The sequence below is a fragment of the Citrobacter sp. Cpo147 genome, from assembly GCF_030332405.1.
GTDB classification, from domain to species: Bacteria; Pseudomonadota; Gammaproteobacteria; order Enterobacterales; family Enterobacteriaceae; genus Citrobacter; species Citrobacter portucalensis.
In genome coordinates this window covers 172,275-229,945 of sequence record NZ_JAOWHX010000029.1, presented here as the reverse complement: position 1 = coordinate 229,945, position 57,671 = coordinate 172,275, and the positions used below count along the sequence as shown (strand labels likewise).

Sequence of the window (57,671 nt, the reverse complement as noted above, 5' to 3'; positions counted from 1 at the left end):
GCTGACCGATGGTTTTCTGGCTGATAATCAGCTCACCGGCGAGCTGTTCGCTGTTTGCCTGGAATTTGTTAATCATCGGGAAGTATTTGTCGGTCAGGATACGGCGCCCACAGATGACCACCATTTCCGGGTTTTCGCGGTGAATTTCCGCGACCAGTGACTCGAAAGCATCCATGACCAGCGCGTCGAGGTTGGCGTAATGCCCCCCTTTACCCACTTTGATGGTGTTCGAAATCACGGTACCCTCAGCGTCGGTGATGCTGGACATCACACGTTCAGGCGCGTCGTTGCGGTATTTCTGCAACCAGCCGACAGCCACATCCTGAAGTAACGGGTTTTTGCTACGGTCAGACGTCGCCGCCCGGCTCACGCCGTTAAAGCCGATGGTGATGTAATCCAGCGCCTGACGCTTGATGATGGCATTACGGATCCGAATCTGGAAATCCTGAAAGCGCGCCCACAGGTCGAGTTTGTTGTACTTCAGGTGATAGTCGAAGTTCACCGGATGGCAAAAATAGCGGTATGCATCCATTTTCGCGAAATCAGCGGTTTTACGCTCGACCCCGCCGTCGGTGTCAGCGGTGCTGGCAATGGAGCCGGTCACATCGATACCGACCTTCTCTTCGGTCAGCTCGCCAACCGTCACCATGTTGATGAGCTTCAGGAAGCTGGACGACTGCTGGATTTTGTCAAACAGGGTCTGCGTCACCGAGGGCTCGACGGTGAATTTTTTGTCGAGGTCGCTGGTCGCGATGCCGTTCAGTTCGGCGATACGGCTCAGGTACTGATTGAATTTAAAACGGGTCTCTTTACGCATGAGTTTTGTATTCCTTCGGGGTTATCAGGGGTTAGCAGTCGGTCAGCGTGGAGCCCGCCGAATCACCGTCACCACCGGTGCTTAACTTGCGGCGCGCCTGTGATTTGCTTTCGGTGTTTTCCAGCGTGGTGGTCAGGGTGCTGAATTGCTGCGAGGTGGCGTCGGCCTGTTCGGCCAGCGCTTTTTTGACGTCAGCAAGCTCGGTTTCAATGGCACTGAAACGCACCTCGGCGCTTTCGCCGCCGGTCTGCACCCGCTCGGCGATGGCGGTCACGGCTTCATGTACATCACCGAAACGCGCATCATCGTCAGTCTGTTTACGGCTGAAGATGCCTTTCACGGTGTCGCTGAGTCTGGTCAGCAGGGTGTCGGGCAGGTCTTCGAATTCCAGCTCGGCAAGGGTTGCCACTGAGAAGAAATTCTCAGGGCTGGCTTTAAATCGGTTGAGGGGGTTGTGTTTCGCGGTACGGCAAAACTCAAGATATTCAGTACCGAGGCTTGCCGGGTCGTCAGTGACGGCCAGACCAACCAGATAACATTTGCCGCTGTTGGCAAAGTTCGGTTGAATTTCCATTGAGGTATAGACTTTTTGTCCTGCCTTATTCATCGCGACGAGGTCATCGGTCGGCGTGATTTTGGCAAACAATGCCAGCTTGCCATTGAGCGCTGAATCATCGTCAATAACTTCGGCTTTCAGCTCAGCCACATCGCCATAGCGTTTAAATACGCTGTCAGGCAACAGGCCGCGCAGGTGCTCGAGGTTAATACGGCAACCGTAGACGCGCGGGTCATACGAATCAGCCATCTCCTGAATATCAGTCGCACTGATGACGCGACCGTCGCAGGTGTCCCCCTCGACGCCGATGCGAAACCATTTCGAAACTTTTTTAGCCATGAGTCAGGTGTCCTGAGTTGGGTTATCGGGTCGGATGTAGTTTCCCGACTCCCTCCCTCGCCAGCCACCGGTTACAGAAGTGCAACCCCTGACACAACAGGGGGTTAGCGATTCATCCCCCCTGAATCTTTAGCCTTGCCGTGTACTCATCACAGTGAGGTTTTATGACCACCACCAACGACACATCACTACTCAGCGACCCGCGACGACAGGCCGCGCTTTTGTTCTGGCAGGGCTATTCCGTGCCACAAATCGCGGAGCAGTTACAGGTCAAGCGCCCCACGGTGCAGAGCTGGAAACAGCGCGATAAATGGGAAGAAACCGCCCCGTTAAACCGGGTCGAGTTCACGCTCGAGGCGCGGCTGATTCAGCTCTATGCAAAGCCTGACCTGACGGCTCACGACTTTAAGGTCGCGGATTTTCTTGCGCGCCAGATGGAACGCCTCGCGCGGGTTAACCGCTACGGCCAGACCGGCAACGAAGCGGATTTAAACCCGAACGTGGCCAACCGCAACAAAGGGGAAAAGAAGAAGCCGAAAAAGAACTTTTTCAGCGAAGAGGCTATCGAGAAACTCGAAGAGATTTTCCTCGAGCAGTCTTTCGACTATCAGCTCGAGTGGTGGCGCGCGGGGCTGGCGCACCGCATCAGGCACATTCTGAAATCGCGACAGATTGGCGCGACGTTCTATTTTGCACGTGAGGCACTGTTACAGGCGCTGAAGACCGGCCACAACCAGATATTTTTGTCGGCCAGTAAGACGCAAGCCTATGTATTCCGTAAATACATTATCGCCTTTGCCCGACAGGCTGGCGTCGAGCTTACCGGCGACCCGATTGTGCTCGGCAACAATGGCGCGGAATTGATGTTTCTCGGTACCAATGCCAACACCGCACAGAGTCACAACGGTGACCTGTATGTCGACGAAATTTTCTGGATCCCCAACTTCCAGAAACTGAAGCGCGTCGCCGGGGGCATGGCGTCACAGGAGCATTTACGCACGACCTATTTTTCGACCCCCTCATCGCTGGCGCACGGCGCTTACCCGTTCTGGTCGGGTGAGCAGTTCAACAAGGGGCGCTCAGCCAAGAGCGAGCGCGTCGATATCGATATCAGTCACGCCGCACTCGCGAAGGGCGTCGCCTGTCCTGACGGCCAGTGGCGACAGATTGTCACCATCGAGGACGCACTCGCCAAAGGGTGCACCCTGTTCAACATCGATACGCTGAAGCGCGAGAACAGTGTCGATGAGTTCCGCAACCTGTTTATGTGCGAGTTCGTCGACGATAAAGCGTCGGTATTCCCGTTCGAAGAGCTGCAACGCTGCATGGTCGACAGCCTCGAGAAATGGGAGGACTACGCGCCATTTGCCGACCGGCCATTCGGTCACCGCCCGGTGTGGATTGGCTACGACCCGTCATTACGTGGCGACAGCGCCGGATGCGTCGTTATTGCGCCGCCGGTCGTTGCCGGTGGCAAATTTCGCATCCTCGAGCGCCACCAGTGGAAAGGGATGGACTTCGCCCAACAGGCCGAATCCATTCGCGAGCTCACGCAGAAATACACCGTGGAATATATCGGCATCGATGCGACCGGGCTCGGTCAGGGCGTCTTCCAGCTCGTGCGGTCTTTCTACCCGGCAGCACGTGAAATCCGCTACACGCCGGAAATGAAAACCGCAATGGTGCTCAAAGCAAAAGACACCATTCGCCGTGGGTGCCTCGAGTACGACGTCAGCGCGACCGATATCACGCAGTCGTTTATGTCTATCCGCAAAACCATGACCAGCAGTGGTCGCAGCTCGACCTATGAGGCCTGCCGCACTGAGGAAGCCAGTCATGCCGATCTCGCCTGGGCAACCATGCACGTATTAATCAATGAGCCGCTGACCGCCGCGACCGGTGAGCAGTCATCCAGCATCATGGAGTGGAATTAATGAGCAAGAAACGCAACAAGCGCCAGCAGCAGCCGCGCACCCAAAACCACACCGCCGCACCGGCTCAGAGCATGGAGGCATTCACTTTTGGTGAGCCGACGCCGGTACTCGACCGCCGCGATATTCTCGATTATGTCGAGTGTATCGACAACGGCCAGTGGTACGAGCCGCCAGTGAGCTTTTCCGGGCTGGCGAAGAGCATGCGCGCCGCCGTGCACCACAGCTCACCGATTTACGTGAAGCGTAATATTCTGGTGTCGACCTACATCCCGCACCCGCTGTTATCCCGTCAGGACTTCACCCGGTTTGCGCTCGACTATCTGGTGTTTGGCAATGCGTTTATCGAAGAGCGTCGCGGCCTGACTGGCAAGCCGTTAAAACTGGAAACCTCACCGGCGAAATACACCCGCCGTGGCATCGAGGATGACGTTTACTGGTACATTCAGAGCTACACACAGCCGCACCAGTTCGCGCCCGGCTCCGTCTTCCACCTGCTCGAGCCAGATATTAATCAGGAGCTTTACGGGATGCCGGAATACCTGAGCGCACTCAATTCAGCCTGGCTGAATGAATCGGCGACCCTGTTCCGCCGCAAGTATTACCAGAACGGCGCGCATGCGGGTTACATCATGTATGTGACCGACGCCGCGCAAAGCAGCACCGACGTCGAGGCACTGCGAAAGGCGATGCGCGACTCGAAAGGACTCGGCAATTTTAAGAATCTGTTTTTTTACGCGCCGAATGGTAAAGCAGACGGAATTAAAATCGTGCCACTGAGCGAAGTCGCCACGAAGGATGATTTTTTTAATATCAAAAAAGTCAGCGCCGCTGACCTGCTCGACGCACACCGCATCCCGTTCCAGTTAATGGGCGGCAAACCTGAGAACGTCGGCTCAGTGGGTGACGTTGAGAAGGTGGCAAAGGTCTTTGTGCGTAACGAGCTGACCCCTCTACAGGCGCGGTTTATGGAGTTGAACGAATGGGCGGGTGAAGAAATTATCCGCTTCGAAAAATATAGCCTCGGCGACGACGAGTAACCCCACCCACAGCCGCCCGTCGTGGCGGCTTTACCCCCACCGCACACAACGCCTCAGCGCCACGACACGCCGTCGCCGCTTCACCTCGTTACTCACCCACAACCATAACAACGCCACAGGGACACGCTCAGGCGCTGAAAAAATAAAATAAATACCACGCTCAGCGCGCAATGCTTTCCCCGCCACGCCTGCCCGCTTTATGGGTCGGTTTTAATGCAGTTGCATGACCACTCTGGATCCGCGCCAGCTCTGGCGGAGCTCGGCCAGAACGGGTGAACCCGGTGCATGCAAAACCATGCAACTGATACGTGCATAGCTAAATGTTTATAAAAGCGACTATTTTTTATCTAAAACTAGGGTTGCAATGCCACAATTTTCCCCACATCAAAACAAAATTCGATATTCCCATTTATGATATCTTCATTTGTTACATGCTCATCAAAAAGATCTGCAACAGCATACCCTGAATCAAAAACTGGGCTTGAAATAGTTACTTCATTAAAAGGTTCTTTTTCGTGGATAATATTATACTGACCGTAAACACATGCAGAATCATCGGTATTAAGACGAATAGTTGTTTTTGCCTTCACATCACCCATCAATGAAAAGTTAACATTATTCAGCAGGCACATTAAAACACCTGCTATTTTCATTCTATTATCATTGAGAGGGGCTAAATCCGCATTGGGAATTTCTTTTTCCAGTAACTCCGTGAGTTCACCAAACAAAACATCAAACTCAATTGAGGCAGAGCAGTTCAATAGCGACAAAGCCTCTTGAATCATTCTCCCCTCGTTTGCACCAATATCTGGCATCAACTTACAAACATCACCTTTTATTTCGTAAGATTTTTTGCTGTTAAGTTTTTTTCGTGCGGTGTTTACCTGCCCACCTTTCAAACCTAATTCATTTTTAAAATGTTCATCATTAAACATCTTCAACTGTAGCTTAATCAACAACGGCAAGTATTTTGGATATTCATTTAACTCTGGTTTTACATTATGTTTGTCACGCCCGAACCCGAGGCTCAATAACAAATGATTTCGTAGCATTAGGTCATTGATTATACCTTGATCACGTTGATGATTGTGAGCAACAAAACTACCAATTTCAAAAATGCTTTTTGTCGCAGAAGGTAGCTCTCGCGCAGTAACAAACAGCACATCTATGTCACTATCTGAAAAAACACCATCTTTTAACCTTCTCAATACTTTTTCTATCCTTGAGATTGCCTTGCTTTTATTCATGATATTCCTTGAGCTCCGGTTAAGTTTAAGTCAAGAAAATGCTACATCCTGACTCCTCGCCTTGCGAGTTGTCCAACCCCGCCAGCACTGAAAGCGAGTTTCAGCACCGGCGGCGTTTGTCACTATATTGTTTAATTGTCGAGTATCGAATCAACCTCACCCGTTCGAACGTTGACGCGTGCCGCTACGGTCTGTTTGACCACACCGCCATAGGCGTTAGTGCCGCGAAACGTTGTTTTTACAACGGCATGCGGGTCTTTATTCAAAATCAGATGGTAAACCGTTGAAACGTGTTTATAAGAGGAATCATCATTCATGCTGGCTTTTATCAGCTTCTCTAAAGGGCGATAAGAGCCATCCCAACCGCTAAAATTACCCTGAAATGCGTCAAGGTTGATTTTATTATTCAGAGATTGTGGATCCTTCTCGAAGTCGTTGAAACACCAACCCAACACATCACCGAGCTTTAACGCATCATCTTTAGTAAAAGTGTACTCACTCATACAGGCATAAAAGGCATCAGCAGAGCTGGCCGGTACACCTTTGAAACCCACATAGCCTTTAACGATATCGTGCCGGGTTTCTTTTGGCTCGTTGCGATATTCTTTGAGGGTTTTATCTGCGTACTCAAACGTTGGCGTAGCCGGTTCCGCTTTAACCGCCGGTACGTCAGTTTTTGCCACAAGCTGACTTTTTTCAGTCGGCCATAAGATTGAGCCAATAACGCCCAGCGCCAGACAGCTACCAAGGTAAATCGCACTAGAGCGCTTACGGTTCGGCATTCGAACCAGCGACGGCTTGATTAACCCCACGATAAAAGCAATAAAGAGAGCCAGAGATAAAAATGCTATTAAGGTATCCATGATTTTCCTTTGTGTGTAATCCCCATACAAAACAACCCCATGCTATCAAACATGGGGGCGATGGTTGCACATTTTTCAGGGATTAACGCCAGCTCTCATCTTCCCACACTTCCTGAAGGATACTATCCAGCGCTTCGCGGTCTGAATCTTTATCGAACCCCATCAGCTCGACACCGGTCATGGTTCCCTTTTTAACCGTAACGCGCGTTGACGGGAATACAGACTGTATTCGCCTGGTCAATTCGCATTGAAAGGCATCAATTACCGGCTGGCCTATTTTTTGGTCTTTATCCAACGTGATATTTACTTTCACTTTGCCCTCCTTTGCAAATATTTCATCAACAGGCGGCGCGGAAAAAACAACAGAAAAATTATTGTTTTTCATTAGGTTGCCTCTTGCTATTTCCGCGATTAGATTCAATGCGATTTCACGGTCTCTTTCCTGACAAGTACCTTCAGCCGTTAGACGCGCAATCATTTCGACCCGCTCAATCATAACGTGCTCGTTTAGCTCTCTATCCACACAACCTCCACTACGAGATACTGTATAAACATACAGTAGCACGTATTGGCAAAAGGTGTGAAGAAAAAAATCACAGTTAAATACACTGTATGTACATGATATGGATGAATATTAGCGGTTACATTTTCGTTGCCAGTTCAGCTAAAGCCGCAACACAATTAAGGATTTTCCTGGCTCTAGCCTGATGCGATGGCGCTGCGGAAAATATTTCTCCTTTGGACGTTCCGCGTAGCCATTTGCCATCAAAACAACTTTTACCACCGGCCATCAGGTGCAGCGCTTCGCCCCGGCTGATTGTGATACCGGTTGTCAGATGTATCTCGTCGATAGTTTTCGCTATAGCTGCGTTTTGCTCATCCGTTCCGTGGATAAATTTTCGCCGTGTTGCTGGCTTTTGCTTCCTTAGTCGGTTGGTCAACTCTCGTCTTTCACGCCGACTCAGAGGTTTTGTTAAATCCAGTATCGGTGGATCGCTTTCGCTTCCCGTACAGTTATTGACAGAACTCCGAGAGGGCGCAGGAGCGCCCTTAACGTCAACGGCCAAATCAACGGCACGCTTCGGCACAATTTTCCACTGCGTTAACCGGGTTAAAATCGGGGTGCCAGCGCCGACAGCAGAGTCGTAGACGCCACGAATGCAGACTGTTTCCTCACCATACTGGTTAAACTCGGGGCGCGGCTCATACAGCGTGCGCACCTGTAAATCATCGCGACGGACAAACGGACCACCCTGCGCATTAACGTAACCAGCCCAATCACCGGCGTCGGCGGCATCATGGACGGCAGCAAACTCAACACTCAGACAGTGCGCAGTCTCTGTATCAGCGAGACGACGCAACTCACGGTAGACCGTTACCGGCGCACCGCCGATAAACTGAAACTGTCGGATGTGCCAGCGCGCCGCCCATGCTGAAACGGCGGGTGCTGTCTCTTTCAGTAGTTCGCCGCTTTCGTCATCGGTCTCACCATCGAGAGCATAGCCGTCGATATTTTTTGAAATGTATTTAGCGACATAGCCGGTGGCGCTGCCTTTTTCCGGGTCAATGGCCTCGGCGTGAAAGCGTGCCTTTTTGGCTTTATCGCTTCTCAGTTCGTGATGGTCTTCCTCCCACGCATAATCGCGAATGATGAGGCGCACTCGCTCGACATCTTCCGGCAGCATGAACATAAGCATGTGCCAGTGCGGCGTGCCGTCGTGATGAGGCTCGGCAACACGTATGCCGAAAATGCGGATTTCTTCCCGGTGCAACTTGGCACGTATACGCGCCCAAAGGCCTGTTAGATAGCTCTGAGTGTCCGACGGGCTGGCTCCGTTCCATTTGCTGTTACGGTAGCCTGCTTTAGTGGTGGCGTGATATTTAGACGGCGCGGTCAGGGTGTAAAACTCCCCGACATAACCGAGCTCATTGCAGATATTTTCAAACCCACGGATGCGGGTCATCAGCTCGCAGCGGCGTATCGCAGGGTTAGCGACAGAACCGTCGTATTTTTCAATCAAGCTGATGCGGTTGCCGTCTTCGTCTTCGAGATCCAGCCCCTTGAGAAATTCACGCGTGCGGCGCTTTTGCTCGCGCCAGTCTGTCACGCAGTTTTTACTCGCGTAGGCGTGCCGTTTCTTGCTTACGTTGCCGACTGCAATTTTTAGATGTTCGCGCCATGACGCCGCAATGCGTCGCAGACGGCCACGCCACCAAACCTCATTAAACATGCGCATTACTGCCGGTGCGATCTCATCCTGACCGACATACTTTTTTGTCACGCGATCCCAATGCGGCGGGGTAACGTTGAATTGCAGGGAAATAAAACCGGCGCGTATATACCAGGTGTACAGCGTTTTTAGCTCACTAAATCCGGCGTCATCAATGTCAGCCAGTTCAGCGCGAATGAAATTAGCGATATCAGCGGCCAGCAGGTCAATATCGGCGCGCGACATATCAGGGAGGCGGTTGAATCTGGCAACCATATTGACCATGCGTGACGCCAAATACTGCCTAAGCTCAGTATCGAAATGACCACCGAAAACAGCGACTGAAACTTTGCTGTCGATACCCACGCACTCGTATTTTTTTGCGACCAGCTCAAGACGCGGCAATGCCTTTTTGCAAAAACTAATTAAAAACGCATTGGCTCGTTGACTGCCCTGATTTTGCTCCAGCACCGCAGCGGTGCGGTATACATCAAAACGCACACACTCTGGCTGCAGAGAAAGCACCTTTCTCGCATGCAGCAAAGCCGCGAACATACGGTCACGGCGATGCTGTTGATCGTAGGTAAGATATGGGCTGGCTATTGCCGACCGTGGTTTATTCCACGGATAAGCGAATTGAACCGCCAATTCATACCCCCCGATAATGTTTATATTTCAGTTCTGAGATTTCTTGGCAGGTCACACAAAAGACCACGCCCGGAATTGCAGCACGACGAGCCTCTGGGATTGGAGCTTCACATGCTTCACAAAGGAAACTAGATGGCGCGGTGATACGGCTGCGCACGTTGCTGATGTGGCGCTCGCGGTCTTCCTGCTCGCGCTGTTGTGCTAAATCCATTGCATCGGCCATCAGTGCAACTCCTGTGATTCATTCTCATAGCGGGTAGCCTCACGGCGCAGCAGCTCCGCGGCTTCGGTGCCGCTCATCCCCTCTTTGGTGATATGGATAGCCAGTGCCTCAAGGCGGATGGAAACAGCAAGAGCGCGGTCTTTGCGCTCTTCTTTTTTGGCATCGGTCAGCAATACGGCCAGCGCATCACTATCAGTGTTAAAACAATGAGTTTCGGTTATACGCATAATTGACTCTCCTGATTTCGGGCAATAAGAAGCCCGGCGGGTTTACGCCATTAATTTCTGTTTGGATTAATTCGGCATGGTTAGCCGTTTTGGAAATAAGCTCACCACTGCACGAAAATGATTCATCGCTGTAATCAATGCTTTTTTCTCGTCAGTAGTCAGCTCACTTAATTCGAGCTCATGACGAGCCGCCGGTATTTTTGCCAGAAAGAAAATAGCGGCCAGCGCCCGAGTATTTTCTTCAAATTGTGGATCGCGTTTATCGCGCATATCATCGACAAAACGTTCAACCTCTTTCCAGCTATCACCCCAATATCTCGCGCGCAATTCAGCCACATGATTGAGACCGGCCAGACGTTGACCCGCTTTTAGCGGAACAGTCGCGGATACAGCTTCGATAGCCATGATTCCCCCTGCTTTTGAGTAGAGAGCCCAGCCAGTAAATCAGCCTGTGAGCGGCTCGGGTGCCAGCGCTTACCGTCCTTACCTGCGATCCAGCCGTGGCCGAAGTGCATGCCGGGGCTTTGCTTAACGAGCAGAGACGCAAATGACGGTTCATTTTTCAGCATGAGCACCTCAAATCAGACCGAATGATGCGCCAATGCCGCTCATGGTATCGACCACGCTCGTCATCGCCGGATTAGTCTGTAGACGCGCATGCAGCGCCAGCGCCGATAATGACAACATGCGAATGCCAGCATTAACGCTTTCAATCATATTGTGCTTACGGGCAGAGGTCAGACGTTCATCAGATACCGCGCCGCTCGCCAGTTCGCCGAGTTCACGCATTGCGCGCATGACGTAAGACTGCAATTTGTCTTTAGCCAGCTCATTAACCGGTACGCATGGCAGGCAATGAATCTGCGCCAGAAAACCATCAACGAGGGTTGAATCTTCGGTCAGGTCAGTCAGTAGCCACAATTCAGGCGGCGTAAACTGGTGAGGCTGTTCCGGGTTGAGCTTGTTACGTAACGTTTGAACGTTCATACCCGCCCGCTCGGCCAGCTTCGCCATGTTGTGACGCTGCGCAAAAGCCCGGCACGCTTCGTCATAGTGGGGATGTTTGGAAACCTGAAAATCAAACATGTTGCATCCTTCCAATTCACATAAAGTGAATTAAGCGCCGATGACGAGTTGAAAACGGGAATGACCCAAAGCCTTACGCAACTGCTCTTCTTTCCAGCGTGCATAATAAATGCGAATCGGGCCACCTGCTTTCTTGCAGCCTTTACGGATAGTACGGGGTTCGATTGGTACACAAGGGTTGTCGCCGGTTGTCCAGCGGTAAGCGGTGCGTTCAGAAACACCCTCAAGCTCTGCAAATTGTTGCAGAGTAACGATAGGAGCAGGCACTTTGATGATTGCGATTTCAGAAGCCATGTTGCATGATTCCCATTTTGACAATGTTTGCAATCAATGGCCTCTGTTTGCCAACTTCTGCCACTGATTGCCCGAATTAGCAACGATACTAATACTCAATTGAATATTAGTAAATACCCAAAGGAATAAATCTTGATACTTGATACTCAGGTGAATAACGACGAATTATTGGATAGAATCTGTCAAGTATATGGTTTTACTCAAAAAATCCAGCTAGCCCGGCATTTCAATATTGCCGCCAGTTCCCTACAAAACCGCTACACGCGAGGCACTGTTTCTTATGATTTCGCCGTACAGTGCGCATTAGAAACCGGAGCAAGCCTACTATGGCTTCTTACGGGGCAAGGCTCTCAATATGACGGCAAACAGTCTCCAACGGATCCGAAAACGATAGATGCCTTCACTCTGAGTGATGGAAAGCTCGAAGAAAATTCACCATTGAGTATTGATGCGGCTTTCTTTAGTAAGCAAATGTCAAAAGGTATTGCTGTTCGCGCCGATGGAAAGCTGCACTTTATAGAACAAGATGCCTCACTTTCTGATGGCCTTTGGTTGGTTGATATTGAGGGGGCTACCAGCATCAGAGAATTGACGCTCCTACCCGGTAAAAAGTTACACGTTGCTGGCGGCAAAGTACCGTTCGAGTGCGGGATAGATGAGATAAAAACGATTGGCCGTGTAGTGGGTGTATACAGCGAGGTTAATTGATGACTGTCCGTAAAAATCCGGCTGGCGGTTGGATTTGTGAGCTCTACCCAAACGGCGCAAAAGGCAAACGTATCAGAAAGAAATTCGCTACTAAAGGCGAGGCGCTGGCGTTTGAGCAGTACACCGTTCAAAACCCGTGGCAGGAAGAAAAGGAAGACAGGCGCACGTTAAAAGAGCTGGTTGATTCATGGTATAGCGCTCATGGCATTACACTGAAAGACGGCTTGAAACGCCAGTTATCTATGCACCATGCTTTTGAGTGTATGGGCGAACCACTCGCACGCGATTTCGATGCGCAGATGTTTTCCCGCTACCGAGAAAAACGGTTAAAAGGTGAGTATGCCCGTTCAAACAGAGTGAAAGAGGTATCGCCTCGCACGCTTAATCTTGAGCTGGCCTACTTCCGGGCTGTGTTCAATGAGCTAAACCGCCTCGGGGAATGGAAGGGGGAAAATCCGCTAAAAAATATGCGCCCTTTCCGCACAGAAGAAATGGAAATGGCCTGGCTAACTCACGACCAGATTTCGTTACTTCTCGGAGAGTGCAAACGGCATGACCACCCTGATTTAGAAACCGTGGTAAGAATCTGTCTCGCCACCGGCGCACGGTGGTCTGAGGCTGAGAACCTGAGGAAAAGCCAACTCGCGAAATACAAAATCACCTATACCAACACGAAAGGCAGAAAAAACCGTACCGTACCAATCTGCAAAGAGCTCTATGAGTCTCTGCCTGATGATAAAAAAGGCCAGTTGTTTAGTGATTGTTATGGAGCGTTCCGCTCTGCTCTGGAAAGAACAGGCATCGAACTCCCAGCTGGACAACTTACCCACGTTTTGCGCCACACCTTCGCCAGCCACTTTATGATGAATGGTGGTAATATTCTGGTTTTGCAACGCGTGCTAGGCCATACCGACATAAAAATGACAATGCGGTATGCACACTTTGCTCCAGATCATTTAGAAGATGCCGTTAAATTTAACCCGCTTAGCAACATTCAATTATAAAGCCCATATTAAGGAGTACATATGGCAGCAACATCTTATACATGCCAATTATATGAGAGTGAAGGTATTGCGAAAATAATTTTATTTTCCGGATTGGATTTTGACTTGATAATACATCCATATGTATATGGAGAACCATTAGTAACCACACAGCCAGTTTATTTTCTTGAGCAATTGGGTTCAATAGCAAAATTAAAAGTTGAGCCCCCTAAAAAGATTACCGAGCTCGAAACTGAATATCTGATAGATAACTATCTATTTGAATACAGTCTTTTATATAGCACATCTCGTCTTTGTTCAAAGATAAGCACACCGGCATTTTGGGCTCCGGATTTTAGCGACTTTTACCAATATCATGATCAACGTAGAACAAGAGCATTGACTCTTGATCCATTAAATGACGATTCAATCATTTCAATTCAAGATCTTGAAGGAAATGACTGGCCTTTTACAGACTACTGTATACCTAAAGAGTTCCTTGATGATGCCCTTACGGAATCAGCTACAAAAATTCTGAAACTACACGAACAGAAGCTAATAGCAATGATTGATCTCACTTCTGAAAGAAATGGGTATTTCGGCAAACTGAGGTTGCTAGAAAGCGAAGGGACTTTAATCGATTTTTCCCAAGCTGTTCAACTAGACTCCATAAGCGAATACAATATAAAAGATAAAAATACATATGAATTATCATCAGAAATTGATTCCAGCAAGAAACTCGAGCTTCCAATTGAAAGAATCACTACAACAGAAAAATACTCACCTACGCTGCTGTCATATTATTTTTCTGGCCTTAGAGAGCGAAACCCATTAATTAGCTTTACGGGTTTTTATAATGTTCTAGAGTATTATTTAGAAGAAGCGCCTGTAATTTTAGGGGGCACTCCACTGAAAACAGAAAGAGAAAACCTCCAAAAAGTTGTTGAACTACTCACAAATCAAAACGATCTTTATACCAAACTCAATTCTTTCAGTAGTACTGAGAGATCAAAACTACAAAATGATATTATCTCATCCTCACAAGTCAAAATTAAAGGATTACGAATAATTAATCGCTCATCATTGTTAAACGATGTAAGTAATTGGTTGTACGGGATACGTTGTGCTGTAGTCCATTCTAAAAAAAGTAGAAAAGGAAAGGTAGAGGCTATCTTCGAACCGTACTCAAAAGAATCTGAGAATATCACTCCAGCGCTGGAGGTTATTAAATGGCTTGCTCAAAAATGCATCATTAAAGATAATCAACTCTCGAAACAAACCGTATAAAAATCGTCCATAAATTGACAGAACTTAGCTTCGCCATCACCATTTGATGGCGATAAAGTGGCGGTAGAAATGGCGAATAATGGATAATTCTTGGCAAATACTGGCAATCTATGTCAATGATAAATAAGGCAACCTATTGATTTTCAGTTGTTCTTCTAGGAACTCATAATCGCTTGGTCGCTGGTTCAAGTCCAGCAGGGGCCACCAAATAAAACAAGGAGTTAGATGAGAAATCGTCTGACTCCTTTTTCTTTGGATGTAATTTGGGTCAGACAAGGAATTGCCTTCCCGCCCCCTTCATCTCGCGACCAGCGTCCCCGAATAGTAATTTAAGTCAGTAATACTGCTCTTAATATTCAAGATACAGCGTTATCACAGCTCCGTCGCAACAAGTCAATTACTTGTCGTGCTCGCAGGATATCTACAAGCCCGAAGATAACGTGATTGCTCGAGGCTGTTAAATTCTCCGCTATCGATAGTAAAGGGGGGATTAAACAACCTTTCCAATGAATAACTATCTTATTAGTTTCTTATTACAAAATAAGATTTGAAGTGATTCACTGAATTAAAAAAGCCAGTCCCGCTGCAAAGAGAATGGATAGTAGCACCGATGTCAGGCCGGGTAGCAGAAAAGGGTGATCGATAATATGTCGGCCCAGTTTGGTTGACCCGGTATCATCCAGCTCTACCGCCGCCAGCAGCGTCGGATAGTTTGGCAGAATGAAAAGTGAAGCCGTTGCCGGGAAACAGGCGACCAGAATACCGGGAGCAACACCCATCGTTAGTGCAGCAGGAAACAGAATTTTCGTTGAGGCCGCCTGGGAATACAGGAAGCACGAAGCCGTCATAATGATGAGAGCCAACACAAAGGGTGAATCCAGTAAGTGTGACGTTACTGTGCTTTGCAACCATTGCTGATTGCTGTCCATAAACGTCGAGCCCAGCCAGGCAACGCCGAGAATACAAATACAGGAGGTCATCCCAGTTTTAAAGACTGAGCCGGATGGGATTTTTTGCACGTTCACCCGGCAGCAAACCAAAATCAGCAGCGCAACCCCCATCATCATCCCCACTCGAGCTTGCCCACTGGTCATGATTGGATTAGCAATCAGTCCTAATTTAGGGCTGGTGACAATCGCATATGTAAGAACCGCAATCAATCCAACAATAAAGATTAGCACCGAACGACCACCATAGGGAGGGATCACCCGGCCAGTCTCTGCCTTGAAATGAACTGGATTGTCATATAACCGATCCTGCTGTCGGATTTTGTCCCAAAATAAGTAAAAAAGAGACGTGACGAGCAACGCAAGGAATGTGGAGGGTATTGATACCGCAATCAGTTCAATATAACCCCAACCATGATTATCTTTTTCCAGAATACCTGAGAAGAAAATCACTGCCGCAGAAATGGGCGAAGCAACAATCCCCAGTAGAGAAGCGCTAACGGAGAGAGCAAGAGCCCGGGTGGGTTTTATATTGTTCTCTTTTGCAACGCCGACAATAACCGGCATGCAAGCAAAGGATACCTGTCCGGTACTGGCCATCATGGTTAATAGCCAGGTGGAAAAGGGCGCTGTTATGACTAACATTTGCGGATGACGGCGTAGCAGGCGCTCGGTAAGGTCAACAAGATACTCAATACCACCAGCCTCCTGCATGGCTGCAATCGCCACGATCACGACCATAATAAATACGATAACCAGCATAGGCATTTCACCTGGCGTAGCGCCAAGAGCGCTGAGAACAATCACGCCAGCACCGCCGGCAAAACCCACGCCGATACCACCGACCCGCATGCCAATGAAAAGAAACAGCAGCACAACAAGAAATTGAACCAATACCATAAGTGCCTCCATAGCTTCCTGTCCGGCATTAACCCTTTAGAGGATCAAATGGTCTGTAAGTCCTGGCCGCCGGGCAACAGCTCTCTCAATATGCCTCTGGATGTAAATAGCTTGAATGAAAACTTATTGCGTTACCGTGGCATCACTGCACACTACGTTAATCAGGCATCCAATCTGATCAATCTCTACTTCAACACTATCTCCGGCATGCATAAAAAGTGGTGGTGTGCGTTTTTTTCCGATCCCGCCGGGTGTACCGGTCAGGATCACATCTCCAGGAGAGAGCACGCTGAACATACTGATATACGCAATTAACTCTGCGATTGTATAAACCATACTGCTCGTATTATCCTGCTGTACCGTCTGACCATTGAGCCGGGTAGTAATATTCAGATTTTGCGGGTCTCGGATTTCATCCGCAGTCACCAGCCAGGGGCCGAAGCCACCGGTTGCTGGCCAGTTTTTCCCAGCGGTAAACCAAGTGTGCTGCCAGTCACGCACCGAGCCATCCATGTAGCAGCTATAGCCAGCAACATAATGCAGCGCCTCCTGCAAAGGTATATTGCGTCCTTCGCGACCAATTACCAACGCCATTTCACCTTCAAAATCAAACTCATTGCTGCATTCTGGCTTGAGTAACGGAGTCAGATGCCCGGTCTGTGAATCAGCAAAACGAATGAATAACACAGGATTAGAAGGCTTTTCGGCAGACGAATTTTTTTTATCGCGATAATTTGTGCCTGCGCAGATTATTTTTTTCGGTTCAGTAATGACCGGCAGGAAAGTGATCTCGTCAAATGAGTAATCCGCTTTTTTATCTGACAGTGGCAAATTATCAAGAAGATGAAGGTGCGGTATAAAATCACGCAGAGTTTTATATTGTGGAAATAAAACCTGTAGGTCAATAACGCCGCCGGGGATCGCCAGACCATATTTCTTTTTATCATGAAGGCTAAAGCTAAGTAGTTTCATAAATCACCTTGGGTATAGATAGGTGAAAGCCTCAGTGCTATTGAAAATAGATATTGATATAACCCGAGGCGAAGTAACAAAATATCCGCAATACAGTAAAACTAAGTTCTATATTGCGGATTAACAGGAGGGTCAGAGCAAATTAGCTGACACGACCCAGCTCAGCTGCACGCATTGCATCATGAATTTCTTTCTCTGCGCCATTTTCTAGCGGCAGTAGAGGAGAACGAACGGTGGCATGTTCAAGGATCCCGCGTGCAACCAGAGCATGTTTAAGCGCAACTGTACCTTCCATATGAGAACCACGGTGGTAAACACTCTTGGTTACAGGTAGCAGGCGATCGTGTAGCTGACGCGCTTTAACGTAATCGCCCGCCTTACCGGCCTTAATCATTTCAATTAACGGTTCAGGTGCGATATTACCGTAGCCAACCAGGAAGCCATCAACATCAAAGGCAGTATGCAACAGATACTCATCATGACAGCTTAAAATTTGCAGATCCGGACGTTCACGACGAATTACCGGAATCTCAGTATCCCAACGGCGCATATTGCGCACACCATTCTTCATGGCGAATACGCCCGGTTGTGCGGAGATATCCAACAGTGTTTTCAGATTGTAGGTGGCTTTAGTAACATCCGGGTACTGGAAAAGAATCAGCGGCAAACCACTCTCTTCATAAACAACGCGGTAGCGGTCCTGAGGAGCACCGTCCTGATAACCAAAACGCAGCCAACCGTGAGAAGGGTAGAGCAAACCCGCAGATGCGCCGGCGGCAACAGCGCGTTTAGCTTCTAATGCCGCTACTTCGGTCCCTTCACCGGTAATACCGGCAATAATTGGCAGCTTGTTATCAACAGACTTAACAAATGCGCGGATCACATTCGCCTGCTCTTCCTGAGTAAGAAAGGTACCCTCCCCTGCGTGTCCTAAAACCACCAAACCTTTCACGCCGTCGATGCTGCCCAGCCAACTGCCAAGACGCTGAATGGCATCATAGTCTACACGTCCATCACGAGTGAATGGTGTAACCGGAGCTGGAGTCAAACCTCTTAAATCGATGTTGATCATAAATATCCCCTTGATAAATAAGCAAATAAATTGCAATTCAGTGATCGTTGAAACGAGAGTGAAATCGTTTCTGCAATCGTTTTCACGTCATTGACAATGAACCTCAAAAATTAAATCGTCAACGCCATTGTGGTCAAAAATACAACACAGATCACAAACAAACGCATTTTGCACCCGAGATGAGATCCGTTATGGCAGTGCAACCCTGGTTGGCTCCCTGTGAGAAAGCCAGTGAGGATCTCAGTCGAATTATTTACGTGGAGATGAGGTAGACTTACGAGGGATAAGAGAAGGTGTGGTAATCCTGATGTTATTGTTTACCTCTGGATTCAATAACATATCAACCGCGTTACTGGCGATATGCTCAAGCGGAGTTCTGACCGAGGTCAGTGCCACAGGTAATCGGCTCACCAGCGGAATATCATTATATCCCACGAGAGAAAGATCTTCTCCAATCATCAGACCCTGCTGGTGCGCTGCCGCCAGTACGCCAATTGCGAGTTCGTCATTAACGGCAAACAGCGCGCTTGGGCGATGACGTGTGCTGAGAATTTTTATTCCCTGCTCCTCTCCGGATGCGATATTAAAATCAGAATGGCAGCACCATTCCTCTCTTATGCTCAACCCGGCTTCCCGCATTGCCCGTTCAAAGCCTTTACTACGGTTGCGGGCGTTGGAGGCAAAATCGGGGCCACCAATTAAACCAATGTCACGGTGGCCTAAATCGATAAGATGGCGGGTTGCCAGATATCCACCAAGCTCATCGTCCCCTACTGAAGAGGGGCTAAAACCATCTGTACGTAACGCCAGGACATGCGGAATATTCCGTTCGCGCAGTGTTTGCGGTAAAGGATCGTCCAGTCGGCAAGTCGACATGATCAACCCATCCACCCTGCGATCCAGCAGAGACTCAACGGCCTTTTTCTCCTGTTCTTGACTGTCACCGCAGGTCGCAACAATCGCGAAATATCCTCTTCTGGCTGCAGCTCTGGCTATCTCTTCAAAAAGCATCGCCGTGACGGCATCGGTTAGCCTTGGAACCAGGACGCCAAGCGTCCCGGTATCGCCACGCCGCAGGCTGGAAGCTACATAGTCTCGACGGTAGCCCAGCTCTCTCGCGACCTGGCGAATTTTATCTGCTGAAGCGCTGCGCGAGGTGGGCAATCTTTCATCAAGTACCCGCGAAACGGTCGAAACGCTAACGCCCGCAACGCGAGCGACATCCCGCATTGTTGCCAGCTTCTTTTCCTGCAAATCATTCAGTTCACTTTCCTGGTCCATCTGCTGCTCCAACTCATCAATGCGGGTAATAATTCGTGTTGTCCGTTTAACAGATACCATCTTGCGCACCAAGGGTGAGAAGATCTTACGTCAAACTTCGCCAGGACAAAAGAATGGTACTTCACTTTGTCTGGTTACGCCCAACTGGCCGTTCATTCATTTTGCTTTGTCTTCACAACTTACTTTTTTCTGGTGAGTTTTTTCAGATTGTGAACTGCTCGACAATTATACAACTAGCGTAATTGACTTAGCATCTAATCCAGCAAAGGATTAGCTGAGAGTGAAATCGATTGCAATAACGTTACCACAAACGAATTCAGACAGCATCATACGCAACACGTCATGTGAACAAGGGGCGTTCCCTATTGTTATTCAGAAACTTGCGTGTATGCCCCAGACAACCTTTAACAGGGTAATACTATGTCCACTCAGGTTATTGCTTCAAATTACGCTGTTGCCAGCGACACAGTGACATCAGAAGCACTGCTGGCAAGGCTGGAACGTCTTCCCATCACCCGACGGCTCAAGGCGATCCGCGTTATCGTCGGCCTATCTACTTTTTTCGATGCCTATACCATTATTGCAATCGCATTTGCCCTCCCCCAGCTCACTCAGGAGTGGGGACTGACACCAACATTTGTCGGTCTTATTATTGCGGCTAGCTATGTAGGCCAACTGTGCGGCGCACTATTTTTTGGTTCTCTGGCGGAAAAAATAGGCCGTATCGGCGTGTTACGCATCACCATCGTCATGTTCGTCTTGATGGATGCGGCTTGCCTGTTTGCATGGAACGGCTGGTCAATCCTTATTATTCGCTTTTTGCAGGGGGTGGGGATCGGTGCAGAGGTTCCCGTAGCCAGCGCCTATATCAATGAATTTGTAGGAGCGAAAAAGCGTGGGCGTTTCTTTTTGTTGTATGAGGTGATTTTCCCAATCGGAATGATGTTTGCGGGGTTAGTGGGGTATTTTCTTGTCCCCATCTATGGATGGAAGGTAATGTTTTTGATTGGATTAGTTCCTTCTGCGCTAACCGTCCCACTACGCTGGCTGATGCCTGAATCCCCGCGCTGGCTGGCCTCAAGAGGTAGGTTAAAGGAAGCGAACAGCATCGTATCCACGCTGGAATCTGAGGTTATTAAGCGTGGGATGTCATTACCCGAGCCTGAAATTAGCCCCCCTGCGCTTCAAAAAGCGGCGCCTGAAGGGGTAAAAGCTCTCTTCGGCGGTATCTATAAAGCCCGAACCTTTATGCTGTGGGGACTGTGGCTGACGGTTTACAGCGTCAACAACGGAATGATCACCTGGTTCCCGACCCTCTATAAAACCTGGTTTAACCTCTCTCTCGATACCAGCCTGGCCTACGGATGGATCACCTCTTCCTGCGGCGTAGTTGCTTCGGTGATTTGCGCCTTAATGATTGACCGTGTCGGACGTAAGCGTTGGTATACATGGGCATTTCTATTGGCCATTGTTCCATTGGTTACTCTTTCTGTAATGGGCGCGAAATCTGCTGTTGAAATTCTTATTTTGGGAAGTCTGACCTACGCCATTCTTCAGACCATCGCCTTTTCGCTTTATCTCTATGCCGCTGAACTTTACCCCACCCGTTTGCGTGCCATTGGCACCGCCTGGTCCAGTGCATGGCTACGCGCTGGTTCATCCATTGGCCCACTGATGGTTGGTTTTATTGTAAGTGGATTCGGTATCCGCTTTGTGTTTGTCACTTTCGCAGTTATTGCACTGATTGGCGGTTTGATTACCTGGCTTTTTGCCATTGAAACAAAAGGAAAATCATTAGAAGAGCTGTCGCCATAGACGGTCAGTGGCTCCGGAATAACAGGGGCCCCATCCAACAGAAGGTCGGCGTAGTCGGCTGATTCAATTACGCATTATCGGGAATAGCCCATAGCCCTGCATAATCTGTGGGCGGAGAAAAACATGAACAAATGCATAAATAGCGGCATGATGCTGCTGATTTCACTATACCCTTTACTGGCAATGGCTAACGATACACTCTTTTCTCCAACAACGAAAAATATGACCGGAGAGTGGGGAGGAGTGCGTACGGAATTACGTAATCGTGGCTATAATTTTACACTGGAATATGGATCGATGACTGCTACCAATATTTCCGGCGGTTATGATCGCGATAAGACACTGCGTTACAGTGACCAGTATATTATCGGCGTCGATATGGATCTGGAAAAGGTCTTTGGTATTCGCGACGGTGAATTTAAAGCATCGGTGAATAATCGTAATGGTAGAGATCTGACCCAGGATCGGCTGCAGGATCCGCGCGCGTCGGTAATAGGCTCTGGGGTACAAAGTAATTATGGTCGGGGCCAAACCTTACATGCGACACAGTTTTGGTTCAAAAAATCCTGGTGGGATAAAAAGCTTGATATCAAAGTGGGCCTGATGCCGCAAGGCGAGGATTTCGATAACAGTGGCTGTTACTTTCAGAACCTGTCGCTTTGTGGTTCTTTAGCCGGACATGGCAGTGGTGTCTGGTATAACACGCCTATCGGTCAGTGGGGAACGCGCCTCAAATATAGTCCTGAGCCCGCCCTTTACGTTCAAGCTGGTGCGTTTCAATATAACCCTAATTACGCCACCCGACACGGAAGCTTCGAGCTGGATGGAACCGGGCATCTGGGGTACATGTATCTTCTGGAATTGGGATACCTCCCCACTTTCGGCGCGGCAAAACTCCCTGGCGTCTGGAAAATCGGGGGATGGTATAACACGGCAGACGCGAATGATGTACTGGATGACGACAATGGCGATCCCTATGTTCTCACTCACCAGGCTGCGCGGCGTCACGGAGGGCGTTACGGAGGTTATCTGTATGTCGGTCAACAAGTTACTCAAACAAACAGCAGTCGGGAAAATGGCCTGAGCCTGTTCGGGCATTTGGCTATGAATGATAAAAATACGGCGACAATGGACTATCAGGTTCAGATAGGTGCCATTTATAAAGGCCCTTTCCTCAGTCGTCCGCAGGACTTTATCAGTTTCGGCGTAAGCAAAATGCATGCTAATGAAAGAGTAGCCCGTCGGGCGGAACTTTTGAACCAAATGCGGGGGATCGTTGATTATGATAATCCTCTGTATGTACCGGTTCGCAAATCCGAATATGCCGCAGAGCTGCATTATAGTTTTCGCTTTACTCCGTGGCTAACTGTGCGTCCTAACATCCAGTTACTCGCCCATCCGGGAGGAATTGAGGAGATTAAAGATGCCTGGGTTGTCGGGAATCAGGTGACGATCAAATTCTGATAAAACGGGCAGATACCGTCTGGCCGAGCCAGAATAAGTGAAATGGCAAATCCTCTAGGGACCGGCTAATGTTGTAACCCGCCCGATCTCTGGTTCAGATCCAGATGGGGCGACTAAATCACAAGGGCTTGCGAGAAATCGCAGGTCCTTTTTTATTAATCTTTCGTTTAGATATGTCTGCTCAATAAGCAGCATGTGGCAATCCTTCTGGACGCCGCCATCCTTAGATGGAAACGTCCGTTAGAGTTTAATTCGATAGTCAGCTCACACTAGCTCTTTGAGCTGCTCCTGCATATAGGTTGAAAAATACTCTGGGTTCTTGATAAGGATGCGGTTACCGGAGGCGACTTTTTCTGCCCATCCGGCCACTTTTTTCGTGAACTCGGGATTCCATCCCTCTTGCTCACCCCGTGCCATCACAACTTCCGGACTCGCTGGCACACCTAAGTCATGCAAATACTTTAAGATTCCCTTAGCGGTGCTTTCATCCATTGAATGGGGTACTGACGCCGAAGTGTTCATACCACCAATAAAATCCAATGCTTTCTCAATTGCTGTTGGCATGCTCTTATCCTTAAAATTAACCACGTGAGAGACACATTTATACTATGTACCCAACTCCGCCGGGATATCAAAGAGAACATCGCCTTTATTTGACTTACCCCGCAGCTAAACGCTTGCGCGGCTGTTTTCTGCGCTATTTTTTTGCTTCTCCGGCTAAAACCAGTCCTGTTGCCACCGCATTACGCGGCCCTTCGGTACCTCGAATATTGCCCTGCCCGGCGACAACGCCGTAATGCGCCAGCGCATCGGTGATCATCTGCGGGATTTCGAAATCCAGCGAAGAACCGCCTACCAGCACCACGAACGTCATATCGCGAATAGAGCCTCCGGGTGACACCTGGCGTAACGCGCGCAGGCAGTTGGTCACAAAAACCTTCTCTTTAGCCTGTCGGCGCACCAGACAGATTTTTTCCAGCGAAGTCTGGTTATCTACCGGGATCAGCTCGCCCTCTTTCAAGTACACCACTTTGGCGAATACTGATGGACTGAGCGGTTCGCGGAAAAACTCCACCGCACCGTTCTCATGGCGAATGCTGAACAGGCTCTCCACTTTTGCCAGCGGGTATTTTTTAATTTCCTCCGCCAGAAATGCATCGCTTAAGCCCAGCTCAGTTTGAATCAACAGGCTGACCATATTCCCCGCGCCGGCCAGATGTACCGCTTTCACTACGCCGTCGCTATTGATGACGGCGGCATCGGTAGATCCTGCGCCTAAGTCGAGGATCGCCAGCGGTGCGGCGCATCCGGGTGTTGTTAACGCCCCCGCTACAGCCATGTTGGCCTCCACGCCGCCAACCTCAACCAGAGTGTTTAACCGGACGCTCAGCTCACTGGCGATGGCCTGCATCTGTAAACGATCGGCTTTCACCATCGCCGCAATGCCCACGGCGTTCTCCATTGAACACTCTCCGGCGATGCCGCCCTGCACCTTGCGCGGAATAAATGTATCGACCGCCAACAGATCCTGAATATGCACCGTGTTCATGTCATGACCGGTCAGCGAGGCCATCACCTTACGCACCCGCTCCAGCATGCCGCCTGCATGCGTGCCTGCTTCACCACGAATATCACACACGGGCGCGCAGGCGCTCATCGCCTGCATAATAGCCTGCGCGCCTTGCGCTACGTCGGCTTCACCACCGCGCTTTTCACCACGGATAAAGATCTTACCCGCCGGGATCACTCTTGATCGCACATCGCCCTGCGGGGTTTTCAGCACCACGGCGGAACGGTTGCCAATCAGCGCTCTGGCGATGGGGACGATAGTTTGCGTTTCCTCAGGGGTCAGGGCAAAGAAGGTCGCGATACCGTAAGGATTCGACAACACCCGCACCACCTGTCCCGGGGCCGCCACTTCCACCGCCGCCAGCACGCCTTCCGGCACCTTCTCCAGCAGAGTGACTTCATCAACCACCGGTATTGGCCGATGCAGGCGATTATTCACCAGCACGCCATCATCTTTTTTCAGGATGGCCGCCACCACGTTGACGCCGCGATCCAGCGCTTCATTGATAAACCAAACCGCCTCAAGGAAATCCATCTCCTCACCCACCAACGGTATCCAACCCTGGGCAAATCGATCCTCGCTCAACGCTGCCAGCTTCTCCACGGCGATGGTGGTTCCCATGCCCACGCCAGCGCCGCCGGGCGTTTGCGGGTTATGGCCAATCATCGTTGATTCGGTAATGATGGTTTCAGTGATGGTTTCCATCGCCACATCGCCAATCACTGGTGCGGCCTCGTTGATGCAGATTTTTGCCACGTCCTGCAGCGACCACGGCGTTTTATCCAGCGCCTGCTGCAGGGACGCGACTACCCCGGCGATATTATCCCGCGTGCCTTTCATCCCGGTCGTGGCGACAATCCCGCTGCCGATAAACCGGCCATCCTGCGCCAACGCCACTTCGGTAGTGGCGTTGCCGATATCGATCCCTGCAATTAACGGCATGCTGCCTCCGTCACTGACTGCCTTTACGCAGCTTATTTCTCTGTTGGTATACCTCTGCCGATTCGCGGACAAACCCGGCGTTCACCCTGGCGTGCCAGGTGTGTTCCAGTTCATCGGCAATGGCCTGCAACTCGGCAAACGAAGAACGAAACGGCCGTAGCGCGTTGTAGATCTCCAGAATGCGGGCATCCGGGATCGCAATCAGTTCTGCCGCACGACGAAAATTGCGCGCCACGGCATGACGCTGCATCTGCTCGGCAATCTGCGCCTGGTACTCCAGTGTTTGCTGAGAAATACGCACATCCTGTGGTCCTACGCGGCCCGCCAGCACATTCTCAAGGGTAATGTCGGTTAGCGGCTTACCGGTAGGCGTCTGGATTTTCTCCGGGCAGCGGGTGGCTAATGGGTAATCCTGCGCGGTCATGTTGTTGTCGTTCATGGTCATTCCCTTACCAGTGCAATATGCAACGTGACAGGCGCAGCATCCTGCACCACGTGTTTGGTTTCTTTGATATGAAACAGCGCGGCCTTGGCCATAAATTTAGGGCGCACCATCTGGTCATTGACCACTGGCACCGGAGAAGGCGACTCTTTACGTGCATATCGCGCGGCGTTTTTACCAATCTGACGATAGGTTTCCAGCGTCAGCAGCGGAGCCTGAGAAAACAGTTCCAGGTTACTTAGCGGCAGCAGATCGCGCTGATGAATCACCGTGGTTCCTTTCGACTGGATACCAATCCCAATGCCTGAGCCGCTGAGATTTGCCGCATCCCATGCCATAAAAGAAACATCCGAGGTGCGCAGGATCCTCACTACCCGCGCATGTAACCCCTCTTCTTCAATGCCTGCAACCAGCTCTTTCAAAATCGCGTTGTGCGGCATATCAATCAAGGTTTTATGCTGATACTTAGCAAAGGCCGGGCCGACGCCAATCACCACCTCATCCACGCGTTCATCCGCGTTAGCCGCCTCGCCTTCGCTCACCTGTAAGGTGAAAACCGGCTTACATTCAGTTGTGCATTCCACTGTGTACCGCCTTATTCGATCGAGCCGGGCTGAACCACGCCCGCAATATTTTTAATTTCCGCCCAGCGTTCGGCACTGATGCGATAGCCGGTACCTGGTCCCTGATAATCATTGATGTCGTTGACGGCGCTGACGACGTCGAACTGGCGATCCAGAATGGCCGACGTTTGCAGGTAATCCCCGGTGACGCGCTGCCTCAGCATGTTGAGGATATTGCTGGCGATATCTTCGAAGCCGCTGCAACTCAACGCGCCGACGATATCCAGCCCGGTGATATTGCGCTTCATCATCTCTTCCACGGCGGCTAAATCCTCCACCACATTGCGCGCAGGCATATCTTTGCTGCCGTGAGCATAAGTAGCGGCTTCGACTTCTTCATCGCTAATCAGCGGCAGGCCCAGTTCGCGGAACACCGCCTGAATGGCGCGTGCGGCCTTATTGCGAATAGCGATGGTTTCTTCTTCAGTCACCGGACGCAGACCGCCGTCAACCATCAGATCGCGTTGCAGAATGTTGTAATCATCGAAGTCTTCAGCGTCGAAGTTCGACCCGGCAAACATGTTGTCGTAGTTGGGTACCGCGCTGTAACCGGAGAAAATAAAGTCGGTACCCGGCAGCATCTGCATCAGAGTGCGGGCAGTACGGCGAATATCGGAGTGGGAAAAGGTTTGGTCATTGGCGGAGGCCACTTCAAGGTCGAGCATTGAGGCAATCAGGTTTTCCGCCAGCACCGCGCGGATCCCTGACGGCACAGCGCCGGTCATGCCGATACAGCTGACCGCGCCGTTTTGCAGCCCCTGTACGCCCGCGCCTTTAGTGATAAAAATGCAGCGTGACTCCAGATAAAGCATCGATTTACTTTCGGAATAGCCCATCAGCGCCTCCGAGCCGGTGCCGGAGGTGTAGCGCATCTTCAGGCCACGCGACGCATAAGCCGAGGCGAGAAATGCTTTGGACCACGGCGTGTCATCACCGTCGGTAAACACCGATTCTGTGCCATATACCGACACCGTTTCGGCGTAGCTGGTAAGCCCACGCATGCCCAGCTCCAGCTCCGTGGCCTCTTCAACGGAACATTGCGTCAGCACACCGGGGCGACCGCACTGGGAACCCACCAGCAGCGCCAGGGCGTTAAACGGCGCGTAGCGGGCAATCCCGACCGTCGTTTCCTGCTCGGAAAAGCCGCGGATCCCCGCTTCAGCAGCATCGGCGGCAATCTGTACCGGGTTATCTTTCAGGTTAGTTACGTGGCACTGGTTGGAAGGCGTGCGTCTGGCGCGCATTTTTTGCAGCGCCATCATCATCTCCACCACGTTCATTTGCGCCATCACTTCCACCGCTTTCGCCGGGGTAATGGCGGTGGTAATAGCAATAATCTCTTCCCGACTGACGTGGATATCCACCAGCATTCTGGCGATCTCCAGCGCATCGAGCTGCATGGCGCGCTCCGCCTCGGCCACGTTAATCGCATAGTCGGCAATGAAACGGTCGATCATGTCGAACTCGGCGCGGCTCTTACCGTCCAGCTCAATAATACGACCATTTTCCACCTTCACCGACGACGCCGGATCGTAAGGGCTTTCCATGGCGATCAGCCCCTCTTCAGGCCATTCGCCAATCAGCCCATCCTGATTTACAGGCCGCTTCGCAAGCACTTCGAATCGTTTTGATCTTCTCATGATTTATTGACTCAAAAGGTAAAAAATAGGGACGCCGGGCCATATTGCCGGGGACACAACACCCGACATTCGCCTTTCATCAGCAATGGCCGAACTCTAAATGAGCCAAGCAATAAAAAAATAAAATTAATTTCGTTCCAATTTGGCACCTAATAAAAACACATCGTTCCATATTGAAACGCAATTCAGGAATATCCATCGTTAATTGTGACGAGGTTAAATGATCATTATCAATAAACGCAAAACCGGGAAGGTAAATTTGATATTCCTGAAATTTCCGTCCTATTGACTTAATAACGTACGGCGAGAAAATAAGGTAAAGCCAATGATAAAAATAGCTGTTGCGCGATATGTTTCGTGACCTCAGCCCTACAACATTTTCAGGAGAGATTGTGAATAAGAGCCAACAAATTGCCACCATTACGCTGGCGGCTGCAAAAAAAATGGCGCAGGCCGTTGAGGCTAAAGCGCTTGAGATCAACGTTCCGGTGGTCTTTTCCGTGGTGGATCACGGCGGGAATACGCTGCTAATGCAACGCATGGACGATGCGTTTGTCACCAGCTGTGATATCTCTCTTAATAAAGCGTATACCGCCTGCTGCCTGCGCCAGGGCACCCATGAAATTACCGACGCGGTACAACCGGGTGCTTCGCTATATGGTTTGCAGCTTACCAACCAACAGCGCATTGTTATTTTCGGCGGCGGCTTACCTGTCATATTAAACGGTAAATTAATTGGTGCCGTTGGCGTTAGCGGCGGCACCGTCGAACAAGACAGATTATTAGCAGAAACCGCACTGAATTGTTTCTCTGAATTATAATTTAAATCTAAGAAGGTATATTATGAGCTATCGTATGTTTGATTACCTGGTGCCAAATGTGAACTTCTTTGGCCCCAATGCTATTTCCGTTGTCGGCGAACGCTGCAAACTGTTAGGCGGTAAAAAAGCGCTGCTGGTTACTGATAAAGGTCTGCGGGCCATTAAAGACGGTGCTGTAGATAAAACCCTCGCCCATCTACGTGAAGCGGGCATTGACGTGGTGGTTTTTGACGGCGTTGAACCCAACCCAAAAGACACCAACGTGCGTGACGGCCTGGAAGTTTTTCGCAAAGAGCATTGCGATATCATCGTTACCGTTGGCGGCGGTAGCCCGCATGACTGCGGTAAAGGCATCGGTATCGCGGCAACTCACGAAGGCGATCTCTACAGCTATGCCGGGATTGAAACCCTGACCAACCCGCTGCCGCCTATCGTTGCGGTGAATACCACTGCCGGTACCGCCAGCGAAGTCACCCGCCACTGCGTACTGACCAATACCAAAACCAAAGTGAAGTTTGTGATTGTCAGCTGGCGCAACCTGCCGTCGGTCTCCATTAACGATCCGCTGCTAATGCTCGGCAAACCCGCTCCGCTGACCGCCGCGACCGGTATGGACGCCCTGACCCACGCCGTAGAAGCCTATATTTCCAAAGATGCCAACCCGGTCACTGACGCCGCCGCTATTCAGGCTATTCGCCTGATCGCACGCAACTTGCGTCAGGCCGTAGCGCTGGGCAGCAACCTGAAAGCTCGCGAGAACATGGCCTACGCTTCTCTGCTGGCGGGTATGGCTTTCAACAACGCCAACCTCGGCTACGTTCACGCAATGGCGCATCAGCTTGGCGGTCTGTACGACATGCCACACGGCGTGGCGAATGCCGTACTGCTCCCGCACGTGGCGCGCTATAACCTGATCGCTAACCCGGAGAAATTTGCCGATATCGCAGAATTTATGGGCGAAAACACTGACGGACTTTCCACCATGGATGCCGCCGAACTGGCCATTCACGCCATTGCCCGTCTCTCCGCTGACATCGGCATTCCGCAGCATTTGCGCGATCTGGGCGTCAAAGAAGCCGATTTCCCGTACATGGCGGAAATGGCGCTGAAGGACGGCAACGCCTTCTCTAACCCGCGCAAAGGGAACGAGAAAGAAATTGCCGAGATCTTCCGTCAGGCATTCTGATAACGCAGGGGGCGCAATGTCACTTTCATCACCGGGCGTACATCTGTTTTATCACTCACGCTGGCAGGATACTCGCGTGCTTGATGAGCTGTGCTGGGGACTGGAAGAGCAAGGCGTCCCTTGCCGGGCAATCTGTTGCGACGAGCATGACTGCGCGCTGGCATTGAGCAAACTTGCGGCCAAAAGCTCAACGCTACGTGTCGGTCTGGGTCTTAACGCCACGGGTGATATTGCGTTAACCCACGCCCAGTTGCCCGAAGATCGGGCGCTGATCCGTGGGCATATCCGCGCCGGAGCAGCCCAGCTCCGCGTCCTCGGTGCTAATGCCGGTCAACTGGTTAAAGTACTTCCCTTCAGCGAGATAAATTAAATGTACCGCATCTATACCCGAACCGGCGATAAAGGCACGACCGCGCTGTTTGGCGGCAGCCGTATCGACAAAGACGACATCCGCGTTGAGGCCTATGGCACGGTGGATGAACTGATTTCCCAGCTTGGCGTCTGCTATGCCAGCACGCACCAGGCTGAACTACGCCAGGATCTGCACGACATGCAAAAGATGCTGTTTGTACTGGGTGCGGAACTCGCCAGCGATGAGAAAGGACTCGCTCGCTTACAACAGCGTATTGGCGATGAGGATATTCAGGCGCTGGAGCAGCTTATTGACCGCAATATGGCGCAAAGCGGCCCGCTCAAAGAGTTTGTTATTCCGGGGAAAAATCTGCCATCGGCACAGCTACACGTCGCGCGAACCCTGGCGCGCCGACTGGAGCGGGTCCTTATCGCGATGAGCAGAACGCTGACGTTACGCGATGAACCCAGACGCTATATCAACCGACTGTCAGACGCGCTGTTCTCGATGGCGAGAATTGAAGAAACTAGTCCAGATGCTTGCGCTTAAACTGGCTGGCATCAATGTCGTACTGCTTCATCTTGCGCCACAAGGTAGTGCGACCAATGTTCAGCAGTTGCGACATCTCCTGTACGCGTCCGCTGGTGACGCGAGCAGCATGGATAATCGCCTCTTTTTCGATAGCGGTAAAGGTCAGACTGGCTGGCAGCAGTGAAGACGCCGTCTCCAGACCAGGACGTTCGGCAAACAGATAATCCGGTAGATTGCTCAGCCGAATATGGCCGTTATCACTGCTGATGGCGATGTTTTCGATAATGCTGTTCAGCTCAAAGTCATTGCCCGGCCACGAATAGGCCACCAGCTGCGCCAGCGCATCGTCGTCGATCTTCAGACTGGATGAAAAACGTTTTTTCAGGCTATTCAGCCGCGTATAAATCAGCGAGGGAATACTGTTACGCCGCGCCCGCAGCGGGGGGATCACTATCTCAAAAGAGTGCAGAGCGTAATACAGCTGACGGCTAAAGCGGTTTTGCTCCACCAGATTGGCGAGATCAACCGTGGTGGTGGCGATCACTTTGACATCCACCGGAATCAGCCGACGGGCATCCAGGCGGGTTAATACCCCCTGCTTGATCACCTGTAACAGCGCGGATTGCAGCTCCGGCGCCAGATATTCAATTTTTTCCAGAAACAGCGTGCCGCCGTTCGCCAGTTCAAGACGGCTCAACCGGCCATTTTCATCGTCGGTGGGCGCACTGCCCATAAAATCCTGCCCCAGCACGCTGTTGGCATACAGCTGACAGTTCACGGCGATATACGGCCCGCTGGCGCGCTCGCTTTCATTGTGAATGGCCTGACTCAGCAGCTCCTTACCAACGCCCTCTTCCCCGCACAGTAGGATCGGAAAACTCCCCCTCGCGGCCTGGCGTCCAAAGTGGATCAAGCGGCGGGTTTCCGGATCGTCAGTCGACATCTGCTCAAAGGTGTGACTCACCTTGCCGAGCTGGCTGGTCATCAGCTGGCGCATTTGCTCTACCGGATGCAGCAGCAGGATAAAGCTGTTGCCCTGCTCCTCAACAATCGGTTTCAGGGTGATGACGGCATCAACAAACTGATGTTGGCTTTCAAAGGTAACTTCGACGTGATTCAGGCCGCGGGCATGTTTGATCGCCCGGCGCAGCAGCATGGGGAGATTGAGCAGATCGTGAATGTTTTTCCCCTGACTGGCCTGCGCATCGAGATGCAAAAGCAGCGCCGCACGCGCATTGAGGAACTGCAATACGCCCTGTTCGTTCCAGGCCATCACACCATCATCCATACTCTCCAGCAGCCCGTACATCTGGTTCAGATGGCGGTTGGATTCAGCCAGCAGGCTGTCGGTCAGCAAAGAGTTGCCGACTTCTCTGGCAATCGCCAGCGTCAGGGATAAATCAGAAACGCACTCATGCTCTACCAGACAACACAGCGAGATGGAGCCGAACAGTCGACCATGGTTATCGAAGACCGGCGTCGAGCAGAACGACCACGGATGCAGCGCCTGTTTAAAATGCTGATCGCCAGAGGTTTTTGTCGGCTGTCCCGGCATCGTCGCCAGTGACAGGGCACAACTGCCAATGATGCTTTCCGCACAGTAGCTGCCGTCGCGAAACCCAAGCTCCGCCAGCTGTTCCACCGTCTGCGGATCACCGCAACGGCTGAGAATACAGGCTGATTCATCCAGAATCAGCAGCGCGCACGGTCGGCCGTCCATAAACTCCCAGGCATCTTCCAGCGCAGCCTGAGCAATCGTCAGCAGCGCCGTCTTGCGACGACAAATCGACTCAAAGGTCAGCCCCTGTGCCTGATGCGGCGCCTGCCAGGTTTCCCGCTGCATAAACTTGCTGCAACGATGCCATGACTGGGCAATGACTGAAGAGACTTCCTTCCCGATGCTATGCGTGTGCGCCGTCATATCCCTTTCCGCTGTTTAACCATAGACAACCCCTCCGGCAGAGACTGTCAGAGGGGGAAAAGATGCCGGATAAAAACCTACCGACGACTGATTAACGCGCCAGCCACTGCTGTCCCAGCAGGTCTGCCGTCAGAATAGCGGCATGTACGCTTTCAGGCGTTACCGGGAACGGCATATTGTGGATGGTTTCACCTTCTGCACAGGTCGCTTTTGCCACCGCCATGATCTTGCCGTCAACGTCTTCTTTCACGCCCATTTCCGCTAACGTTACCGGCAGGCCTACTTTCTGACAGAAATTCAGCACGGTTTCGATCTCTTCCATCGGGCTGTTTTGCAGCACCAGTTGCGCCAGCGTACCAAAGGCGACTTTTTCACCGTGGTACAAATGGTGGCACTCTTCCAGAATCGTAAAGCCGTTGTGGATCGCATGCGCCCCTGCCAGACCGCTGCTTTCAAAACCGATGCCGCTGAGGTAAGTGTTAGCTTCAACAATACGCTCCAGCGCATCGGTCACCACGCCGGCCTGCGCGGCAAAGCGTGCCTTCTCGCCTTCCGCCAGCAGGGTATCATAGCACAAGCGCGCCAGGCTCAGCGCCGCCACGGTGGACTGTCCGCCCGCCATGCTGGTCGCTCTGGCGTCATAACAGGCTTTCGCTTCAAACCAGGTCGAGAGCGCATCGCCCATCCCGGCCACCAGCAGACGTACCGGCGCTTTGGCAATGATTGCAGTGTCCATCACCACCATATCCGGGTTTTTCGGGTAGATAAGATACTCTTCAAACTCACCGGCTTCGGTATAGATAACAGACAGCGCGCTGGTTGGCGCATCGGTAGACGCGATAGTCGGGATCACCACCACCGGCAACTTCTGGTAGTAGCCAATCGCTTTGGCGGTATCCAGCGTTTTCCCACCGCCAATCCCAACCACACCGCGGCAACCGTGCTGTTTCAGAATGGCAATCAGGCGATTAATTTCAACATGGCTACATTCACCGTTAAAGCGTTCCGCATGGCAGCTAATGTCGTGGCTGTGCAGGCCGTTGAGTACTTTCTCTCCCGCCAACTTCATCACGAAGTCATCCGCAATCACGAAAAAGCTGTCCGCCAGATTTTTAGCGTATTGACCAAACAAGGTGGAAGCGTCAGGACCCTGGAGATATTTGGCTGGAGATTGAATAACTTTTAGCATTCCTTTCATCCTCAAATAAGTACATGTTTTTACATGGTGAGCCCTGGCGTTAACCTGTTTGGCCTGATGCTGACGGCGAAAACGGGAGGTACCGGAGCGATGCAATAACTGTATGGCGAGGCGTGCACAAAAAAATCTTTCGTCTTTTTGTTCTGATATGAAACAGATAAAAACGACACATGTTTCATATTGGAACGCTTAACCATAAAAAATATAAGGTTTGCGATCCCGATCCGTTCATTTGCCATCAAATCTCCGGCACAGACGAATCTCACTTTCTCTTATACCCACTCACTTGCCAAAATACCGGTAAAAAAAAGCTGACAGTACCGTGTGACCTGCATTCATCGCGAGAGGAAAAAGTCGAGCGAGCTCGCATTGTGGTCGTTCCCCGTTCTTTTCGGTTTCATTTCGGAACAAAAAACAATAACAACGTTCCGTAATGAAACTCATTTTAACGTTGTTTTTTTCCACGCTGACTTCGCCAGAATCTCTCTATCGCCTCCGCACCATGACCATACTTCCGGGGGTTTGTCTTACACTCAACCTCAAGGAGCCGTTATGTCTCAATTCTTTTTTAATCAACGCACCCATCTCGTAAGCGACGTCATCGACGGTACGATTATCGCCAGCCCGTGGAATAACCTGGCGCGTCTGGAAAGCGATCCAGCCATTCGCATCGTGGTCCGTCGTGACCTCAACAAAAATAACGTGGCGGTCATTTCCGGCGGCGGTTCAGGGCACGAACCCGCGCACGTTGGGTTTATCGGTAAAGGTATGCTAACCGCCGCAGTCTGTGGCGACGTGTTCGCTTCCCCGAGCGTAGATGCGGTACTGACCGCCATTCAGGCGGTAACCGGTGAGGCGGGCTGTTTGTTGATCGTGAAAAATTACACCGGTGACCGTCTTAATTTCGGTCTTGCCGCCGAGAAAGCCCGTCGCCTTGGTTACAACGTCGAAATGCTGATTGTCGGCGATGACATCTCCCTGCCGGATAACAAACACCCGCGCGGCATTGCGGGAACCATCCTGGTGCATAAAATCGCGGGCTATTTTGCCGAACGCGGCTACAACCTCGCCACCGTCCTGCGTGAAGCGCAATACGCGGCCAATAACACCTTCAGTCTGGGCGTTGCGCTTTCCAGCTGTCATCTGCCGCAAGAAACCGACGCCGCCCCGCGTCATCATCTGGGCCACGCGGAGCTGGGTATGGGCATTCACGGCGAACCAGGCGCCTCGGTTATCGACACCCAGAACAGTGCGCAGGTGGTGAGCCTGATGGTGGATAAACTGCTGGCTGCCCTGCCTGAAACCGGCCGTCTGGCGGTGATGATTAACAATCTTGGCGGCGTTTCTGTTGCCGAAATGGCCATCATTACCCGCGAACTGGCCAGCAGCCCGCTGCATCCGCGTATCGACTGGCTGATTGGCCCGGCCTCGCTGGTTACCGCGCTGGATATGAAAGGCTTTTCACTGACGGCCATCGTGCTGGAAGAGAGCATCGAAAAAGCGCTGCTCACCGAGGTGGAAACCAGTAACTGGCCGACGCCGGTCCCACCGCGTGAAATCAGCTGTGTACCGTCATCTCAGCGTAGCGCACGCGTGGAATTCCAGCCTTCGGCGAACGCCCTGGTGGCCGGGATTGTGGAGCTTGTCACCACAACCCTTTCCGATCTGGAGACCCATCTTAATGCGCTGGATGCCAAAGTCGGCGATGGCGATACCGGTTCAACCTTTGCCGCAGGCGCGCGGGAAATTGCCAGCCTGCTCCATCGTCAGCAGTTGCCGCTGGATAACCTTGCCACGCTGTTCGCGCTGATTGGCGAACGTCTGACCGTGGTGATGGGCGGTTCCAGCGGTGTGCTGATGTCTATTTTCTTTACTGCCGCAGGGCAGAAACTGGAACAGGGAGCTAACGTTGCCGAAGCCCTGAATACGGGACTGGCGCAGATGAAGTTTTACGGCGGCGCAGACGAAGGCGATCGCACCATGATTGATGCACTGCAACCGGCCCTGACTTCGCTGCTCGCACAACCGAAAAATTTGCAGGCCGCATTCGACGCCGCGCAAGCGGGAGCCGAACGAACCTGTTTGTCGAGTAAAGCCAATGCGGGTCGCGCATCGTATCTCAGCAGCGAAAGCCTGCTCGGAAATATGGACCCCGGCGCGCACGCCGTCGCGATGGTATTTAAAGCGTTGGCAGAGAGTGAATTGGGCTAAGCCATAAGTGCCTGATGCGCTTCGCTTATCAGGCCTACGAGTGCAAACCTTTGTAGGCCGGATAAGGCAACGCCGCCATCCGGCAGAACGTTAACGATAAACGCGGATCCCGCCCTCTACGCCGCGGCTAAACAGCACCTGCCAAAGCTCAATATCTCTGGCTCGGAAAGCCCCGGCGCAGGCACATAAATAATAATTAAACATTCTTCTGAAGGTGGCGGAATAACGTGATGACAGCTCCGGCCAGGCCTGATTAAAGCGCTCATGCCAGGCCATCAGCGTTTTATCATAATCGCTGCCGAAGTTATGCCAGTCCTCCATCACAAACCGTGATTCGCTGGCCTCGGCAATATGGGAAATTGCCGGTAAGCAGCCGTTCGGGAAAATGTATTTATTGATCCACGGATCGACGCTCATCCCTTTTTTATTGCTACCAATGGTATGCAGCAGGAACAGTCCGTCCGGTTTTAAACAACGGTCGGCGATGCTGAAATAGGTGTCGTAGTTTTTCGGCCCGACGTGTTCAAACATCCCCACGGACACAATGCGATCGTAGTGTTTATCAAGATCGCGATAATCCTGCAGCAGAATGTTAACGTCCAGCCCTTCACAGCGCTGCTGCGCCATTTTCTGCTGCTCTTTGGAAATGGTAACGCCTTCTACCGCCACGCCATAATGACGCGCCGCATATTCCGCCAGCCCGCCCCAGCCACAACCGATATCGAGTAAACGCATACCCGGTTTAAGCTGCAGCTTCTCGCAGATCATTTTTAATTTGGCATTTTGCGCATCGTCTAATGTGGTCGCGTCTTTCCAGTAACCGCAGGAATATTGCATATGCGGATCAAGCATCAATGCAAAGAGATCGTTACCAATATCATAATGTTCTTTACCGACGATCCATGCGCGGCTACGTGACTGCAAATTAAACAGGCGCGCGCTGGCAATGCGTAAAATATCTTTCAGATTACCTGGCATCTGCTGGTCGAGTTTTGCTCTCAGGATTTTACAGAACAGAATATCGAGCCGTTCGCAGTCCCACCAGCCTTCCATATAGCTTTCGCCAAGCCCTAACGAGCCTTGTTGCAATACCCGTTTAAAGAAACCGGTATGATGAAGTTGAATGTCCCAGGCGCGCGAGCCATTAATTCTGATATCCGCTTGCGAAAGCAGCTCTTTTCCCATTCGGGTCCAGTTATCATTTGTTTCATTGACGATGACAGCATCTGAACAAAGCGAGTTCATGGTATTTACCAAAAGTGGGCTAAAAATTATTACGCAAGATTATTATGGAAAAAAGAGTGTATGTATTATGATCCGCGGACAAGATCTATCGAGCAGCGGACACACCATCGGGAGCATTGACGATTCATTTATGGAAACTCTCGCGCAAAAACAGTGGAACTCCTTCCCGGATAACTCCATGACCGAACTGCCGCAGGACGTATTCTTTCGCTCATATGTCCTGGAAGCCAACCACCATGTACCGCAGCATTCACACTCTTTTATGCAGTTTCATTTCGCCCGCAAAGGCAGCATGCGCATTGATGTTGCCGGTAAGTGCTGGATAATCCCGGCGCATTATGGCATTTGGATCCCAAATAATACGGAGCATGCGGTTTGGGCATTAGATGATGTGTATTTAGAAAATCTGGATATTAAACCGGGCTTTCTTGAAGAGAGCATCAATGAATGCAAAGTAGTGGCTATCAGTGATTTCGCCAGAGAGTTTATTCATTACGCCACGAATTCAATTTCAGGCCATTATGATAGTCAGTCAAAAGAGGGCAAGCTGGTTAGTGTGCTGGTCGATATTATTATGCAACTCCCGGAAGTCGCTTTTGTATTACCCTGGCCGCAGGATCGCGAATTAACCAAAGTCTGCCGAACAATACAAGAATCCCCCGCACTGGAGCATTCTGTTGAATACTGGGCGCAGCATCTGGGTATGTCTGCCCGTACCTTTTCACGCCATTTCAAAAAAGAAACCGGATTGCCTTTCAGCGTCTGGAAGCAAAAAATGCGAATACTTGAATCGGTATTAATGCTGAAGAAAAATAAAAGCGTAACCGCCGTGGCACTCGACGTTGGGTATTCAAGCACCGCGGCATTTAGCTACGCATTCCGCCAGGCGTTTGGCGTTCCGCCCTCTAATTACTGATTAACGGCGTTGATGCCAGTAAGCCGCTGCGCGAACCCGTTGCTGATCGAACGCCTCGGTTTCAAAACGAGCACTCAGGTTTTTGACCACCTTGCCTTCGCCGGTGATCCAGATGAAATAATCGTCTGCGGGCACGCTTAGCCGCGATAAGTGTTCATTCACCGCCTGCTCGTCATGGCCGATAAACCACTGAAGAGTAAATCCGTCGAGATGGGCAAAATAGTCCTGGTACGCCGCATCCTGCACGCTAACCAACGCCGTAACGTGCGGACGTACCGCCAAACGGCAGAGCGACTCCAGGCGTCGGCGCAACGCGGGCATTCCCGACTCATCACACACGTAAACCTGATACGCATAGTCCTCTGGTACCACCAAAGAACCGCGCGGCCCGCCGATCGTAAGCTTATCACCCTCACGGGCATTCATCGCCCATGTACTTGCCACGCCGCCGTCATGAATATAGAAATCCAGTGCCAGCTCATGGCGCGTTTCGTCATACAACGGCGTGTAGTCACGGGATAACGGACGTACGCCGTCAGCCCAGGCAATGCCTTCATCGGTGACAACCGGCGGTACAAAATGGCTGCCCGGTTCAGGGAAAAAGACCTTGGTATGATCGTCAAAGCCGCGTGAGCTAAAACCGTCCAGAGCGTCACCGCCCAGTACAATGCGCTGAAAGCCCGCGCTAATACGCTCTACCCGCAGGACAGTAAGTTCTCGAAAACGCAGTTCATTGCGAACGCGCTGCGGGTAGCGTGAGGTGTTTGTTGTCATTTTTTCGCCTTCGTGAAAATAATAAGATATATCTAAATTGATTTTTTAAATGATAATGATTGCTAATCAAAAATATTGCAAGCATTTTTTGATATAGTTAAATTATGATTACCTGACTATCACATCCATTTAAAAACATTTAATAATCATCACGTTATACAGTATATGATTTGTAGACTTGCAAACTGATAATTTTTAGATATAAATTAGATATATCTAAACAATATCAGGAGACGATGATGCAAAACCATCATGAAGGTTGCTGTAAGCACACAGAGCACCAACACGAAGGCTGCTGCAAGGGTGAAGGACATCACCATGAAGGCCGCCACAACGAGCACCATGCAGGTTGCTGCAAAGGTGAAGAACATCGCCATGAAGGCTGTAACAAAGAACACCACCACGAGCAGGGTTGCGGGCATCGCCACGGTCGTGGCGGCGGCGGTGGTCGTCGTCAGCGGTTCTTCGGCCACGGCGAATTACGCCTGGTGATTCTGGATATCTTGACCCGCGACGCCAGCCACGGCTATGAGCTGATTAAAGCGATTGAAACCCTGACCCAGGGTAATTACACCCCAAGCCCGGGCGTTATCTATCCAACACTGGATTTCTTGCAGGATCAGGCACTGATCACCGTCAGCGACGAGGAAGGTGGGCGTAAACAGATTGCGATCACGACCCAGGGCCAGCAGTGGCTGGATGAAAACCGTGAACATCTGGAACATATCCACGAACGGATTAAAGCCCGCTGCGTGGGTTTTGAATTACGCAAAAATCCACAGATGAAACGCGCGCTGGAAAACTTCAAAGCCGTGCTGGATCTACGCGTCAATCATGGTGATACCAGCGATGCGCAGATCAAAAAAATCATCGGTATTATCGATCGCGCTGCGCTGGATATTACTCAGTTGGATTAATCTGCACAGCAGGCGGAACCCGTATGCCCGACGTTCCGCCTGTATTTTTAGTATTAATGCAGCACCGTAACCGCATCTTCCAGACGACCCGCGCGATGTTTCACCATCGCGGAAATCTGCGCACTCTCTTCAACCAGTTCGGCGTTTTTCTGCGTAATGTTACTCAGCTCATTCACCGCGCGGGTCAGGCTGGAAAGACCATCCGATTGTTCCAGCGTGGAGTGGCTGATTTGGGCGATCAGCTGAGTGACGTTTTGCACCTGCTCCACAATATCGTCCATCGTGCGCCCTGCGGCGTGAACCTGGTCAGATCCGGACTGCACCTTGTCAGCGCTGGCATCAATCAGCTTGCGGATATCATTGGCCGCACTGGCGCTGCGGCTAGCAAGATGACGCACTTCTCCCGCCACCACGGCGAACCCTTTCCCCTGCTCGCCCGCCCGCGCGGCTTCAACAGCGGCGTTCAAAGCCAGAATGTTAGTCTGGAAGGCAATATCGTTAATCAGCGTCGTAATAGTGCCGATCCGCTGGGTGCTGTTGGCGATATCGTCCATGGTTTTGATGACGGTATCCATTGCCTCACCGCCGTGCGTTGCCGCGCTGCTGGCGGCAATAGAGAGCTTATCGGCCGCGGCGGCGGTCTCTGAGTTTTGTTTCACCGATGCCGCCATCTGATTCATGGTGGTCACCGTTTCCTGCACGTTCTCGACAGTCTGCTGCGTATGCTTGTTTAAATCGTCGCTGCCTTTCGCCAGCGTTTCGCTGTCGCTGCGCACGCAACTCACCTGGCTGGAGACGTCGTGAATGAGCCAGCGACACATTAATCCAAGTTGGCCCACTGCTCGTAGCATCAGGCCCAGTTCATCACTACGGTTAAGATGCGACACGCTGTTCCGCTCACCGGTCGCCACTTTCAGAGCCTGACGGGTGACATTCTCAATAGGACGCACAATTTGCCATTCGAAAATAGCCGTTCCCAGCACCATCACCAACGCGCTCATCAGCAGTAACGGCCATTCGGCGCCCATCTGCTGCAATGTGGCCGCTAGCAGGACAAACATGAATGCCATCACGCTGCGTACCCGCCAGCGAATCGGCATCGCCGGCAGTTTACCCAGCCAGCCTTTGCGTACCACCAGCCCTTTATGAATACGCCGGTTGCAACGCCCTTCGTTCAGCGCTTTATATAAAGGCTCTACTGCCGCAATTTCCTCGTCAGTTGCCCGGGTACGAATCGACATATACCCGGTCACGCGTCCTTCCCGCACCATCGGCACCGCATTGGCCCTCACCCAGTAGTGATCGCCATTCTTACGCCGGTTTTTCACAATCCCGCTCCATGGCTCGCCCTGCTTCAGGGTGTACCACATATCCGCAAACGCCGCTTTTGGCATGTCCGGATGACGAACCTGATTGTGCGGCTTATCGAGCAATTCATTCAGCTGATAGCCACTGACCTGGACAAATGTATCGTTCGCATGGGTAATATAGCTTTGTAAATCGGTGGTAGACATGAGGGTGATATCATCATCCAGCGGTGTATTTTGCTGACTAACGTAGGGATGAGAAGACATGATTGCGTCCTGTGCAGGTTATCTGGTTGTTAACTCTTTCGGCTTATGTTATTTCGGCGATAATTTTTTTATCTTTAGTTGTTAAATTTGATTTAGATCGCAATTTGCGATTAAACCTCAAAATCTGTACGCATTCTAATCCATTGATTTAAAATACTTTCATCTAGTAACTATTCAACGTCACTTCTACCAGCGCACCGTCACAGTGCAAATCTTGCCCATTTTTAGCGCAAATTTACGTTTATTCGATCTGTTTTCAGGCTCCTTACTTGGGCAAAATGCCAGCAAATGTTAAATCACGGCATTAAATGTTGCGCAAATGAGATGTTTCCTGGTGTTTATCCCGATTTTTGCTAAGCGCGCCGGAATGGCGCAATCCCTGCAATACTTAAATCAGTATCATGTGATACGCGAGCTCCGGGAGCATATTTTGAACAGGTTACCTTCCAGCGCATCGGCCCTGGCCTGCAGCGCACACGCACTGAATCTCATCGAAAAGCGCACGCTTGATCATGAGGAAATGAAATCATTGAACAAAGAGGTGATTGAGTACTTCAAGGAGCATGTCAATCCGGGGTTCTTAGAGTATCGAAAATCTGTAACTGCAGGCGGGGATTACGGAGCCGTAGAGTGGCAAGCGGGAAGCCTGAATACGCTTGTCGACACCCAGGGGCAAGAGTTCGTCGATTGCCTGGGTGGTTTTGGAATTTTCAACGTGGGGCACCGTAATCCAGTCGTGGTTTCCGCCGTACAGAATCAACTCGCGAAACAACCTCTGCACAGCCAGGAGTTACTTGACCCTCTTCGGGCCATGTTGGCAAAAACTCTCGCCGCACTGGCGCCCGGTAAACTGAAATACAGTTTTTTCTGTAACAGCGGGACCGAGTCGGTTGAAGCCGCCCTGAAGCTGGCGAAAGCGTATCAATCGCCGCGCGGTAAATTTACGTTTATTGCCACCAGCGGCGCATTCCACGGTAAATCACTGGGCGCGCTGTCCGCCACAGCTAAATCCACCTTCCGTAAACCCTTTATGCCGCTGCTGCCGGGCTTCCGTCATGTGCCGTTTGGCGATATTAACGCGATGCGCACCATGCTCAGCGAGTGTAAAAAGACCGGTGACGATGTCGCAGCCGTGATCCTCGAACCCATCCAGGGTGAAGGTGGGGTGATCTTGCCTCCACAAGGCTATTTGACTGCCGTTCGTAAACTTTGCGATGAGTTTGGCGCGCTGATGATCCTTGACGAAGTGCAAACCGGCATGGGGCGTACCGGCAAAATGTTCGCCTGCGAACACGAAAACGTGCAGCCCGACATTATGTGTCTGGCCAAAGCGTTGGGCGGCGGTGTGATGCCCATTGGCGCGACCATTGCCACCGAAGAGGTGTTCTCCGTCCTGTTCGACAATCCTTTCCTGCATACCACCACCTTTGGCGGCAACCCGCTCGCTTGTGCAGCTGCGCTGGCCACCATTAACGTCCTGCTGGAGCAAAATTTACCGGCTCAGGCGGAGCAGAAAGGCGATATGTTGCTGGATGGTTTCCGCCAGCTTGCGCGGGAATACCCGGACCTGGTGCATGATGTACGCGGTAAGGGCATGCTGATGGCGATTGAGTTTGTCGATAATGAAATCGGCTACAACTTTGCCAGTGAGATGTTCCGCCAGCGGGTGCTGGTTGCCGGCACGCTTAACAATGCAAAGACGATCCGCATCGAACCGCCGTTGACGTTAACGATCGAGCAATGCGATCTGGTATTGCGATCGACGCGCAAAGCCCTGGCAGCATTACGGGTGAGCGTGGAGCAAATGTAACAACCTTACCCGGCCTATAAAAGACAATCTTTTGTAGGCCGGATAAGGCGTAGCCGCCATCCGGCAATTAGCCTGACTTAAACAATCCGCACACCAGCAGGCATAAGGCGTTCTGGCGTCAACAGTACGCTTTCACTGCCATCGTCGGTTTCCGCGCACAGCAGCATGCACTCTGATGTCTCACCGCGCATTTTGGCCTTTTGCAGATTACACAGCACCACCACCGTTTTGCCCATCAGCTCCTCTTCTCTGTAGTAAGGCACCAGGCTGGTTACGGTTTGCAGCGTACGCTCTCCCACATCTACCTGTACGATATACAGCTTATCGGCATTGTCATGGCGCTTTACCTGTGCGATTTTTCCAACACGTATTTCCATTCGGGCAAAATCAGCAAATGCGACGGTATCCATTATTTTCTCCTTTGGTAAAATTTTACTAAATATTAGCAAAATATTTTCCGAGCATTGTTCTCAAAAGCGGGAAAATGACGTACTCATCACACTCTGAAAGCCCAGTTTTACCCCGAGCATGTCAATTAATCATGCTTTTTTTACTGAAAACAGATGAATAGATAAGCACTTCATTTACAATGCGCAGGTAACTCAGGGAAAAGGCAAACATGGCAACACTTAAAGACATCGCAATCGAAGCTGGCGTGTCCCTGGCGACAGTGTCCCGGGTTTTAAACGATGACCCCACGCTGAATGTAAAAGAAGAGACTAAGCATCGCATTCTGGAGATCGCGGAAAAGCTGGAGTACAAAACCAGCAGCGCCCGAAAGAACCAGACCAGCGCGCTCGGCCCCCAGCATATTCTGGCGCTCTACAGCTATCAGCAAGATTTGGAAATCAACGATCCTTACTACCTCGCGATCCGCCATGGGATTGAAACCCAGTGTGAGAAACTCGGGATCGAACTGACCAACTGCTATGAGCACAGTGGTCTGCCGGAGAGCAAACACATTACCGGCATTCTTATTGTCGGCAAGCCTTCTCCCGCTCTGCGCGAGGCGGCAACAGCGCTTACCGACAATATCTGCTTTATCGATTTCCATGAATCCGGCAGCGAATATGACGCCGTCGATATCGATCTGGCCCGCATCAGCAAAGAGAGCATCGACTTCTTCATTGCCCAGGGCGTCACCCGCATTGGCTTCATCGGTGGCGAAGACCAGCCAGGCAAGGCCGATATCCGCGAAGCCGCGTTTGTCGAATACGGTCGTCTGCAGCAGGTCGTTTCTGAACAGGACATCTATCGCGGCGGTTTCTCCAGTTCATCAGGCTATGAACTGGCTAAAGAAATGCTGGCGAAACCCGACTATCCCAGCGCCCTGTTTGTGGCTTCAGACTCGATTGCCATTGGCGTTCTGCGCGCCATCCACGAGCGCGGTCTGAATATTCCGCAGGATATTTCGCTGATTAGCGTTAATGATATCCCAACGGCGCGTTTCACCTTTCCTCCGCTTTCCACCGTTCGCATCCATTCGGAAATGATGGGCAGTCAGGGCGTCAACCTGCTGTTCGAAAAAGCCCGTGACGGGCGTGCGCTCCCCCTGCTGGTTTTTGTTCCCAGCAAGCTGAAACTGCGCGGCACCACCCGCTGAAATCCCCCGTTAATCCGCCCGGTTTCTTCTGATGCCGGGCGCGCATTGTCATGCATTCTTTTCCGCGTCCGAATTATTTTCGTGATCCAGTTAAAGTAAATCACTTCACTCGCTATATTTTAGTAAAACTTTTACTAAAATCACCATCAATTACACTTACCCACCATTACAATGAATGGTTCCGATTTTTCTCCACCGGGAGGCCTTATGAATCGCTGGGAAAACATTCAGCTCACCCACGAAAATCGACTGGCGCCACGCGCATATTTTTTCTCTTACGACTCCGTTGCGCAGGCTCGCTCGTTTGCCCGCGAAACCAGCAGCCTCTTTCAGCTGCTAAGCGGTCAGTGGAATTTTCAGTTCTTTGAGCATCCGCTGCTGGTGCCGGAAGCCTTTACGTCGCAGTTTATGAGTGACTGGGGCAGCATCACCGTCCCCGGCATGTGGCAGATGGAAGGACACGGCAAGCTGCAGTATACCGACGAAGGTTTTCCTTTCCCGATTGATGTCCCCTACGTTCCGACCAATAACCCCACCGGGGCCTATCAGCGTATTTTCACCCTCAGCGAAGGCTGGCAGGGCAAACAGACACTGATTAAGTTTGATGGCGTAGAAACCTACTTCGAAGTTTACGTGAATGGTCAATACGTTGGCTTCAGCAAAGGCAGCCGCCTGACGGCCGAATTTGATATCAGCGCGGTGGTGAAGACCGGTGATAACCTGCTGTGCGTTCGCGTAATGCAATGGGCTGATTCCACCTACGTTGAAGACCAGGATATGTGGTGGTCGGCGGGAATTTTCCGCGACGTCTATCTGGTCGGCAAACAGGCGACCCACATTCAGGATTTTACCGTTCGCACCGAGTTCGATGATGACTATCGCGACGCCACCCTCTCCTGCGACATTGCGCTGGAAAACCTGGCCTCCACGCCAGCGATAGCGTCGCTCGAATACACCTTATTTGACGGTGAGAAGGCGCTGCATAGCGGTGTGATTAACACTCTGAAGGTGGATGAACAAACGCAGACCGCTTTTCATTTCAAGGTTAGCGCGCCGCAGCAGTGGTCGGCGGAATCGCCGTATCTCTACCACCTGGTGATGACGCTGAAAGATGCCAGCGGCAACATCCTTGAGGTCGTGCCACAGCGCGTTGGATTCCGCGATATTAAAGTTCGCGACGGTCTGTTTTACATCAATAACCGCTACGTGATGCTGCATGGCGTTAACCGCCACGATAACGATCATCTTAAGGGCCGTGCTGTCGGTATGGATCGCGTTGAAAAAGATCTGCTGTTAATGAAGCAGCACAACATCAACTCCGTACGCACCGCCCATTACCCGAACGATCCGCGCTTCTATGAATTGTGCGATATCTACGGCCTGTTCGTGATGGCCGAAACAGACGTTGAATCTCACGGCTTCGCCAATATCGGCGATATCAGTCGGATCACCGACGATCCACTGTGGGAAAATGTCTACGTTGAGCGCATCGTGCGCCACGTCCATGCGCAGAAAAACCACCCTTCGATCATCATCTGGTCGCTCGGTAACGAATCCGGATACGGCTGTAACATCCGCGCCATGTATCACGCTGCGAAAGCGCTGGATGACACGCGTCTGATCCATTACGAAGAAGATCGTGACGCCGAAGTGGTGGATATCATCTCCACCATGTACACCCGCGTGCCGCTGATGAATGAGTTTGGTGAATATCCGCATCCTAAGCCGCGCATCATCTGCGAGTATGCGCACGCCATGGGCAACGGTCCCGGCGGGCTAACGGAATATCAGAACGTCTTCTATCAGCATGATTGCATCCAGGGGCACTATGTATGGGAGTGGTGCGATCACGGGATTCAGGCTAAAGATGACGACGGCAACGTCTGGTACAAATATGGCGGCGACTACGGCGACTATCCGAACAACTACAACTTCTGCCTTGATGGCCTGATTTATTCCGATCAAACCCCAGGACCGGGACTGAAAGAGTACAAGCAGGTAATTGCGCCGGTGAAAGTGCGCGCACAGGATCTGGCCCGCGGCGAGCTACGGGTAGAAAACAAACTCTGGTTCACCACGCTTGACGACTACACCTTGCATATTGAGGTTCGCGCCGAAGGAGATACGCTCTTTGTTCAGCAGATAAAACTGCGCGACGTTCCTCCCAACAGCGACGCGCTGCTGCAATGCGCACTGCCGGAGCTGGATGCGCGCGAAGCGTTCCTTAACGTCACCGTGACGAAAGATTCCCGAACGTCATACAGCGAAGCCGGGCATCACATCGCGACTTATCAGTTCCCGCTGAAGGCCAGAACGGCGGCTGCCGTACCGTTTAGCCTGCAAAACGCCAACCCTCTGACGCTGGAAGACAGCCGCCAGAGCTGCACCGTTCGCGGTTATAACTTCCATCTGACCTTCTCAAAGCTGACAGGTAAACCGATCGCCTGGAACGTCAATGGCGAAGAGCTGATTACCCGCGAGCCGAAGATTAATTTCTTCAAACCGACCATTGATAACCACAAACAAGAGTTCGAAGGCCTCTGGCAGCCGAATCATTTACAGATTATGCAGGAGCATCTGCGCGAGTTTACCCTTGAGCAAACCGATGATGCGCTGCTGATAACCAGCCAGACCATTATCGCCCCGCCGGTATTCGATTTCGGTATGCGCTGCACTTATCGCTGGCGCATTGCCGCGGACGGTCAGCTGAATGTGGAACTTTCTGGCCAGCCTTACGGCGAGTACCGGGACATTATTCCGTGCATCGGTTTCACGATGGGCATCAACGGTGATTTGGGCCAGGTGGCGTATTACGGACGTGGTCCCGGTGAAAACTATGCCGATAGCCAGCAGGCCAACATCATCGACATCTGGCGCAGCAGCGTGGATGAGATGTTCGAAAATTATCCGTTCCCGCAAAACAACGGCAATCGTCAGGACGTGCGTTGGGCAATGCTAACCAACCGCCACGGCAACGGCCTGCTGGTGGTCCCGCAGCGCCCTGTCAACCTGAGCGCCTGGCGCTATACGCAGGAAAATATCTTTGCCGCACAGCACTGCAACGCGCTGCAACGTAGCGATGACATCACCCTGAATCTGGACCACCAGTTGCTGGGCTTAGGTTCCAACTCGTGGGGAAGTGAAGTACTCGATTCCTGGCGCGTCTGGTTTACGTCATTCAGCTACGGCTTCACGTTGTTGCCGGTTTCCGGCAGCGAATCTGGCGCTCAAACCACCGCCAACCGCGCCTTTGGCACCGGGTTCTTTTCCACGAATATGCGCAGCGAGAATACAAAATGAGGATCATCGACAACTTAGAGCAGTTCCAGCAACGCTATGCTTCAGGTCGGAAATGGCAACGCTGCGTCGAGGCTATTGAAAATATTGACAATATTCAGCCAGGCGTCGCCCACTCTATCGGTGATTCCCTGAGCTACCGCGTGGAGACAGACTCCGCGACCGATGCGCTGTTTACCGGTCATCGTCGTTATTTTGAGATCCATTACTACCTGCAAGGGCAGCAAAAAATAGAGTATGCCGCCAAAGAGGATCTCCAGGTGGTTGAATATTATCGCGATGAAACCGATCGCGAATATCTGAAAGGTTGTGGAAAAACCGTCGAAGTGCACGAAGGACAAATGGTTATTTGTGACAATCATGAAGCCTATCGTTTTATTTGTAATAACGCAGTGAAAAAAGTCGTACTCAAAGTCACCATCGAAGATGGTTATTTTCATAATAAATAAAAACACAGGCGGCGCCGACGTTGCGCCGCCAGTACCCTATAATAATCAGGAATCGGAGATGTGCTATGTCTGATACCAAACGTAATACCATCGGCAAGTTCGGCTTACTTTCACTCACCTTTGCCGCGGTTTATAGTTTTAATAACGTAATCAACAATAATATTGAGCTTGGTCTGGCATCCGCACCGATGTTTTTCCTCGCGACGATTTTCTACTTTATTCCGTTTTGCTTAATCATCGCTGAATTTGTTTCGCTGAATAAAAACTCCGAAGCCGGTGTCTACGCATGGGTAAAAAGTTCGCTGGGTGGGCGTTGGGCATTTATTACTGCCTACACCTACTGGTTCGTTAACCTGTTCTTTTTTACCTCGCTTTTGCCCCGCGTTATTGCCTACGCCTCATATGCTTTTTTAGGCTACGAATACATTCTGACGCCGTTCGCAACCACCGTGTTAAGTATGGTGCTGTTTGCCTTCTCCACCTGGGTTTCGACCAATGGTGCAAAAATGTTAGGGCCGATTACCTCGGTCACCTCCACGTTGATGCTGCTGCTGACGCTGTCCTATATTTTACTGGCAGGTACGGCGCTGGTTGGCGGCGTACAGCCTGCTGACCCTATCACCGTAGACGCAATGATCCCGAATTTTAACTGGGCCTTCCTCGGTATCACCACCTGGATTTTTATGGCGGCAGGCGGCGCGGAGTCGGTGGCGGTGTACGTCAACGACGTCAAGGGCGGCTCCAAATCGTTCGTGAAGGTCATTATCATTGCCGGAATTTTTATCGGCGTGCTCTATTCCATCTCCTCGGTGTTGATTAACGTATTCGTCAGCAGCAAAGAGCTGAAGTTTACCGGTGGTTCGGTGCAGGTATTCCACGGCCTGGCGGCATATTTCGGCCTGCCGGAGCTGGTCGTTAACCGCTTTGTCGGCCTGGTCTCCTTTACCGCGATGTTCGGCTCCCTGCTGATGTGGACCGCAACGCCGGTGAAGATCTTCTTCTCTGAAATTCCGGCGGGTATTTTCGGTAAAAAAACCGTCGAACTGAATGAAAATGGCGTCCCGGCCCGTGCAGCATGGATCCAGTTCCTGATCGTTATCCCGCTGATGATTATCCCGACGCTCGGCTCCAATACCGTGCAGGATTTAATGAACACCATCATCAACATGACCGCCGCCGCCTCGATGCTGCCGCCGCTGTTTATTATGCTGGCTTACCTGAATCTGCGTGCAAAACTGGACCACTTACCGCGCGACTTCCGTATGGGTTCGCAAAAAACCGGCATTGTTGTGGTGTCGATGCTGATCGTTCTTTTCACCATCGGATTTATTGCCTCTACCTTCCCAACCGGCGGCAATATCATGACCATTATTTTCTATAACGTCGGTGGGATTGTTATTTTCCTCGGTTTTGCCTGGTGGAAATACAGTAAATATATCAAAGGGCTAACCAAAGAAGAAAAAGCTATTGAGGCGGCCCCTGCTTCAGATATCAATTAATGACTAAAACATAATAACAATAAACAATATTCGCCAAGGCTATAACAATAAAAATTAAATTTTATTTGCTTAGGATCGAAGCATGAAAAACATTAGCCATTGTTGCAGGGCAATTATTGCCCTGCCCTTTTTCTGCGTCTCCTCTCTGGGTGCAGAAGAAGTTCGCCCTGCAGAACACGACGACACGAAAACGCCAGAAATATCTTCCCCCTCATTTCGCTTTTATGGCGAATTGGGCATGGGGGGATATATGGATTTAGAAGGACAAGACAAACATAAATACAGTGATGGTACCTATATAGAAGGTGGCCTGGAGATAAAACACGGCTCTTGGTTTGGTCTGATCTACGGCGAGGGCTGGACCGTGCAGGCCGACCATCAGGGCAATGCCTGGGTTCCTGACCATAGCTGGGGCGGATTCGAGGGCGGGCTCAACCGCTTTTACGGCGGTTATCGTACCAATGACGGAACGGAGCTGATGCTCAGCCTGCGCCAGGACTCTTCGCTGGATGACCTGCAATGGTGGGGGGATTTCACTCCAGACCTGGGCTACGTCATTCCCAACACTCGCGACATCATGACTGCCATTAAGGTGCAAAACCTGACCGGTCCTTTGCGCTACAGCGTGACAGCAACGCCCGCCGGACACCACGACGAGAGCAAAGCCTGGCTGCACTTTGGTAAATACGATCGCTACGACGATAAATATACCTATCCGGCCATGATGAACGGCTATATCCAGTACGACCTGACTGAAGGCGTAACCTGGATGAACGGCCTGGAGATAACAGATGGTACCGGACAGCTGTTCCTGACCGGCATCCTTTCGCCCAACTTCGCCGCCCGCGCCTGGCACCACACGGGCCGCGCCGACGGGCTGGATGTGTCCGGCACCGAAACCGGCTATATGGTCAGCGCAATGTATGAAGCGCTAAAAGGCGTTTACCTCTCCACTGCTTATAGCTACGCCAAACACCGACCGGATAGCTATGAGGACGAAACCACTTCCTTTATGCAGTTCGGTATCTGGTATGAATACGGCGGCGGCCGTTTCGCTACTGCCTTCGACAGTCGGTTCTATATGCAGAATGCATCCGGCGACCCGAGCGACCAAATCTTCCTGATGCAATATTTCTATTGGTAACAAGGACCGGAATACCATGAACATGAAACCTATTCTTACGCCGCTGGCCTGTATCCTGCTGATGAACTTCTCCGCACATGCCGCCAGTGCTAACGACTTTAAAAACATCATTAATCGCACCGGTGCGCCGGGCTACATGCATGACTACGATCACGACGACCACCAACGCTTTAATCCATTTTTCGATCTTGGCGCCTGGCACGGTCATTTGCTCCCGGACGGCCCTGCAACGATGGGCGGCTTTCCAGGCGTGGCGTTGCTGACCGAAGAATACATCAATTTTATGGCCAATAATTTTGACCGTCTGACGGTGTACCAGCACGGTAAAAAGGTCGATTTCGCGCTTGAGGCCTACGGCATTCCCGGCGCGCTGGTGCAAAAGCTGTCATCTAAGCATGTGCAAATAGAGATGACGCTGCGTTTTGCCAGCCCGCGCACCTCGCTGCTGGAAACCAAAATCACCAGCAACACGCCGCTGGATCTGGTGTGGGACGGCGAGCTGCTGGAGAAACTGGAAGCCAAAGAGGGAAAAGCGCTGTCGGATAAAACCATTGATAGCGAATTCCCTGGCTATCAGCGCAAAATCACCGCCACGCACGACGGTCTGAAAGTCACCTTCGGCAAAGTGCGCTCAACCTGGGATCTGCTCACCTCCGGTGAGTCGGAGTATCAGGTGCATAAATCTGTCGCTATGAAAACCACGGTTAACGGTCATCACTTTACGGGGAAGGCCCATATCAGCGGTTCGACAACCATTTACACCACCTATTCTCATCTGCTTACCGCCGAGGATGTGGCGAAAGAGCAGCCGCAGATCCGCGATATTCTGGCGCGCCCGGCCTGGTATCTTGCTGCATCACAAAAGCGCTGGGTGGATTATCTGCAAAAAGGCTTAACCAATCCGGATGCCACAACGGAACAAACCCGGGTCGCGGTAAAAGCTATTGAAACGCTAAACGGCAACTGGCGCTCGCCAGGCGGTGCGGTAAAACACAATACCGTGACGCCATCGGTCACCGGCCGCTGGTTCTCCGGCAACCAAACCTGGCCGTGGGACACCTGGAAGCAGGCCTTCGCTATGGCGCACTTTAACCCGGAGATTGCCAAAGAGAATATTCGCGCCGTCTTTTCATGGCAGGTTAAACCCGGTGATCCGGTTCGCCCGCAGGATGCCGGATTCATCCCCGACCTGATTGCCTGGAATCTCAGCCCAGAACGCGGCGGCGACGGCGGTAACTGGAACGAGCGCAACACCAAACCCAGCCTGGCGGCCTGGTCGGTGATGGAGGTCTACTACGTCACCAAAGACAAGGCCTGGCTCGAAGAGATGTATCCAAAGCTGGTTGCGTATCACGACTGGTGGCTGCGTAACCGCGATCATAACGGCAACGGCGTGCCGGAATACGGCGCTACCCGCGATAAAGCCCACAATACCGACCGCGGCGAAATGTTGTTTACGGTGAAAAAAGGCGACAAGGAAGAAACGCTCTCCGGGCTTAACAACTACGCCACCGTGATCGATAAGGGCCAGTATGACAGCCTGGAGATCCCAGCGCAGGTTGCCGCCTCGTGGGAGTCCGGTCGTGACGATGCGGCTGCATTCGGTTTTATCGATAAAGATCAACTGGATAAATACGTCGCGGGCGGTGGAAAACGCAGCGACTGGGTGGTGAAATTTGCCGAAAATCGCAGTAAAGACGGTAATTTGCTGGGTTACTCGCTGTTGCAGGAGTCAGTCGATCAGGCCAGCTACATGTACAGCGACAACCATTATCTGGCGCAGATGGCGACCCTGCTCGGCAAACACGAAGAGGCGCAGCGCTATCGCCAACTGGCGCAAAACCTCGCAGATTACATCAACACCTGCATGTTCGACCCGGAAACAAAATTCTTTTACGACGTTCGTATTGAGGAGCAACCGCTGGCAAACGGCTGCGCGGGTAAACCGATCGTCGAACGTGGCAAAGGGCCGGAAGGCTGGTCGCCGCTGTTTAACGGTGCAGCAACGCAGCCCCATGCGGACGCGGTGGTTAAGGTGATGCTCGACCCCAAAGAGTTCAACACCTTTGTCCCGCTTGGCACGGCGGCGCTGACCAACCCGGCTTTCGGCGCGGATATCTACTGGCGCGGGCGCGTCTGGGTGGATCAGTTCTGGTTCGGGCTAAAAGGGATGGAGCGTTACGGCTATCGCGATGACGCGTTAAAACTGGCGGATACCTTCTTCAGCCACGCCAAAGGCCTCACCGCCGACGGTCCGATTCAGGAAAACTATAACCCGCTGACTGGCGCACAGCAGGGCGCACCGAATTTCTCCTGGAGCGCGGCGCATCTCTATATGCTGTATAACGATTTTCTTAAAAAACAGTAATCTGTGACATAACGCCGGATGGCGCTTCGCTTATCCGGCCTACAAAGACACATTTTCACCGGCCGGATTAGGTGCTTGCACTGCCATCCGGCATATTCGTCCTCTGGCTCCACTCCTTTTTTGAATCCCATCACAATCACGGCATTCCTCTTTTCCCTTTTACGCGGCGACGGCTAAATTATTAACTCATCCGACCACATAACAATAATTTTACATACTGGACACCTTTATGAGCTATCCGTCGCTGTTCGCTCCGCTCGATTTAGGCTTCACCACGCTTAAAAACCGCGTGCTGATGGGTTCAATGCATACCGGACTGGAGGAATATCCCGATGGTGCAGAACGGCTGGCCGCGTTCTACGCCGAGCGCGCCCGTCACGGCGTAGCGTTAATTGTGAGCGGAGGTATTGCGCCTGCGCTTTCCGGCGTGGGAATGGAAGGCGGTGCGATGCTGAACGACACCAGCCAGCTTGCTCACCATCGCGTCATTACCGATGCTGTGCATGATGAAGGCGGCAAAATCGCCCTGCAAATCCTGCACACCGGGCGTTACAGCTACCAGCCGCATCTGGTGGCGCCTTCTGCTATTCAGGCACCCATTAACCGCTTTACGCCACATGAATTAACGCACGATGAAGTGCTGCAGTTGATTGAAGATTTTGCCCACTGCGCACAGCTGGCGCGGGAAGCGGGCTACGATGGCGTGGAAGTGATGGGGTCGGAAGGGTATCTCATCAACGAATTCCTGACGCTGCGTACCAACCAGCGCGATGACCAATGGGGCGGTGAGTATGCCAACCGCATGCGTTTTGCCGTTGAGGTGGTGCGAGCGGTACGCCAGCGTGCCGGGAATGACTTTATTATTATCTTCCGCCTGTCGATGCTCGATCTGGTGGAAAACGGTGGAACCTTCGACGAAACCGTCCAGCTGGCGCAGGCTATAGAAGCCGCGGGAGCCACCATTATTAACACCGGTATTGGCTGGCATGAGGCGCGTATTCCCACTATCGCTACCCCGGTACCCCGCGGTGCGTTTAGTTGGGTGACGCGTAAGCTGAAAGGGCATGTGACAATCCCACTGGTCACCACCAACCGCATTAACGATCCTCAGGTTGCCGACGACATTCTGGCCCGTGGCGATGCCGATATGGTGTCGATGGCCCGTCCGTTCCTCGCTGATGCCGAACTGCTGTCAAAAGCGCAAACCGGACGAACGGATGAGATCAACACCTGTATCGGCTGTAACCAGGCCTGTCTGGATCAGATCTTCGTCGGCAAAGTCACCTCTTGCCTGGTCAATCCGCGCGCCTGCCATGAAACCAAAATGCCGATTGTTGCGGCAGCTGTGCAAAAGAACCTGGCGGTTGTCGGTGCGGGTCCTGCGGGCCTCGCCTTCGCCATTAATGCCGCAGCGCGCGGGCATCACGTGACGCTGTTTGACGCACATGGCGAGATTGGCGGGCAGTTTAATATCGCCAAACAGATCCCCGGCAAAGAAGAATTCTATGAAACCCTGCGCTACTACCGTCGGATGATCGACGTGACTGGCGTGACCCTGAAGCTGAATCACTTTGTCAGCGCACACGATCTGCACACCTTCGACGAAGTGATCCTCGCCAGTGGGATCGAGCCTCGTATGCCACCGATCGAGGGGATCGATCATCCAAAAGTACTGAGCTATCTCGACGTTCTGCGCGATAAAACGCCAGTGGGTAAACGCGTGGCGATCGTGGGCTGCGGCGGGATCGGTTTTGATACCGCAATGTATCTGAGTCAGCCCGGCGAACCCACCAGCCAGAACATTGCGGAGTTCTGCGTAGAATGGGGGATCGACACCAGCCTGCAACAGCCCGGCGGCTTACGCCCGGAAGGCCCACACTTATCCCGCAGCCCGCGCCAGATAGTGATGCTGCAGCGAAAAGCCAGCAAACCGGGACAAGGTTTAGGTAAAACGACGGGCTGGATCCATCGCGCCACCCTGCTCTCACGCGGCGTGAAAATGATCCCGGCAGTCAGCTATCAGAAGATTGATGATGATGGGTTACACGTTGTGTTGAACGGTGAACAGGTGATCTTTAACGTGGATAACGTGGTGATTTGTGCCGGACAAGAGCCGCGCCGTGAGCTGGTCGATCCGCTGCACGCGGCAGGTAAAACAGTGCATCTGATCGGCGGCTGCGATGTGGCGATGGAACTGGATGCCCGACGCGCTATTGCGCAGGGCACCAGGCTGGCGCTGGAAATTTAACGTCATGTCTTTCGTAGGCCGGATAAAGTGTTAGCCGCATCCGGCACTCTGCACCGATTTGCCTGATGGCGCTCTGCTTATCAGGCCTACAGAATCAGGCAGATTTTTACTGTAGGCCGGATAAGTCGTTAGCCGCATCCGGCACCCGCTATTACCGACGACGACCGGTTTTAACCGCCTTCAGCACCACGAATTTATTATTGGTGGCGATGGTTTCGCAGTTGCCGAAAATCTTCTTCAGCTTGTGGAAGTAGTCGAGGTGACGGTTAGCCACAATGTACAGCTCGCCGTTGATTTTCAGGCAGCGGCGGGCGTGGTGGAACATTTCCCAGGCAATGTTATCCGTCAGCGCATGCTTCTGATGGAACGGTGGGTTGCACAGCACGGCGTTAAAGCGGAAAGGTTCGACGCCAGACAGCGCGTTGTTAATCATAAACTCGCAGCGATCCAGCGCTTCAGGCATGTTGCTTTCCACGTTCAAACGGCTTGAAGCCACCGCCATCGGCGATTCATCAACAAATACCACGCTGGCTTCCGGGTTCTTCGCCAGCAGCGTCATACCGATAACACCGTTACCGCAGCCGAGATCAACAATCTCCCCTTCGAGGTTTTCCGGCAGATGCTCGATAAAAAAGCGCGCGCCGATATCCAGTCCGGTACGGGAGAAGACGTTGGCGTGGTTATGGATAGTCCAGTCGGTACCTTCCAGCTTCCAGCTTAGCGTTTGTGAGGCAGCGGCCAGCTCAGGTTTGCTGAACGTACAGTTGATCAAACGCGCTTTTTTCCACGCCAGCGTCGTGGTGGTTGGACCCAGCACTTTTTCAAACAGTTCCAGCGTCGAGGTATGTACATCACGCGCTTTTGCCCCGGCGATGATGCGCGTTTCTGGCGTTACCACTTCGCGCAGCGCACGCAGTTGCTGCTCCAGCAGCGCCATGGTTTTTGGCAGCTTAATCAGCACCACGCCCGGCGCCTGCGGATAGTCAGCGGTACTGTCGAGGAACTTGACGCTCGACTCGGCAATATCGTTATGACGCAGGTTCTCGCGTGTGGCAAGCTCGCTGAGATAGGAATCGCCGATGCTGTACGGCGTATGTTCCGCCAGCGCACAGCCCAGCGCGCCGAAGGTATCATTCAGGATCAGCACCGGGCCGCTAATCTCGGTATCGTCCAGCTGTTGCAGCAGATATTCATCTGCAGCTTCCCACGCCAGCAGCGGGTTAACGTCATCCGTTTCCGGGAAACGTTTAAGTGACAGCGAACGGAAACCGTTGTCTATGTGGCTCATCGGCCCTCCTGAATGGTAAAATTTCGGCGTATCCCTGAAAAGGGTGCGTGAGTATACACTTTTATGATTTGCGTGGACATGAATGAACCAACTAACTTACCTCCAGGGCTACCCGGAACATTTGCTTTCTCAAGTGAGAACGCTGATTGCTGAGCAGCGCCTGGGCGCTGTGCTGGAGAAGCGCTATCCGGG

Annotated in this window: 51 protein-coding genes (2 of these 51 cut by a window edge); 23 read left to right on the top strand and 28 right to left on the bottom strand. The window is 51.7% G+C overall.

Annotated elements, in window-relative coordinates; translation table 11 throughout:
- Together OGY06_RS02100 and OGY06_RS02095 are read right to left on the bottom strand one after the other, a co-directional pair.
- Window positions 1-817 carry the 5' portion of a phage major capsid protein, P2 family gene (locus OGY06_RS02100; RefSeq protein ID WP_213854410.1) on the bottom strand. Its footprint begins 380 nt before the window's first position, so the window shows 817 of its 1,197 coding nt (coding positions 1-817); it begins with the start codon at window positions 815-817; the stop codon falls past the left edge of the window.
- A 31-nt stretch (window positions 818-848) separates the two neighbouring features.
- Window positions 849-1,712 (bottom strand): GPO family capsid scaffolding protein, encoded by an 864-nt coding sequence (locus OGY06_RS02095; protein ID WP_286604569.1) that lies wholly within the window; start codon window positions 1,710-1,712, stop codon window positions 849-851.
- 164 nt (window positions 1,713-1,876) lie between these two features.
- Between OGY06_RS02095 and OGY06_RS02090 the strand changes: the two genes are divergently transcribed.
- The gene (locus tag OGY06_RS02090; RefSeq protein WP_286604567.1) at window positions 1,877-3,646 is read left to right on the top strand and encodes a terminase ATPase subunit family protein; all 1,770 of its coding nucleotides are present in this window, start codon (window positions 1,877-1,879) and stop codon (window positions 3,644-3,646) included.
- Entirely contained in the window at window positions 3,646-4,683 is a 1,038-nt protein-coding gene (locus tag OGY06_RS02085) for a phage portal protein (protein ID WP_213854407.1), read from the top strand. The genes OGY06_RS02090 and OGY06_RS02085 overlap by 1 nt, the downstream gene beginning before the upstream one ends.
- 353 nt (window positions 4,684-5,036) lie before the next feature.
- On the opposite strand, the gene OGY06_RS02080 is transcribed toward OGY06_RS02085, so the two are convergent.
- The 10 genes from OGY06_RS02080 to OGY06_RS02035 all read right to left on the bottom strand — a co-directional run bounded on the left by OGY06_RS02080 (window position 5,037) and on the right by OGY06_RS02035 (window position 11,481).
- Window positions 5,037-5,930, bottom strand: coding sequence for a hypothetical protein (locus OGY06_RS02080; protein WP_286604560.1), 894 nt, complete (start codon window positions 5,928-5,930; stop codon window positions 5,037-5,039).
- A 131-nt stretch (window positions 5,931-6,061) separates the two neighbouring features.
- A complete protein-coding gene (locus OGY06_RS02075) occupies window positions 6,062-6,793 on the bottom strand; it encodes a hypothetical protein (RefSeq protein WP_286604557.1) in 732 nt (243 codons plus the stop codon).
- Between the two features lie 82 nt (window positions 6,794-6,875).
- A complete protein-coding gene (locus tag OGY06_RS02070) occupies window positions 6,876-7,316 on the bottom strand; it encodes a DinI family protein (RefSeq protein WP_286604555.1) in 441 nt (146 codons plus the stop codon).
- A 118-nt stretch (window positions 7,317-7,434) separates the two neighbouring features.
- Window positions 7,435-9,651: a replication endonuclease gene (locus tag OGY06_RS02065; RefSeq protein ID WP_286604553.1), complete on the bottom strand. Its 2,217-nt coding sequence runs from the start codon at window positions 9,649-9,651 to the stop codon at window positions 7,435-7,437.
- A gap of 1 nt (window position 9,652) precedes the next feature.
- Window positions 9,653-9,874, bottom strand: coding sequence for a TraR/DksA family transcriptional regulator (locus OGY06_RS02060; protein WP_286604551.1), 222 nt, complete (start codon window positions 9,872-9,874; stop codon window positions 9,653-9,655).
- On the bottom strand, window positions 9,874-10,101 hold the full coding sequence (locus OGY06_RS02055; RefSeq protein WP_286604548.1) for a DUF2732 domain-containing protein: 228 nt from the start codon (window positions 10,099-10,101) through the stop codon (window positions 9,874-9,876). The genes OGY06_RS02060 and OGY06_RS02055 overlap by 1 nt, the downstream gene beginning before the upstream one ends.
- A gap of 66 nt (window positions 10,102-10,167) precedes the next feature.
- Window positions 10,168-10,506, bottom strand: coding sequence for a DUF5347 domain-containing protein (locus tag OGY06_RS02050; protein WP_029883532.1), 339 nt, complete (start codon window positions 10,504-10,506; stop codon window positions 10,168-10,170).
- Window positions 10,470-10,670, bottom strand: coding sequence for a phage filamentation protein Fil family protein (locus tag OGY06_RS02045; protein WP_286604546.1), 201 nt, complete (start codon window positions 10,668-10,670; stop codon window positions 10,470-10,472). Before OGY06_RS02045 ends, OGY06_RS02050 begins: the two co-directional genes overlap by 37 nt.
- Window positions 10,671-10,677: 7 nt before the next feature.
- Window positions 10,678-11,187, bottom strand: coding sequence for a phage regulatory CII family protein (locus OGY06_RS02040; RefSeq protein WP_153689351.1), 510 nt, complete (start codon window positions 11,185-11,187; stop codon window positions 10,678-10,680).
- A 30-nt stretch (window positions 11,188-11,217) separates the two neighbouring features.
- Window positions 11,218-11,481 (bottom strand): hypothetical protein, encoded by a 264-nt coding sequence (locus OGY06_RS02035; protein WP_001630878.1) that lies wholly within the window; start codon window positions 11,479-11,481, stop codon window positions 11,218-11,220.
- Between the two features lie 132 nt (window positions 11,482-11,613).
- Here OGY06_RS02035 and OGY06_RS02030 point away from each other — a divergent pair, with 132 nt between their 5' ends.
- Genes OGY06_RS02030 through OGY06_RS02020 form a run of 3 tightly spaced genes read left to right on the top strand, consistent with a single transcriptional unit; the run spans window position 11,614 to window position 14,459 of the window.
- Window positions 11,614-12,189, top strand: a complete 576-nt coding sequence (locus OGY06_RS02030; RefSeq protein WP_263129821.1) for a phage repressor protein CI — start codon at window positions 11,614-11,616, stop codon at window positions 12,187-12,189.
- Window positions 12,189-13,193, top strand: a complete 1,005-nt coding sequence (locus OGY06_RS02025) for a phage integrase (RefSeq protein ID WP_286604535.1) — start codon at window positions 12,189-12,191, stop codon at window positions 13,191-13,193. Before OGY06_RS02030 ends, OGY06_RS02025 begins: the two co-directional genes overlap by 1 nt.
- A gap of 21 nt (window positions 13,194-13,214) precedes the next feature.
- Window positions 13,215-14,459, top strand: a complete 1,245-nt coding sequence (locus OGY06_RS02020) for a hypothetical protein (protein ID WP_286604533.1) — start codon at window positions 13,215-13,217, stop codon at window positions 14,457-14,459.
- A 557-nt stretch (window positions 14,460-15,016) separates the two neighbouring features.
- Here the strand turns inward: OGY06_RS02020 and OGY06_RS02015 are convergent.
- The 4 genes from OGY06_RS02015 to OGY06_RS02000 all read right to left on the bottom strand — a co-directional run bounded on the left by OGY06_RS02015 (window position 15,017) and on the right by OGY06_RS02000 (window position 19,631).
- Window positions 15,017-16,306 (bottom strand): anaerobic C4-dicarboxylate transporter family protein, encoded by a 1,290-nt coding sequence (locus OGY06_RS02015; RefSeq protein ID WP_206160154.1) that lies wholly within the window; start codon window positions 16,304-16,306, stop codon window positions 15,017-15,019.
- Between the two features lie 123 nt (window positions 16,307-16,429).
- The gene (locus OGY06_RS02010; RefSeq protein ID WP_206160153.1) at window positions 16,430-17,278 is read right to left on the bottom strand and encodes a fumarylacetoacetate hydrolase family protein; all 849 of its coding nucleotides are present in this window, start codon (window positions 17,276-17,278) and stop codon (window positions 16,430-16,432) included.
- Window positions 17,279-17,420: 142 nt separating this feature from the next.
- Window positions 17,421-18,350 (bottom strand): dihydrodipicolinate synthase family protein, encoded by a 930-nt coding sequence (locus tag OGY06_RS02005; protein WP_199981231.1) that lies wholly within the window; start codon window positions 18,348-18,350, stop codon window positions 17,421-17,423.
- A gap of 249 nt (window positions 18,351-18,599) precedes the next feature.
- Window positions 18,600-19,631, bottom strand: coding sequence for a LacI family DNA-binding transcriptional regulator (locus OGY06_RS02000; protein WP_110496792.1), 1,032 nt, complete (start codon window positions 19,629-19,631; stop codon window positions 18,600-18,602).
- Window positions 19,632-20,051: 420 nt separating this feature from the next.
- Here OGY06_RS02000 and OGY06_RS01995 point away from each other — a divergent pair, with 420 nt between their 5' ends.
- Window positions 20,052-21,446 carry an MFS transporter gene (locus OGY06_RS01995; RefSeq protein WP_206160152.1) on the top strand — a complete coding sequence of 465 codons (1,395 nt, stop codon included), beginning with the start codon at window positions 20,052-20,054 and terminating at the stop codon, window positions 21,444-21,446.
- A gap of 123 nt (window positions 21,447-21,569) precedes the next feature.
- Window positions 21,570-22,910, top strand: coding sequence for a carbohydrate porin (locus OGY06_RS01990; RefSeq protein WP_284962272.1), 1,341 nt, complete (start codon window positions 21,570-21,572; stop codon window positions 22,908-22,910).
- Window positions 22,911-23,174: 264 nt separating this feature from the next.
- On the opposite strand, the gene OGY06_RS01985 is transcribed toward OGY06_RS01990, so the two are convergent.
- The 5 genes from OGY06_RS01985 to OGY06_RS01965 form a co-directional block, all read right to left on the bottom strand.
- The gene (locus OGY06_RS01985; RefSeq protein ID WP_001573898.1) at window positions 23,175-23,498 is read right to left on the bottom strand and encodes a DUF1889 family protein; all 324 of its coding nucleotides are present in this window, start codon (window positions 23,496-23,498) and stop codon (window positions 23,175-23,177) included.
- A gap of 109 nt (window positions 23,499-23,607) precedes the next feature.
- On the bottom strand, window positions 23,608-25,422 hold the full coding sequence (locus OGY06_RS01980) for a diol dehydratase reactivase subunit alpha (RefSeq protein ID WP_286604529.1): 1,815 nt from the start codon (window positions 25,420-25,422) through the stop codon (window positions 23,608-23,610).
- Window positions 25,423-25,432: 10 nt separating this feature from the next.
- Complete coding sequence (locus OGY06_RS01975; protein ID WP_063941803.1) at window positions 25,433-25,861, bottom strand: diol dehydratase small subunit; 429 nt, start codon at window positions 25,859-25,861, stop codon at window positions 25,433-25,435.
- A 2-nt stretch (window positions 25,862-25,863) separates the two neighbouring features.
- Window positions 25,864-26,448 (bottom strand): propanediol/glycerol family dehydratase medium subunit, encoded by a 585-nt coding sequence (locus tag OGY06_RS01970; protein ID WP_286604526.1) that lies wholly within the window; start codon window positions 26,446-26,448, stop codon window positions 25,864-25,866.
- Between the two features lie 11 nt (window positions 26,449-26,459).
- Window positions 26,460-28,127 (bottom strand): propanediol/glycerol family dehydratase large subunit, encoded by a 1,668-nt coding sequence (locus OGY06_RS01965; protein ID WP_003828502.1) that lies wholly within the window; start codon window positions 28,125-28,127, stop codon window positions 26,460-26,462.
- A gap of 392 nt (window positions 28,128-28,519) precedes the next feature.
- Between OGY06_RS01965 and OGY06_RS01960 the strand changes: the two genes are divergently transcribed.
- The 4 genes from OGY06_RS01960 to OGY06_RS01945 are packed head-to-tail and all read left to right on the top strand — an operon-like array spanning window position 28,520 to window position 31,035.
- Entirely contained in the window at window positions 28,520-28,948 is a 429-nt protein-coding gene (locus OGY06_RS01960; RefSeq protein WP_003828504.1) for a GlcG/HbpS family heme-binding protein, read from the top strand.
- Between the two features lie 22 nt (window positions 28,949-28,970).
- Complete coding sequence (gene dhaT, locus OGY06_RS01955; protein WP_003024734.1) at window positions 28,971-30,134, top strand: 1,3-propanediol dehydrogenase; 1,164 nt, start codon at window positions 28,971-28,973, stop codon at window positions 30,132-30,134.
- A gap of 16 nt (window positions 30,135-30,150) precedes the next feature.
- Window positions 30,151-30,504 carry a glycerol dehydratase reactivase beta/small subunit family protein gene (locus OGY06_RS01950; protein ID WP_003828507.1) on the top strand — a complete coding sequence of 118 codons (354 nt, stop codon included), beginning with the start codon at window positions 30,151-30,153 and terminating at the stop codon, window positions 30,502-30,504.
- On the top strand, window positions 30,505-31,035 hold the full coding sequence (locus OGY06_RS01945; protein ID WP_003828509.1) for a cob(I)yrinic acid a,c-diamide adenosyltransferase: 531 nt from the start codon (window positions 30,505-30,507) through the stop codon (window positions 31,033-31,035).
- Here the strand turns inward: OGY06_RS01945 and dhaR are convergent.
- Window positions 31,013-32,938: a dihydroxyacetone kinase operon transcriptional regulator DhaR gene (gene dhaR, locus OGY06_RS01940; protein ID WP_003828512.1), complete on the bottom strand. Its 1,926-nt coding sequence runs from the start codon at window positions 32,936-32,938 to the stop codon at window positions 31,013-31,015. The two genes, OGY06_RS01945 and dhaR, sit on opposite strands and share 23 nt — an antisense overlap.
- Window positions 32,939-33,029: 91 nt before the next feature.
- Window positions 33,030-34,127 carry a glycerol dehydrogenase gene (locus tag OGY06_RS01935; RefSeq protein WP_003024745.1) on the bottom strand — a complete coding sequence of 366 codons (1,098 nt, stop codon included), beginning with the start codon at window positions 34,125-34,127 and terminating at the stop codon, window positions 33,030-33,032.
- A gap of 561 nt (window positions 34,128-34,688) precedes the next feature.
- Here OGY06_RS01935 and OGY06_RS01930 point away from each other — a divergent pair.
- Entirely contained in the window at window positions 34,689-36,347 is a 1,659-nt protein-coding gene (locus tag OGY06_RS01930) for a glycerone kinase (RefSeq protein ID WP_149335550.1), read from the top strand.
- 90 nt (window positions 36,348-36,437) lie between these two features.
- On the opposite strand, the gene cfa is transcribed toward OGY06_RS01930, so the two are convergent.
- Entirely contained in the window at window positions 36,438-37,592 is a 1,155-nt protein-coding gene (gene cfa / locus OGY06_RS01925; protein ID WP_032934180.1) for a cyclopropane fatty acyl phospholipid synthase, read from the bottom strand.
- Between the two features lie 67 nt (window positions 37,593-37,659).
- On the opposite strand from cfa, the gene OGY06_RS01920 reads away from it, so the two are divergent.
- Window positions 37,660-38,508 (top strand): helix-turn-helix domain-containing protein, encoded by an 849-nt coding sequence (locus OGY06_RS01920; RefSeq protein ID WP_197385868.1) that lies wholly within the window; start codon window positions 37,660-37,662, stop codon window positions 38,506-38,508.
- On the opposite strand, the gene OGY06_RS01915 is transcribed toward OGY06_RS01920, so the two are convergent.
- Window positions 38,509-39,282: a siderophore-interacting protein gene (locus OGY06_RS01915; RefSeq protein ID WP_126957010.1), complete on the bottom strand. Its 774-nt coding sequence runs from the start codon at window positions 39,280-39,282 to the stop codon at window positions 38,509-38,511. It lies immediately after the preceding gene.
- Between the two features lie 236 nt (window positions 39,283-39,518).
- Here OGY06_RS01915 and OGY06_RS01910 point away from each other — a divergent pair, with 236 nt between their 5' ends.
- Window positions 39,519-40,199, top strand: coding sequence for a PadR family transcriptional regulator (locus OGY06_RS01910; protein WP_165612482.1), 681 nt, complete (start codon window positions 39,519-39,521; stop codon window positions 40,197-40,199).
- A gap of 53 nt (window positions 40,200-40,252) precedes the next feature.
- Here OGY06_RS01910 and OGY06_RS01905 read toward each other — a convergent pair whose 3' ends face one another.
- Complete coding sequence (locus tag OGY06_RS01905; RefSeq protein WP_003828526.1) at window positions 40,253-41,773, bottom strand: methyl-accepting chemotaxis protein; 1,521 nt, start codon at window positions 41,771-41,773, stop codon at window positions 40,253-40,255.
- 430 nt (window positions 41,774-42,203) lie between these two features.
- Here OGY06_RS01905 and ygjG point away from each other — a divergent pair, with 430 nt between their 5' ends.
- A complete protein-coding gene (gene ygjG / locus OGY06_RS01900) occupies window positions 42,204-43,583 on the top strand; it encodes a putrescine aminotransferase (protein ID WP_057067552.1) in 1,380 nt (459 codons plus the stop codon).
- 77 nt (window positions 43,584-43,660) lie between these two features.
- Here the strand turns inward: ygjG and OGY06_RS01895 are convergent, their stop codons facing one another.
- Window positions 43,661-43,993, bottom strand: coding sequence for a tRNA-binding protein (locus OGY06_RS01895; RefSeq protein ID WP_003828529.1), 333 nt, complete (start codon window positions 43,991-43,993; stop codon window positions 43,661-43,663).
- Window positions 43,994-44,202: 209 nt separating this feature from the next.
- On the opposite strand from OGY06_RS01895, the gene ebgR reads away from it, so the two are divergent.
- From ebgR to OGY06_RS01860, 7 genes are all read left to right on the top strand, one after another.
- Window positions 44,203-45,186, top strand: a complete 984-nt coding sequence (ebgR, locus tag OGY06_RS01890) for a transcriptional regulator EbgR (protein WP_032945068.1) — start codon at window positions 44,203-44,205, stop codon at window positions 45,184-45,186.
- Between the two features lie 207 nt (window positions 45,187-45,393).
- Window positions 45,394-48,486, top strand: coding sequence for a beta-galactosidase subunit alpha (gene ebgA / locus OGY06_RS01885; RefSeq protein WP_286604520.1), 3,093 nt, complete (start codon window positions 45,394-45,396; stop codon window positions 48,484-48,486).
- Entirely contained in the window at window positions 48,483-48,932 is a 450-nt protein-coding gene (locus OGY06_RS01880; protein ID WP_003828536.1) for a beta-galactosidase subunit beta, read from the top strand. Before ebgA ends, OGY06_RS01880 begins: the two co-directional genes overlap by 4 nt.
- A 65-nt stretch (window positions 48,933-48,997) precedes the next feature.
- Complete coding sequence (locus OGY06_RS01875) at window positions 48,998-50,431, top strand: amino acid permease (protein WP_003828538.1); 1,434 nt, start codon at window positions 48,998-49,000, stop codon at window positions 50,429-50,431.
- Between the two features lie 82 nt (window positions 50,432-50,513).
- The gene (gene ygjJ, locus OGY06_RS01870) at window positions 50,514-51,575 is read left to right on the top strand and encodes a protein YgjJ (protein WP_003828540.1); all 1,062 of its coding nucleotides are present in this window, start codon (window positions 50,514-50,516) and stop codon (window positions 51,573-51,575) included.
- Window positions 51,576-51,591: 16 nt separating this feature from the next.
- Window positions 51,592-53,943 (top strand): alpha-glucosidase, encoded by a 2,352-nt coding sequence (gene ygjK, locus OGY06_RS01865; RefSeq protein ID WP_191222113.1) that lies wholly within the window; start codon window positions 51,592-51,594, stop codon window positions 53,941-53,943.
- A gap of 229 nt (window positions 53,944-54,172) precedes the next feature.
- Window positions 54,173-56,191, top strand: coding sequence for an oxidoreductase (locus OGY06_RS01860; protein WP_003828543.1), 2,019 nt, complete (start codon window positions 54,173-54,175; stop codon window positions 56,189-56,191).
- Between the two features lie 151 nt (window positions 56,192-56,342).
- Here OGY06_RS01860 and rlmG read toward each other — a convergent pair whose 3' ends face one another.
- The gene (rlmG, locus tag OGY06_RS01855) at window positions 56,343-57,479 is read right to left on the bottom strand and encodes a 23S rRNA (guanine(1835)-N(2))-methyltransferase RlmG (RefSeq protein ID WP_003828544.1); all 1,137 of its coding nucleotides are present in this window, start codon (window positions 57,477-57,479) and stop codon (window positions 56,343-56,345) included.
- 82 nt (window positions 57,480-57,561) lie between these two features.
- On the opposite strand from rlmG, the gene OGY06_RS01850 reads away from it, so the two are divergent.
- Window positions 57,562-57,671, top strand: the 5' portion of a protein-coding gene (locus OGY06_RS01850) for a M48 metallopeptidase family protein (protein ID WP_003828546.1). The gene runs 391 nt beyond the window's last position; the window shows 110 of its 501 coding nt (coding positions 1-110); its start codon is at window positions 57,562-57,564; its stop codon lies beyond the right edge, outside the window.

Coding starts and splice junctions, on each gene's coding strand:
- ygjJ (WP_003828540.1), top strand. CDS start 50,514: ATGAAAAACATTAGCCATTGTTGCAGGGCAATTATTGCCCTGCCCTTT.
- OGY06_RS01995 (WP_206160152.1), top strand. CDS start 20,052: ATGTCCACTCAGGTTATTGCTTCAAATTACGCTGTTGCCAGCGACACA.
- OGY06_RS02090 (WP_286604567.1), top strand. CDS start 1,877: ATGACCACCACCAACGACACATCACTACTCAGCGACCCGCGACGACAG.
- OGY06_RS02040 (WP_153689351.1), bottom strand. CDS start 11,187: ATGTTTGATTTTCAGGTTTCCAAACATCCCCACTATGACGAAGCGTGC.
- OGY06_RS02095 (WP_286604569.1), bottom strand. CDS start 1,712: ATGGCTAAAAAAGTTTCGAAATGGTTTCGCATCGGCGTCGAGGGGGAC.
- OGY06_RS02045 (WP_286604546.1), bottom strand. CDS start 10,670: ATGCTGAAAAATGAACCGTCATTTGCGTCTCTGCTCGTTAAGCAAAGC.
- OGY06_RS02035 (WP_001630878.1), bottom strand. CDS start 11,481: ATGGCTTCTGAAATCGCAATCATCAAAGTGCCTGCTCCTATCGTTACT.
- OGY06_RS01965 (WP_003828502.1), bottom strand. CDS start 28,127: ATGAGAAGATCAAAACGATTCGAAGTGCTTGCGAAGCGGCCTGTAAAT.
- OGY06_RS01945 (WP_003828509.1), top strand. CDS start 30,505: ATGTACCGCATCTATACCCGAACCGGCGATAAAGGCACGACCGCGCTG.
- OGY06_RS01905 (WP_003828526.1), bottom strand. CDS start 41,773: ATGTCTTCTCATCCCTACGTTAGTCAGCAAAATACACCGCTGGATGAT.
- OGY06_RS01915 (WP_126957010.1), bottom strand. CDS start 39,282: ATGACAACAAACACCTCACGCTACCCGCAGCGCGTTCGCAATGAACTG.
- rlmG (WP_003828544.1), bottom strand. CDS start 57,479: ATGAGCCACATAGACAACGGTTTCCGTTCGCTGTCACTTAAACGTTTC.
- OGY06_RS02015 (WP_206160154.1), bottom strand. CDS start 16,306: ATGGTATTGGTTCAATTTCTTGTTGTGCTGCTGTTTCTTTTCATTGGC.
- ygjK (WP_191222113.1), top strand. CDS start 51,592: ATGAACATGAAACCTATTCTTACGCCGCTGGCCTGTATCCTGCTGATG.
- OGY06_RS01910 (WP_165612482.1), top strand. CDS start 39,519: ATGATGCAAAACCATCATGAAGGTTGCTGTAAGCACACAGAGCACCAA.
- ebgA (WP_286604520.1), top strand. CDS start 45,394: ATGAATCGCTGGGAAAACATTCAGCTCACCCACGAAAATCGACTGGCG.
- OGY06_RS01875 (WP_003828538.1), top strand. CDS start 48,998: ATGTCTGATACCAAACGTAATACCATCGGCAAGTTCGGCTTACTTTCA.
- OGY06_RS02025 (WP_286604535.1), top strand. CDS start 12,189: ATGACTGTCCGTAAAAATCCGGCTGGCGGTTGGATTTGTGAGCTCTAC.
- dhaR (WP_003828512.1), bottom strand. CDS start 32,938: ATGACGGCGCACACGCATAGCATCGGGAAGGAAGTCTCTTCAGTCATT.
- OGY06_RS01975 (WP_063941803.1), bottom strand. CDS start 25,861: ATGAACGACAACAACATGACCGCGCAGGATTACCCATTAGCCACCCGC.
- OGY06_RS02080 (WP_286604560.1), bottom strand. CDS start 5,930: ATGAATAAAAGCAAGGCAATCTCAAGGATAGAAAAAGTATTGAGAAGG.
- OGY06_RS02005 (WP_199981231.1), bottom strand. CDS start 18,350: ATGATCAACATCGATTTAAGAGGTTTGACTCCAGCTCCGGTTACACCA.
- cfa (WP_032934180.1), bottom strand. CDS start 37,592: ATGAACTCGCTTTGTTCAGATGCTGTCATCGTCAATGAAACAAATGAT.
- OGY06_RS02085 (WP_213854407.1), top strand. CDS start 3,646: ATGAGCAAGAAACGCAACAAGCGCCAGCAGCAGCCGCGCACCCAAAAC.
- OGY06_RS01895 (WP_003828529.1), bottom strand. CDS start 43,993: ATGGATACCGTCGCATTTGCTGATTTTGCCCGAATGGAAATACGTGTT.
- OGY06_RS01950 (WP_003828507.1), top strand. CDS start 30,151: ATGTCACTTTCATCACCGGGCGTACATCTGTTTTATCACTCACGCTGG.
- OGY06_RS01880 (WP_003828536.1), top strand. CDS start 48,483: ATGAGGATCATCGACAACTTAGAGCAGTTCCAGCAACGCTATGCTTCA.
- OGY06_RS02000 (WP_110496792.1), bottom strand. CDS start 19,631: ATGGACCAGGAAAGTGAACTGAATGATTTGCAGGAAAAGAAGCTGGCA.
- OGY06_RS02010 (WP_206160153.1), bottom strand. CDS start 17,278: ATGAAACTACTTAGCTTTAGCCTTCATGATAAAAAGAAATATGGTCTG.
- OGY06_RS01860 (WP_003828543.1), top strand. CDS start 54,173: ATGAGCTATCCGTCGCTGTTCGCTCCGCTCGATTTAGGCTTCACCACG.
- OGY06_RS01935 (WP_003024745.1), bottom strand. CDS start 34,127: ATGCTAAAAGTTATTCAATCTCCAGCCAAATATCTCCAGGGTCCTGAC.
- OGY06_RS01980 (WP_286604529.1), bottom strand. CDS start 25,422: ATGCCGTTAATTGCAGGGATCGATATCGGCAACGCCACTACCGAAGTG.
- OGY06_RS02055 (WP_286604548.1), bottom strand. CDS start 10,101: ATGCGTATAACCGAAACTCATTGTTTTAACACTGATAGTGATGCGCTG.
- OGY06_RS02050 (WP_029883532.1), bottom strand. CDS start 10,506: ATGGCTATCGAAGCTGTATCCGCGACTGTTCCGCTAAAAGCGGGTCAA.
- OGY06_RS02075 (WP_286604557.1), bottom strand. CDS start 6,793: ATGGATACCTTAATAGCATTTTTATCTCTGGCTCTCTTTATTGCTTTT.
- dhaT (WP_003024734.1), top strand. CDS start 28,971: ATGAGCTATCGTATGTTTGATTACCTGGTGCCAAATGTGAACTTCTTT.
- OGY06_RS01990 (WP_284962272.1), top strand. CDS start 21,570: ATGAACAAATGCATAAATAGCGGCATGATGCTGCTGATTTCACTATAC.
- OGY06_RS02020 (WP_286604533.1), top strand. CDS start 13,215: ATGGCAGCAACATCTTATACATGCCAATTATATGAGAGTGAAGGTATT.
- OGY06_RS01930 (WP_149335550.1), top strand. CDS start 34,689: ATGTCTCAATTCTTTTTTAATCAACGCACCCATCTCGTAAGCGACGTC.
- OGY06_RS02060 (WP_286604551.1), bottom strand. CDS start 9,874: ATGGCCGATGCAATGGATTTAGCACAACAGCGCGAGCAGGAAGACCGC.
- OGY06_RS01920 (WP_197385868.1), top strand. CDS start 37,660: ATGATCCGCGGACAAGATCTATCGAGCAGCGGACACACCATCGGGAGC.
- ebgR (WP_032945068.1), top strand. CDS start 44,203: ATGGCAACACTTAAAGACATCGCAATCGAAGCTGGCGTGTCCCTGGCG.